At 44.8% G+C, this 55,206-nt stretch carries 50 protein-coding genes, 1 tRNA gene and 1 pseudogene; 27 read left to right on the forward strand and 25 right to left on the reverse strand.

Going from position 1 to position 55,206, the window contains the following annotated elements:
• Positions 1-1,847: elongation factor G (locus tag IGQ44_05985; GenBank protein ID HIK37519.1), on the forward strand; the 1,847-nt coding region annotated here is incomplete at its 5' end.
• Between the two features lie 23 nt (positions 1,848-1,870).
• On the opposite strand, the gene IGQ44_05990 is transcribed toward IGQ44_05985, so the two are convergent.
• From IGQ44_05990 to IGQ44_06005, 4 genes are all read right to left on the reverse strand, one after another.
• Positions 1,871-2,869 carry an NAD(P)H-dependent glycerol-3-phosphate dehydrogenase gene (locus IGQ44_05990; GenBank protein HIK37520.1) on the reverse strand — a complete coding sequence of 333 codons (999 nt, stop codon included), beginning with the start codon at positions 2,867-2,869 and terminating at the stop codon, positions 1,871-1,873.
• Positions 2,870-2,888: 19 nt separating this feature from the next.
• Positions 2,889-3,152: a hypothetical protein gene (locus IGQ44_05995; protein ID HIK37521.1), complete on the reverse strand. Its 264-nt coding sequence runs from the start codon at positions 3,150-3,152 to the stop codon at positions 2,889-2,891.
• A 51-nt stretch (positions 3,153-3,203) separates the two neighbouring features.
• Positions 3,204-3,425 carry a hypothetical protein gene (locus IGQ44_06000; GenBank protein ID HIK37522.1) on the reverse strand — a complete coding sequence of 74 codons (222 nt, stop codon included), beginning with the start codon at positions 3,423-3,425 and terminating at the stop codon, positions 3,204-3,206.
• A 594-nt stretch (positions 3,426-4,019) separates the two neighbouring features.
• Positions 4,020-6,503: a SpoIIE family protein phosphatase gene (locus IGQ44_06005; GenBank protein HIK37523.1), complete on the reverse strand. Its 2,484-nt coding sequence runs from the start codon at positions 6,501-6,503 to the stop codon at positions 4,020-4,022.
• 402 nt (positions 6,504-6,905) lie between these two features.
• On the opposite strand from IGQ44_06005, the gene IGQ44_06010 reads away from it, so the two are divergent.
• Both IGQ44_06010 and IGQ44_06015 read left to right on the forward strand, forming a co-directional pair.
• Positions 6,906-7,202 (forward strand): HU family DNA-binding protein, encoded by a 297-nt coding sequence (locus IGQ44_06010; protein HIK37524.1) that lies wholly within the window; start codon positions 6,906-6,908, stop codon positions 7,200-7,202.
• A gap of 66 nt (positions 7,203-7,268) precedes the next feature.
• On the forward strand, positions 7,269-8,348 hold the full coding sequence (locus tag IGQ44_06015) for a threonine-phosphate decarboxylase (GenBank protein HIK37525.1): 1,080 nt from the start codon (positions 7,269-7,271) through the stop codon (positions 8,346-8,348).
• Here IGQ44_06015 and IGQ44_06020 read toward each other — a convergent pair.
• Together IGQ44_06020 and IGQ44_06025 are read right to left on the reverse strand one after the other, a co-directional pair.
• A complete protein-coding gene (locus IGQ44_06020) occupies positions 8,345-8,581 on the reverse strand; it encodes a DUF4327 family protein (GenBank protein ID HIK37526.1) in 237 nt (78 codons plus the stop codon). The genes IGQ44_06015 and IGQ44_06020 overlap by 4 nt on opposite strands.
• Positions 8,582-8,700: 119 nt before the next feature.
• Entirely contained in the window at positions 8,701-10,278 is a 1,578-nt protein-coding gene (locus IGQ44_06025) for a beta-glucosidase (GenBank protein ID HIK37527.1), read from the reverse strand.
• An 80-nt stretch (positions 10,279-10,358) separates the two neighbouring features.
• On the opposite strand from IGQ44_06025, the gene IGQ44_06030 reads away from it, so the two are divergent.
• A tRNA-Ser gene (locus IGQ44_06030) sits at positions 10,359-10,444 on the forward strand.
• 238 nt (positions 10,445-10,682) lie between these two features.
• On the opposite strand, the gene kaiC is transcribed toward IGQ44_06030, so the two are convergent.
• The 5 genes from kaiC to IGQ44_06055 form a co-directional block, all read right to left on the reverse strand.
• Positions 10,683-12,227, reverse strand: a complete 1,545-nt coding sequence (kaiC, locus tag IGQ44_06035) for a circadian clock protein KaiC (protein ID HIK37528.1) — start codon at positions 12,225-12,227, stop codon at positions 10,683-10,685.
• 218 nt (positions 12,228-12,445) lie between these two features.
• The gene (kaiB, locus tag IGQ44_06040; GenBank protein HIK37529.1) at positions 12,446-12,751 is read right to left on the reverse strand and encodes a circadian clock protein KaiB; all 306 of its coding nucleotides are present in this window, start codon (positions 12,749-12,751) and stop codon (positions 12,446-12,448) included.
• Between the two features lie 61 nt (positions 12,752-12,812).
• The gene (locus IGQ44_06045; protein ID HIK37530.1) at positions 12,813-13,694 is read right to left on the reverse strand and encodes a circadian clock protein KaiA; all 882 of its coding nucleotides are present in this window, start codon (positions 13,692-13,694) and stop codon (positions 12,813-12,815) included.
• A gap of 81 nt (positions 13,695-13,775) precedes the next feature.
• Positions 13,776-14,549, reverse strand: coding sequence for a 3-methyl-2-oxobutanoate hydroxymethyltransferase (gene panB / locus IGQ44_06050; GenBank protein ID HIK37531.1), 774 nt, complete (start codon positions 14,547-14,549; stop codon positions 13,776-13,778).
• Positions 14,550-14,590: 41 nt separating this feature from the next.
• Positions 14,591-15,244: a bifunctional 4-hydroxy-2-oxoglutarate aldolase/2-dehydro-3-deoxy-phosphogluconate aldolase gene (locus IGQ44_06055; protein HIK37532.1), complete on the reverse strand. Its 654-nt coding sequence runs from the start codon at positions 15,242-15,244 to the stop codon at positions 14,591-14,593.
• 91 nt (positions 15,245-15,335) lie between these two features.
• Here IGQ44_06055 and IGQ44_06060 point away from each other — a divergent pair, with 91 nt between their 5' ends.
• Entirely contained in the window at positions 15,336-16,532 is a 1,197-nt protein-coding gene (locus tag IGQ44_06060) for a glycosyltransferase family 4 protein (protein ID HIK37533.1), read from the forward strand.
• Here IGQ44_06060 and IGQ44_06065 read toward each other — a convergent pair.
• Together IGQ44_06065 and IGQ44_06070 are read right to left on the reverse strand one after the other, a co-directional pair.
• Positions 16,527-16,763 carry a hypothetical protein gene (locus IGQ44_06065; GenBank protein HIK37534.1) on the reverse strand — a complete coding sequence of 79 codons (237 nt, stop codon included), beginning with the start codon at positions 16,761-16,763 and terminating at the stop codon, positions 16,527-16,529. The genes IGQ44_06060 and IGQ44_06065 overlap by 6 nt on opposite strands.
• Before the next feature lie 458 nt (positions 16,764-17,221).
• Positions 17,222-19,039 carry a DNA phosphorothioation-associated putative methyltransferase gene (locus IGQ44_06070; GenBank protein ID HIK37535.1) on the reverse strand — a complete coding sequence of 606 codons (1,818 nt, stop codon included), beginning with the start codon at positions 19,037-19,039 and terminating at the stop codon, positions 17,222-17,224.
• Positions 19,040-19,183: 144 nt separating this feature from the next.
• Here IGQ44_06070 and IGQ44_06075 point away from each other — a divergent pair, with 144 nt between their 5' ends.
• The 7 genes from IGQ44_06075 to IGQ44_06105 all read left to right on the forward strand — a co-directional run bounded on the left by IGQ44_06075 (position 19,184) and on the right by IGQ44_06105 (position 25,784).
• Entirely contained in the window at positions 19,184-20,077 is an 894-nt protein-coding gene (locus tag IGQ44_06075) for a phosphatidate cytidylyltransferase (protein ID HIK37536.1), read from the forward strand.
• Between the two features lie 96 nt (positions 20,078-20,173).
• On the forward strand, positions 20,174-21,604 hold the full coding sequence (locus IGQ44_06080; protein ID HIK37537.1) for a Ni/Fe hydrogenase subunit alpha: 1,431 nt from the start codon (positions 20,174-20,176) through the stop codon (positions 21,602-21,604).
• Positions 21,605-21,704: 100 nt separating this feature from the next.
• The gene (locus IGQ44_06085) at positions 21,705-21,968 is read left to right on the forward strand and encodes a (2Fe-2S) ferredoxin domain-containing protein (GenBank protein HIK37538.1); all 264 of its coding nucleotides are present in this window, start codon (positions 21,705-21,707) and stop codon (positions 21,966-21,968) included.
• An 83-nt stretch (positions 21,969-22,051) separates the two neighbouring features.
• Positions 22,052-22,930: a Tab2/Atab2 family RNA-binding protein gene (locus IGQ44_06090; GenBank protein ID HIK37539.1), complete on the forward strand. Its 879-nt coding sequence runs from the start codon at positions 22,052-22,054 to the stop codon at positions 22,928-22,930.
• Between the two features lie 43 nt (positions 22,931-22,973).
• Positions 22,974-23,561, forward strand: a complete 588-nt coding sequence (leuD, locus tag IGQ44_06095; GenBank protein HIK37540.1) for a 3-isopropylmalate dehydratase small subunit — start codon at positions 22,974-22,976, stop codon at positions 23,559-23,561.
• 19 nt (positions 23,562-23,580) lie between these two features.
• The gene (locus tag IGQ44_06100) at positions 23,581-24,138 is read left to right on the forward strand and encodes a GUN4 domain-containing protein (protein HIK37541.1); all 558 of its coding nucleotides are present in this window, start codon (positions 23,581-23,583) and stop codon (positions 24,136-24,138) included.
• Between the two features lie 410 nt (positions 24,139-24,548).
• Complete coding sequence (locus IGQ44_06105) at positions 24,549-25,784, forward strand: OFA family MFS transporter (GenBank protein ID HIK37542.1); 1,236 nt, start codon at positions 24,549-24,551, stop codon at positions 25,782-25,784.
• 92 nt (positions 25,785-25,876) lie between these two features.
• Here IGQ44_06105 and IGQ44_06110 read toward each other — a convergent pair whose 3' ends face one another.
• Positions 25,877-26,695 (reverse strand): carbon-nitrogen hydrolase family protein, encoded by an 819-nt coding sequence (locus tag IGQ44_06110; GenBank protein ID HIK37543.1) that lies wholly within the window; start codon positions 26,693-26,695, stop codon positions 25,877-25,879.
• A gap of 19 nt (positions 26,696-26,714) precedes the next feature.
• Entirely contained in the window at positions 26,715-27,458 is a 744-nt protein-coding gene (locus IGQ44_06115) for a creatininase family protein (GenBank protein HIK37544.1), read from the reverse strand.
• 66 nt (positions 27,459-27,524) lie between these two features.
• Between IGQ44_06115 and IGQ44_06120 the strand changes: the two genes are divergently transcribed.
• Complete coding sequence (locus IGQ44_06120) at positions 27,525-27,719, forward strand: hypothetical protein (GenBank protein ID HIK37545.1); 195 nt, start codon at positions 27,525-27,527, stop codon at positions 27,717-27,719.
• Between the two features lie 2 nt (positions 27,720-27,721).
• Positions 27,722-28,870 (forward strand): DNA polymerase III subunit beta, encoded by a 1,149-nt coding sequence (locus IGQ44_06125; protein HIK37546.1) that lies wholly within the window; start codon positions 27,722-27,724, stop codon positions 28,868-28,870.
• An 8-nt stretch (positions 28,871-28,878) separates the two neighbouring features.
• On the opposite strand, the gene IGQ44_06130 is transcribed toward IGQ44_06125, so the two are convergent.
• Positions 28,879-32,517, reverse strand: a complete 3,639-nt coding sequence (locus tag IGQ44_06130; GenBank protein ID HIK37547.1) for a hydantoinase B/oxoprolinase family protein — start codon at positions 32,515-32,517, stop codon at positions 28,879-28,881.
• 75 nt (positions 32,518-32,592) lie between these two features.
• On the opposite strand from IGQ44_06130, the gene IGQ44_06135 reads away from it, so the two are divergent.
• The 6 genes from IGQ44_06135 to IGQ44_06160 all read left to right on the forward strand — a co-directional run bounded on the left by IGQ44_06135 (position 32,593) and on the right by IGQ44_06160 (position 38,565).
• Entirely contained in the window at positions 32,593-33,561 is a 969-nt protein-coding gene (locus IGQ44_06135; GenBank protein HIK37548.1) for an aldo/keto reductase, read from the forward strand.
• Between the two features lie 1,682 nt (positions 33,562-35,243).
• Positions 35,244-35,948 carry a 5'/3'-nucleotidase SurE gene (surE, locus tag IGQ44_06140; GenBank protein HIK37549.1) on the forward strand — a complete coding sequence of 235 codons (705 nt, stop codon included), beginning with the start codon at positions 35,244-35,246 and terminating at the stop codon, positions 35,946-35,948.
• 18 nt (positions 35,949-35,966) lie between these two features.
• Complete coding sequence (locus IGQ44_06145) at positions 35,967-37,016, forward strand: type 2 isopentenyl-diphosphate Delta-isomerase (protein ID HIK37550.1); 1,050 nt, start codon at positions 35,967-35,969, stop codon at positions 37,014-37,016.
• Positions 37,017-37,020: 4 nt separating this feature from the next.
• Positions 37,021-37,188 carry a hypothetical protein gene (locus IGQ44_06150; GenBank protein ID HIK37551.1) on the forward strand — a complete coding sequence of 56 codons (168 nt, stop codon included), beginning with the start codon at positions 37,021-37,023 and terminating at the stop codon, positions 37,186-37,188.
• A 258-nt stretch (positions 37,189-37,446) separates the two neighbouring features.
• Complete coding sequence (locus tag IGQ44_06155) at positions 37,447-37,671, forward strand: hypothetical protein (protein ID HIK37552.1); 225 nt, start codon at positions 37,447-37,449, stop codon at positions 37,669-37,671.
• 423 nt (positions 37,672-38,094) lie between these two features.
• Positions 38,095-38,565 (forward strand): DUF4079 domain-containing protein, encoded by a 471-nt coding sequence (locus IGQ44_06160; GenBank protein ID HIK37553.1) that lies wholly within the window; start codon positions 38,095-38,097, stop codon positions 38,563-38,565.
• Between the two features lie 129 nt (positions 38,566-38,694).
• On the opposite strand, the gene rsmD is transcribed toward IGQ44_06160, so the two are convergent.
• The 3 genes from rsmD to IGQ44_06175 all read right to left on the reverse strand — a co-directional run bounded on the left by rsmD (position 38,695) and on the right by IGQ44_06175 (position 40,657).
• Entirely contained in the window at positions 38,695-39,243 is a 549-nt protein-coding gene (rsmD, locus tag IGQ44_06165; protein HIK37554.1) for a 16S rRNA (guanine(966)-N(2))-methyltransferase RsmD, read from the reverse strand.
• Between the two features lie 19 nt (positions 39,244-39,262).
• Positions 39,263-40,030, reverse strand: a complete 768-nt coding sequence (locus IGQ44_06170) for a DUF1868 domain-containing protein (GenBank protein ID HIK37555.1) — start codon at positions 40,028-40,030, stop codon at positions 39,263-39,265.
• A gap of 120 nt (positions 40,031-40,150) precedes the next feature.
• The gene (locus IGQ44_06175) at positions 40,151-40,657 is read right to left on the reverse strand and encodes a cupin domain-containing protein (protein HIK37556.1); all 507 of its coding nucleotides are present in this window, start codon (positions 40,655-40,657) and stop codon (positions 40,151-40,153) included.
• Positions 40,658-40,764: 107 nt separating this feature from the next.
• Here IGQ44_06175 and holA point away from each other — a divergent pair, with 107 nt between their 5' ends.
• The 3 genes from holA to IGQ44_06190 all read left to right on the forward strand — a co-directional run bounded on the left by holA (position 40,765) and on the right by IGQ44_06190 (position 43,358).
• Positions 40,765-41,742 (forward strand): DNA polymerase III subunit delta, encoded by a 978-nt coding sequence (gene holA, locus IGQ44_06180; GenBank protein ID HIK37557.1) that lies wholly within the window; start codon positions 40,765-40,767, stop codon positions 41,740-41,742.
• A complete protein-coding gene (locus IGQ44_06185) occupies positions 41,742-42,902 on the forward strand; it encodes a metallophosphoesterase (protein HIK37558.1) in 1,161 nt (386 codons plus the stop codon). Before holA ends, IGQ44_06185 begins: the two co-directional genes overlap by 1 nt.
• A 114-nt stretch (positions 42,903-43,016) precedes the next feature.
• Complete coding sequence (locus IGQ44_06190; GenBank protein ID HIK37559.1) at positions 43,017-43,358, forward strand: c-type cytochrome; 342 nt, start codon at positions 43,017-43,019, stop codon at positions 43,356-43,358.
• A 27-nt stretch (positions 43,359-43,385) separates the two neighbouring features.
• Here IGQ44_06190 and IGQ44_06195 read toward each other — a convergent pair whose 3' ends face one another.
• Together IGQ44_06195 and IGQ44_06200 are read right to left on the reverse strand one after the other, a co-directional pair.
• Positions 43,386-44,681, reverse strand: coding sequence for an adenylosuccinate lyase (locus IGQ44_06195; GenBank protein ID HIK37560.1), 1,296 nt, complete (start codon positions 44,679-44,681; stop codon positions 43,386-43,388).
• 56 nt (positions 44,682-44,737) lie between these two features.
• Positions 44,738-45,046, reverse strand: a complete 309-nt coding sequence (locus tag IGQ44_06200; protein HIK37561.1) for a cytochrome c — start codon at positions 45,044-45,046, stop codon at positions 44,738-44,740.
• A 239-nt stretch (positions 45,047-45,285) separates the two neighbouring features.
• Between IGQ44_06200 and IGQ44_06205 the strand changes: the two genes are divergently transcribed.
• Together IGQ44_06205 and IGQ44_06210 are read left to right on the forward strand one after the other, a co-directional pair.
• A complete protein-coding gene (locus IGQ44_06205; protein ID HIK37562.1) occupies positions 45,286-46,323 on the forward strand; it encodes a uroporphyrinogen decarboxylase in 1,038 nt (345 codons plus the stop codon).
• Positions 46,324-46,500: 177 nt separating this feature from the next.
• Positions 46,501-47,607, forward strand: coding sequence for a glycosyltransferase family 4 protein (locus IGQ44_06210; protein HIK37563.1), 1,107 nt, complete (start codon positions 46,501-46,503; stop codon positions 47,605-47,607).
• 44 nt (positions 47,608-47,651) lie between these two features.
• On the opposite strand, the gene IGQ44_06215 is transcribed toward IGQ44_06210, so the two are convergent.
• Positions 47,652-48,455 (reverse strand): tetratricopeptide repeat protein, encoded by an 804-nt coding sequence (locus IGQ44_06215; GenBank protein HIK37564.1) that lies wholly within the window; start codon positions 48,453-48,455, stop codon positions 47,652-47,654.
• Positions 48,456-48,596: 141 nt separating this feature from the next.
• Here IGQ44_06215 and mazG point away from each other — a divergent pair, with 141 nt between their 5' ends.
• Both mazG and IGQ44_06225 read left to right on the forward strand, forming a co-directional pair.
• Complete coding sequence (mazG, locus tag IGQ44_06220; protein ID HIK37565.1) at positions 48,597-49,412, forward strand: nucleoside triphosphate pyrophosphohydrolase; 816 nt, start codon at positions 48,597-48,599, stop codon at positions 49,410-49,412.
• 5 nt (positions 49,413-49,417) lie between these two features.
• Entirely contained in the window at positions 49,418-50,245 is an 828-nt protein-coding gene (locus IGQ44_06225; protein ID HIK37566.1) for an HAD family phosphatase, read from the forward strand.
• Between the two features lie 23 nt (positions 50,246-50,268).
• Here IGQ44_06225 and IGQ44_06230 read toward each other — a convergent pair.
• The 3 genes and pseudogenes from IGQ44_06230 to IGQ44_06240 form a co-directional block, all read right to left on the reverse strand.
• A pseudogene (locus tag IGQ44_06230) lies at positions 50,269-51,254 on the reverse strand (ABC transporter ATP-binding protein).
• 64 nt (positions 51,255-51,318) lie between these two features.
• Positions 51,319-52,800 (reverse strand): CPBP family intramembrane metalloprotease, encoded by a 1,482-nt coding sequence (locus tag IGQ44_06235; GenBank protein HIK37567.1) that lies wholly within the window; start codon positions 52,798-52,800, stop codon positions 51,319-51,321.
• 283 nt (positions 52,801-53,083) lie between these two features.
• Positions 53,084-55,206 (reverse strand): glycogen/starch/alpha-glucan phosphorylase (locus IGQ44_06240; GenBank protein HIK37568.1); only part of this gene is annotated, 2,123 nt, incomplete at its 5' end.

Raw genomic sequence — 55,206 nt, forward strand, 5'->3', positions numbered from 1 at the left:
CCTGTGCCCATACTGTCTATGAAGGGATTGATTTTACTTTCCTGGACTGCCCTGGTTCTGTAGAATTTATGCAGGAAACCTACAATGCCCTAGTGGGCGCTGGGACTGCCATAGTGGTATGTGAACCTATAGTAAGTAAGGTGTTAACCCTATCCCCCCTGTTGAAATTCCTAGATGACTGGCAGATACCCCATATTATCTTTATCAACAAAATGGATCGAGCCCAAGATGAGTTTGGTGATGTCCTTAATGCCATAAAGAGCATTTCCAGTCGTCCTCTGGTGCCACAACAGTATCCCATAAAAAGGGAAAGAGACATCATTGGCTACATAGACTTAATCACAGAAAAGGCCTATCACTACCACCCAGGAAAGGCTGCTGAGGCGGTGCCCTTCCCAGAAGAGTTAAAGGAGGCAGAAAGAAAGGCACGACAGGAAATGTTGGAAACGTTAGCGGATTTTGACGATCATCTTCTAGAAGAGTTATTGGAGGACATTGAACCGTCACAGGAGGAGATTGTCAAAGACTTGGAGCAGGAATTGAGTGGCGATTTAATTGTGCCAGTGTTGTTTGGCATGGCAAAGGAGGACTATGGGGTACGTCCTCTGCTTGACTGTCTGGTAAAAGAGGCTCCCGAACCCAATATTACTGCCACTAGAAGGGGTTTAAAGCCAGTTGAGGGGGGGCCAGTCATTGCCCAGGTGTTAAAAACTTACTACAGCAGTCAGGGGGGAAGACTATCCCTAGTACGGATTTGGCAGGGCAGGATAGTAGATGGAATGAGTCTGAGGGGGGTGGAGAATAATAACCTTGTACGGGTAGGTGGCGTATATCGTCTAATGGGCAGTCAACAGAAATCCTTGCACATAGCAGAGACGGGCCAGATAGTGGCCTTGGCCCGTTTAGAGGGAATAGCCACCGGGGATACTCTCACCGACAGCGAGAAGGAAATTAAACCCCTGGCCAAGGCGCCCATCATCCCTCCCGTTTACGCCCAGGCTGTAAGTCCGGAAAATCGTAAGGACGAGGTAAAAATCTCTGGTGCCATTGCCAAGATTCTAGAAGAAGATCCCTCCCTACGGTGGGAACAGAATGAGGACACTCATGAGGTGATATTATGGGGGCAGGGGGCCATTCATCTTCAAGTCACACTGGAGCGTCTTAAGAACAAATACAATTTAACCATGATAGCCCGTAATCCCAAGGTTCCCTATAAGGAGACTATTCGTAAAGAAACAAAGGTTCATGGGCGCTACAAACACCAAACAGGGGGACACGGGGCTTTTGGAGATGTGCATCTGGAGATAAAACCGCTACCCAGGGGAGAGGGTTTTCGCTTCCAAGAGACCATTGTAGGGGGCGTAGTGCCCAAACAGTACATTCCTGGGGTAGAGGCTGGTGTCAGGGAGTACTTACAAAAAGGACCCTTGGGCTACCCAGTGGTAGACATAGAAGTAACCCTGTTCAATGGGGCATATCACCCGGTAGATAGTTCAGATCAGGCCTTTCGTCAGGCAGCCCGTATTGCCATGGCCTCGGGGATGCCAAAATGTGAGCCCATCCTGCTTGAGCCCATTCTGTTGCTAGAGATTTTCACCCCCAGCGAGTTTACTTCCAGTGCCCTACAACTTGTAACAGGACATCGGGGACAAATTCTGGGTTATGAGGGCATGGCGGAGTGGAAAAATTGGGACCGTATTAATGCCTACTTGCCCCAGGCGGAGATGCAAGACTTTATAATTCAACTGCGTTCTCTGACCTTGGGGGTGGGTTTCTTCCACTGGCGGTACGATCACCTAGAAGTGGTTCCCGAGAAGATTTCTAGCCAGGTATTGGCTGCGGCTTAGTCTGGGGTATTGTTGTATTGTCTCTAGCCTTGCCCTTTTTTATCTGTACCGGTGGGGGGGGCCTTTTCACTGCCATGGGGAAAATTGGCCCCAGTCATAAACCAGAATTCGTCTTTCAATTCCCTGGCCATGAGATTTCTCACTGCCATGGGGGGGGTGAGCTCTCCCCTTAAGAGAAGATAAACCTGATAGGCGATGGGTACAGAAATATTTTCCCTTTGAGCCAATTTGACCAACACCTCAGTAGTATTGACTCCTTCGGCAGTGCCCTCCAAGTTTGACAGTATGTCTGACAAAGACTTGCCCTGGGCCAACTGATAACCCACCTGGTAGTTACGGGAAAGGGGACTATCACAGGTAGCCAGCAAATCCCCCAACCCCGACAGGCCGAAGAAAGTTTCCAGTTTTGCCCCCAGGCGAGTTCCGACTCTAATCATCTCCGGTAGTGCCCTTGTAAGCAGGGCAGCCTTGGCATTAGTCCCCAACTGTAGACCATCACAAACGCCGGCTGCTATAGCCATTACATTTTTCAGAGTCCCCCCCAATTCCGTGCCTAAGGGGTCATCATTTACATAAACCCGAAAAATATCAGAGGCAAATAGGGTTTGAATCAACTCTGCTGCCTTTTGGCAACGAGAAGACACCACCGTCGCCGCTGGTAGCCCCTTTCTAATTTCCTTGGACAAATTAGGTCCAGAAAGTACTACAATTGGGTTACAAGGAAAGGCCTCTTGCCAGAGTTGAGAGGGGGTTTTAGCGGTGTCCAAGTCCAATCCCTTGGTGGCCGTCACAATTATTACCCCTTCCCCGATTTTCCCCGCCAGGCTACTGATTACCGGTTTTACCCCCTTCATAGAAACCGCCGACACGATCACCTCTGCCCCGGCTACCGCCTCGGCAAGGGAAATGCCCTCCCGACGACTCCAAATCCTATACTGTCGCCCTGCCCTTGCCAATAAATAACCCAGGGTAGTACCCCAGGCCCCGGCGCCGAGGATGACAATCCTCTTGTTTGCCAACATTTACAGGCCAGATGACAAACTAGTTAGACTCATCGGCGTTTTTGCTGGAAGAGAAGGGAGAGGGAGGCCGCTCATTGCTCCAGGCCCACCAAACCTGTTCACACTCACACATGTAGAACTCTTGCCACTTACGACGGTTATCCTCGGTGGTGACAGGGGCATATCGGTTCAACCAAACCCTTTTGGCTTCCCTAGGACTGGCGTTACAGCGAGGACAGGTGAAGGTAAAGGAGCGCACTGCCTCCCTTGTCCATTCTGGGGCAATAGGGGAAAAGGCCTCTATCATATCATTACACCACTGTATCACCTGTGGTCTACCATTATAAACCACACATCATTCGCCTGCTGCCGTGACCATAATCACTTCCAGCACCCTGCCCACCATGGCTACTGTCATAATGTCTTCCCGTACCCTCCCCTCCACTTCCACTCTCAATCCCTGCTTCTGGATGCTCGCCGGGGGGTTGTACAACTCGTAGGTTTCGCCACTGTCAGTTTGCAAAACCCATGTACCGAATCCTAGGGGGCTGTATTGCACTTGTCCTTTTACCCTCATTCCCCTTCTCCCCACTAAAACAACAGCAGCAGCCCGCACCCGCACCAGTCTGTTTTGCCCCCTACCCCATTACGATAATGAACAGAGTGGCAACGGCACGACCCAACGAGGGCACCCGTGTCGTTCCTTGCTCCCATAGGCCCACATCTTAGGGGACGCAAGACCCGGCGGTGGCTACTGCTGTCTAGTTCCCGGTCTATCATCTCATCACTCACCGCAGACAGTTCCACCAGCCCCCCTTCTTGCCTTACTATTACCAATGGTTTCCTCCCTGGACTACGCCGATACTTCACGGAGTGGCACCGAGCGGGCGTTGTTCCTCCACCCCTCAGCTGCTTTACTCCCCTTCTACCAACAGGTTAGAATACCGCAAGCGGGCCGGCGGACAGCTCCGCGGACTGTGAAGGACAAACAAGAGTTCCTCCTCTCAGCCTTACACCTCCTTTTTCTCTAGTCTTTCTTGAGCCTTGAGCCCTTTTGTTCTCTTCAGAGAAGCCCTTATTTGCCTCCTCTGCTAATAATATAACAACCTTTTTCTTGGGGTGACCACTTATCTTTACAAAAGTTAATTGTGTCTTTTTTTCTTGGGTATAATCACCTTTGTTTTAGCAAAAGTAGGGTTAAATCGTCCTCAATCTTTCTTAGGCCCATAAAACTCTTAACGTCACTGACAATGGCATCTCTTATTTTCTCACAGTCCAGATGCCAGTTTTTCCGGACTATTTCACACAGTCTTTCTAGGCCGTACTGTTGTTTGTGTTGGTTTCTGGCTTCAGTTATTCCATCGGTATAAAGGACAATCCCATCTCCTGGATTCAGGGTTACCTTTTGAAAGTTTATATACTCGCTGATTTGTTCGTCGACGCCGATAGGCACCCCCAGATCAATGGTATCAACTAATTCTATTTCCCCGTTTTTTCTGACCACTATTATCTCCTCGTGTTGTCCAAATATGGTCACTTCTCCCTCACAGTAATTGAGGATAACAAGTGAGAGGTTTTTTTCCGAGTTCATTCTTTTTATGTTGTAGTAGATTGCCCTGTTTAAAATGTCAAGGAATCTAATTGGCTCTGTTTCGCCAGTGTGTTTTAGGGTGCAAATAGCGGCTTGTATCATTACCATTAATATGCCACTTTCTAACCCGTGACCTGTAACATCTCCTATTCCTAAAGTAATATAAGCATCATTTTCTAACTGTAAAACATCAAAATAATCTCCTCCCAATTCGTCAGCGGGCTCACTGTAACCTGCAATATCCAGTGGCTTTATCTTTTTCAGTTCCTGGGGTTTTGGTAGGATTAATTGCTGCATTTGGTGGAGGATTTTCAATTTGCCCGCCAGCTGTAAATTCTCTGAACATAGTCGCTGATTTAACATTCTAATTTCCTCGTTAGCCCTGGCCAGTTCCCTTGTCCTGATTTCTACAATTTTTTCTAAATTCTTTTCCAATTCCTTTCTCTCGGTAATCTCAGTCTGAATAGATAAATACTGGTTAATATTGCCTTTCTCATCAGTCAAAGGCACAATAGTTGTATCCACCCAGTAAAAACGACCATCCTTGGCTTTGTTTTTTATTTCCCCTCGCCATACCTTCCTTTTTGTGATAGTTGACCACATGTCCTCATAAAATTTGGCATCATGATACCCTGATTTGAACAGGGCAGTTTTTTGTCCAATCAATTCCGAAAAAGAATAGCCAGATATTTCTGTCAGTTTTTCGTTGCAGTATACTATTCTTCCCTCGGTGTCAGTAATGGTCACTATAGCGGCTTGGTCTATTGCATACTTAAGATTAGAAATTTCTTGCAAGGTTTGATTAAGACTCATAAACATGGATTCCAACATGTCAGTCATGTGGTTAAAATGCTGGGCGAGGGAATCCAATTCTTCTATCCCTTGGAGAGGTATTTTGTGGTCAAACTCTCCCTCAGACACTTTCTGGGAGGCATTTTTTAGTTTCACAATGGGCTGAATAATAAACTTAGATGTAATCAAACCACTGGTAATAGCTATTCCAACTGCTATCACGGAGATACTAATACTTAAGAACAGATTTCTTTGGAGGAAATAAGTGAAGTCAGTTTCGGGTATAACTAATACAATGGTCCACTGGATGCCCTGATCGTTGGTGAAGGGGATCACATCGATGAGGAGGGGCTTATTGTCAACATGTAATTTAAAGAAGAGGGCATTTTTTGGCTGGTTTTCGAGATAATTATTTGCTAAAATATACTCGGTAATCTTCCTGAGGCTTCGGTTTTCAGTCTCCAAGGCAGAGACCATAATTTGGGGTTGGTTACCTTTTTTTAGACTGAAAGATTCTGCTACTAGAAATCCCTTTTTATCCAAGATAAAAGCAGTGCCACTTTTGCCTATTTTTATGTCCTTTAGAAACAAAGATAGGTCCATCAAGTTCACCTGGTTGGTTATAATTGCTAAAAGTCCACCCTCCAAGGAAAAGACTTTTTTGCTGGTGGAAACCACAAATTCCCCGGTGGTGGGATTTTTGTGAATAAGATTCCATTGATTTGAGGTGGTGACTAGGAAATGTTGATACCAGGGGGTGGATTTGGGCTCAAATTTACTGTTGGCTTCTCTTTTTAACAGTCTTATAACGTCTCCACGGGGGTTGAGGAGATAGACGGAGAGGGTGTTAGACTTGTCTGTTTCTAAAACTGTTAACTGAAAATTTCCATCAGCTAGTGGGATGGTTTCTACATAGTCACCATTTACCAAAGCCAAAGCCATCATTTTAATTTCCTCATTGCCATGGTATTGGTGGACAAAATAACGCCCCAAAGAAGGTAAGTCCTTCAATAGGGAGGGGTTAAAGACAATGGCATTGGCATTTACATGGTTTAGCTGATTACCACGGTTTAAATACTCCTCTAGGTGATTGGTGATGCGGAATCTGAGTTCTCTCTGTAGCTTTTTCGTTATATCCTGTATCGCTGTCTGACCACTCTGATAGGAAATGTAGCTGACAGCACCCAAAACCACAAGAATTTGGCAGACAAAGGGGACTACAAGAAGGGCACGTAAATTAGTTTGTCGGGATACCTGAAACAGTTTCAACATAAACGAGAAACAAAGGGGGCACCCCTTTTAGGGATTAGGGAGACTCCCAATCAAGTGGCGGAGACGGAATAGTACCGTGAGCTAATTTTGTCCTCACTGCCCTTTCTTATCACTTGGCTCTCTTTCTCGCCCTCCCCTCCACTTTTCCCCTGTGTATAGTCTTGCTCATATTCTTCTTCCCTTGGACAAAAACTTTACATTTCTTAATAAAACGCCCTAAAAAATGTAAAAAATTCGATAAAAACAAGACAAATTAACCATTTCAGCTCCTAATCGGGTAATATCATTCTTAGGATAAGAAATCACTCAAACCCAGATTGGGTGGTAATTTCGGCCATTTTGTCCTAAACTTTTTTTTTGACAAACCTATAGTTGAGTTTGAAAAGCAAGGAGACTATACCCATGAACAAAGGAGAATTAGTAGATGCTGTAGCGGCTAAGGCGGAGGTAACCAAAAAACAAGCGGATGCCGTTATAACTGCCACCATTGAGGCTATAATGGAGGCGGTTTCCGCAGGAGACAAGGTGACACTAGTAGGTTTTGGCTCCTTTGAAAGCCGTTACAGAAAGGCAAGAGAGGGGAGAAACCCCAAAACCGGGGAGACGATGGAAATCCCTGCTACCTTTGTCCCCACTTTTTCTGCCGGGAAACTGTTCAAGGAAAAAGTAGCCAAGTCCCAGCAAAATAGCAAGAAATAAAGACGGGCAAAAGTCAGCTTTTTCTTCCAAAAAGGTTGATTTTTGCCTTATATTCTCATTTACTCCATGGTGAACTTTCCTAGACCAGTTCACGGCGGAAATATTGATTGGGCAGTGAGTTTGATAAACTGCCCGGCAGAGGAGGTGCTGGATTTTTCCGCCAGTATAAACCCTCTTGGCCCTCCTGAGGGCGTAATAGCGACCCTAGCCAGGGCAATAAGGGATGTAAGGCATTATCCCAGTCCCAATTACCCCATGGTGAGGGAGACCATTGCCCAGTACCACCAGCTGGAGAGGGAGTGGATTCTGCCCGGCAATGGGGTGGCGGAGTTACTTACCTGGGCAGCCTGGGAATGCCACCAGTTGGAGGGGGTTTTATTGCCGTCTCCCGGTTTTGCTGACTATTTGAGGGCTCTACAGGCCTTTGGGGTAAATTACAGTTTCTACCCCCTGGACTATTTGGGGGGGGACTTATCCCATCTTGCGGTGAACCCTTCAAGGTGGGCTATTTGGATTAATAATCCTCACAATCCCACTGGCAGACTGTGGCAAAAAGAGAGTCTGAAGCGGTACCTAGAGGAATTCGCCCTGGTATTGGTGGATGAGGCCTTTATGGATTTCCTCCCCCCCCCGGCAGAGAGTTTGTTGGACTTGATAGGAGCCTATGACAATTTGGTAATTTTTCGCTCCCTGACCAAGTTTTACAGTCTTCCAGGATTGAGAATAGGATATGCCATAAGCCATCCCGAAAGGCTTAGACGCTGGCAAAAATGGCGTGACCCCTGGCCGGTAAATGTTTTGGCGGCAGTGGCGGCTAAGGCGGCCATGGAAGACGAGGAGTTCAGACAAAAAACCTGGCAGTGGCTTCCCCCCACCCGCACTCGCCTACAAGAAAGTCTAGCAGCCATTGAGGGATTGACAGTTTATCCCAGCCATGCCAACTTTTTACTAGTCGGGAGTGTCCTTCCCACAACCCGGTTACAATGGGAACTACTAAAGGGCTATAAGCTCCTTATCCGCGACTGCTTAAGTTTCCCCGAACTGGGGGATGGGTACTTCCGTGTGGCTGTGAGGCTCCAAAAGGAAAACCAGTTGCTTAGTAGGGCTATTGCCTCCGTTTTCGCCTCTGTTAGGGAGAAAAACTAATCACTTTCCCAACTTTCCCTGGCGATGAGATCGCCTATTTGATCTCTAAGGAGGTAATCGCACTGTTCCAACTCACATTCTACCTTCACCCACTCCCTGGCGGGGATGTACTGACATAGGATATATATAGGCTGATGACGACTGACTATGCCCTTTTCTACTAGGTGACGGGCCTCTTCCCTAATCATGTCAATGGTGTGACTCCCCCTACTGTTTTTTGCTATAGTTTTCATACTTGCTCACCCCTAGTCAATCTTTATTGTCTAGTATAGTTTGGCGGTGGAGCATTGTTGACGACCACTTAATGTATCTTAAAATACAGTTTAACAAAAAAAAAATCCCCTCCCTCCGTTTATAGGAAATTGTCTGTCGGAAGGTCAAAGTCTCCTGACAGGTGAAATAAACAACTCATGGCTAGCTGTTGTGCCAATGGCATTTGTCCGTAGGTGAAAACCCATGGGGAGGAGGGGGGAAGATGCTGACAAAACCATTGACACAGATAAGGACTACCATAGATTACAAGGCCCTGGAATGTTGGTTGACGAAATAACCGCCGGTAGAATTCTTCCTCCCTAGGGGTGAGGCCCGCCCTTCCCCTAAAGGGATTGCCCCGTTTGAACACCTGTAATAACACTGGAGTATTTCTGTAATCAGAGTAATACAGATCGGATTCAGAGACTAGCTGACACTGATAACCAAAACTGCGGGGAATGGCAACGGCGGCGGTGTGGCGAGCAAGGAAGCTACAATTTAGTAAATCTTCCACTACTATGAGATTGACGCCTCCACTAGTAGGTGGAAGTGGAAAATTGCCGCCTTTTTCCATGGACAGTTTTAAAATCTCCTCTACCAAGCGTGAATCGGCTTCTTCTGCAATTGTTTCTAGGGATAAGGAGGAAGAGTCGGGATGACCAATTTTGTCCTTGGCCAGGGCAACTCGTGCTAAACTCAGGTCGATTCTACTTTCCGATAAAACACCCTCTTCCACTGCCCTTTCCACGGCTTCTATGGTGTCCAGGGGGTTTGGCGGCATTAGTAGTATATCTGCCCCTGCCTGTAGGGCTTGGACGGCTACCTGGGCGGGGGGGGCATATTTTTGGATTCCAGCCATAATCAGGGCGTCGGTGACAACCAATCCCTCGAAGCCCATTTGTTGTCTTAGTATGCCCGTTAGTACTCTCTGGGAGACAGTGGCGGGGTGATTAGCATCAATAGCCTCCACCAACAGATGTCCTGTCATCACACTGTCTACACCCTGTTTAATCACTCGGGCAAAGGGTGGCAATTCGACTGTTTGTAGTCTTGGCAAGCTATGTTTAATGACGGGCAAGTCTAGATGAGAATCACAACTAGTGTCACCATGGCCAGGGAAGTGTTTGGCACAGGTTAAAATTGGATACTGCTTACACCCCCGCACAAAGGCGGGAGCTAGGGCGGATACGGTTTCAGTTTTTTCGCCAAAGGCACGAACATTGATAACTGGATTTGAGGGGTTGTTGTTGACATCGGTAACGGGCGCCAAAATCCAATTTATTCCTATACTGAGGGCTTCTTTGGCTGTAACCCTTCCCATTTCCTCCGCCAGGGCCTCTGCTTCGGCGGGATTCTTTTCATATATGGCAGACAGGGCCATTGGGGGAGGAAACCAGGTAGCGCCGGTAAATCTTTGCCCAACTCCCTCTTCTATGTCGGCGGCGATGAGAAGTGGCGTTTTTGCCCATGACTGCAATTGTTGGCTACGATAGGATACCTCTGCCACACTGCCCCCCAACAGGATAACCCCACCAATGTTTAGATTGCCCAGCCATTCCTCTAACTGTTTTCTAGATGCCTCCCATGCTGGATAACATCTTTGATGGTCGAATAAATGACCGGTGGTACGTACTACTATTAATTGTCCTATTTTTTCCCTTAGGGATAAGCCTGACACCTTTTTCCTTATTTTTTCCTTATTTGTTGGCCTGTCTAGTAATCTCGACTTTTATATGCTATAATTTATCATGCCCAGAGGGAGAGGTGGCAGAGTGGTCGATTGCGCTCGACTTGAAATCGAGTGAGGCGATGAGTCTCCGTGGGTTCGAATCCCACCCTCTCCGGTTGCGGCGCGGCTTGACCTAGGCTTCTAACTGTCTAACGCCCTCATCAATCACTACTAACCCACCAAAATTAGAGCTATAACTCTGTCTCTAAGGCTGGCTAAGGCTCACCCTTTTTAACCCATTTTTCCCGTGCTCGTTGAGAGAAAAAACACAGGGGGCCATTGGGAAGGAGGTATAAGGGGGTGGGGGTTTATTTAGTTAGGAGCACATGAGGACATAATTGTCTCCCATGGGGTTATTCGTCGGGGGTTTTTTCCTTGACGTTTTTGACGATGCGGGACAGCTCGGCCTTTTCGTCTACGGTGATCCGAGTGGGAGAACCGCTTATGATACGTTCGTAGTTACGGAAGGAGTCTTTGATTTCGGGGCCGTCCTTGGTGATGGTGTATTCCCTAATACCTTTGTCGTGCCAGGAACCACGCATTTTAAAGACGTTAATGGCTCTGGACATTTCGCCCCTAATTTCTACATACTGTAGCATAATAATAGTATCGGTGATGGTGGAGATGTGGGATTCGGTGATGGAGTGGGCGCCCATGAATTGGTCTGTAGTATTAGTGAAAAAGCCGGTAATTTCCTCTTGTTTAGCATAACCGGTGACGCCGATGACGAACTGACGGAAGGCGTTATTGGTGACTCCCCTAGCCAAGGCGGAGAGGGAGTCGATGGCAATGCGGCTGGGTTTGAATTGGGCAATTTCGGATTTGATGATTTGCAGGTGATCCTCCAAGCCAGCGGATTCGGGGTAGGCGCATAGGACTTTGAGTAGGCCTTTTCTTTCCATTTGTTCAAAATCGATACCCCAAGAGGAGGCATTGCGAGACAGTTGGGCGCGGGATTCTTCATAGGCGAAGAGAATTGCCCTTTCTCCCTGACGGCAACCTTCTTCTAAAAATTTGCTAACCAGGAGGGTTTTGCCTGTGCCGGTGGCGCCTGTAGCCAGGATGATGGAATCTTTGAAGAAGCCACCACCACACATTTCATCAAGAGTTTTAATGCCGGAGGAGATGCGCACATTGGACGAGCGTTGGGTGAGTTGCATGGCGCCGAGGGGAAAGATGTTGATGCCGTCAAGGGTTATAGTAAAGGGGAATTCCCCCTTCATGTGGGTGGTGCCACGTAATTTGAGGATTTCGATGGTTCTTCTTCTTCTTTCTCCTTCTAAGACGTTGCGGAGGATTACCACATTGTCGGAGACGAATTCTTCTACGCCAAAACGGGCTATGGGACCATATTCATCCAGTCTTTCAGTGGTCATTACAGAAGTGACACCAAGACTTTTGAGTCTAGCCACAAGACGGAAAATCTCCCGTCTGACTACCCCTGCCGCTTCATATTGTTGGAAGATGGCGGTGACGGAGTCGATGGCTACTAGTTTAGCTTTGTATTTTTTGATGGCATATTGGATTCTTTCAATTAGAGCAGACAGATCAAAATTGCCCACAACTTCTTGTCCTTCTGGATCTGGCGAGGCGTCTAGAATAAACAGTTTTCCCTCTTGTATTAACTTTTCCAAATCCCAACCAAAACTATAGGCATTTTTAATAATATCCTCGGGAGATTCTTCAAAGGTGATAAATAAACCTGGATAGTCGAAATACTTAATACCATGATATAGGAATTGTACTGCAAATAGAGTTTTTCCCGTGCCGGAGGTCCCACTGACAAGGGTTGTACGCCCCATGGGTAAACCGCCATGGGTAATTTCGTCGAAACCCTCTATCATTGTACGAATTTTTTGTACCCCTTTAGACTTTAGCTGGTCTTTATTTTCGCTCATTTGTGTTTATCAATTGGTATCTTTTTAAAGAGTATTTTTGATGACAAATAACTGCTACAATTAGGGAATATTTATTAAGGCTCGGCAGAGGAGGCAAAGAGATTATATAGTCCCCGTCTGGGTAAAAGAAAAATCATACACTTTCTACCTGGCATGAAAAGCCGGGGGAGAAGGCCCAATCATACCCCATCTAAGATACCAAAATTTCCCCAAATAGACTAGTCTTTATCCTTGATTTCTTCATACAACAAATCTAGTCCTATGAGAACCTTTTCTCTGTCGGAGAGGTCTCCTATAATTTTTCTTACCGGTGGTGGGAGTACCTTTGAGAGGGTTGGGGTTGCCAAAATTTTATCTTCCTCTGCCAGTTGTGGGTTTTTGAGGACATCTATTACTTTTAGGGCGTAAACCCCCTTAAATTCCTCTTCTAGAATTGTCCTTAAAGTTTTCAACGCCCTGACGGAGTTGGGTGTGTTCCCTGCTACATATAGTTTAAGGACATAGGTTTTTTTAATGGGGTTCATACAACTAATTCCCAGAATTATTTTTACTGGTATTATGGTTTATATTTTATTATTTTTCCATTTAATCTACCGTAAAAAGGGTGTCAAAGGGTAGGTCCTCTTTAGGAATAGAACGGCGATACATTTCGCAGAGATGGGCGATGATATCGATGAGGGCTAGACGATAGTCTAAAAGTATGTCATCATTGCGTCCTTCCAGCTTTAATTGCTGAGAAAATTCGTCCATCAATTCCATGTGGATTTCTAGGATTTGTGAGACTGAAATATCGGCGAAAAAGGCCTGATTTACGAATTGATCTATGGCCTGGTTGACATTACTGTCTTGGCTGAAATAGTTAAGGATGATCTCCTTATATTGTTCGGTTAATTGTCTGATAAGTTCTTCTTTTTCTGCCTGGGATAGGTGACGGTAAAAGTAACTGGGATTCCGCTTATAATAAACACCTAAATATCCAAGTCTTTCTTTAAGTTTTTCGGCCAGTCTTCTCTGTTGTAGTAAGAGGAAATTCTGTTTTTCTTGTATTTTTTCTTGATGTCGTGTGTCAGCCGGTTTTTCTTTGAGGGAACAACTGGGGGCCAGCTGTAGGAATTGCCCTATAGCCTTGTCTATGTAACTTGCAATGTTACGCAATTGTTCAGGGGAAATACGGACCTCGGCACTGTGGTAGAGATAATTTTTGGGGGATTGAGGCTCGGTTTGGATGAGTATCACTGGCAGGACTAACCCTTGTTCATATAATTCGTTGAGTATGAGGCCAGTACAGTCGTTTTCCTGTAAAATGAGACAGTCTAGGTGTTCTTTTTGGTTAACAATAAATCCCTTTAGCTCTGTGGCAGAATTGAGAATATGTAAGTCATAACGCTTACTATTGAGCAATTCTGTCAGAGAGTCCAGAAGATTGCCTTGTGGTGCAAAAATACAGACTGAGATTCTGGAGGACAAGGGATTTTCATCCATCACGGTAGATTATTTCATCTATGGTATATGTTAGCTCGAGGAAGTAACAATAATCAACAGGATTTGTTAGGGAAATTGGTGGGATTTGACGTCATCGGCGAAACGGGTGACAGCCTGGAGGATAATGTCCCGGAGATTGGTATAGGGTTTGGCGAAGGGGGGGAGTTTTTCAGACAATCCTAGCAAGTCGGCGGTGACTAAGACTTGGCCATCGCAGTTACTGCCGGCACCAATGCCGATGGTGGGGATTTGGAGGGAGGAGGTGATGGTGGCCGCCAATTCTTCATTCATGTGTTCTAATACTATAGCAAAGGCTCCTGCTTGTTCAAGGGCGAGGGCCTGTTTAAGTATTTTTTCCTGTTGTTGGGGGGTTTGGCCTTGTTTTTTATAGCCTAGGATTCTGACTGACTGGGGGGTTAAGCCGATGTGTGCCATAACGGGGATGCCCACTTCTGTAAGACGAGAGACAGTGTCAATCATGGCCGGATAACCCCCTTCCAGCTTAACGGCGGCGGCATTAGTTTCCTTGAGGATTCTCCCGGCAGATTCAATGGCTTGGCTAATGTCTCTTTGATAGGTAAGAAAGGGCAAATCGCAAACCACCATTGCCCTGTTTACACCCCGACATACAGCCCTAGTGTGGTGAATCATCTCATCGAGGGTGACGGGAAGGGTGCTAGAATGGCCCAAAGCCACCATTGCCAGGGAGTCTCCCACCAGAATCACATCAATCCCCGCTATATCCAGTAACTGGGCAATGGCATAATCCCAGGCAGTCAGACAGACAATGGGGCGTCTTTCCTGCTTCCATTGTTTTAGTTTTTGGATAGTAACCTTCATGAATTGCTTACATATACACAGGAGAAAAGTACGAGAAGATTTTAACCAATGGGAGGAGGAATATAGTTGAACAATTGTTGTTGAAGCCGTCTAGCCCGTTGGCTAATTTCCTGCCAGTTTCCTTGTTTTACCAAAAAGGAGGGGAATAAATCCCCAGCCAAGCCGACGGCAATGGCCCCCGCCTTTATATAATCTGCAGCGTTGGCCAGGGTAACACCGCCCGTTGGGATGAGAGGGAGGTGGGGTAGGGGGGCAAGAATACTTTTGAGGTATTCCACCCCACCCAGGGCGCTGATGGGAAATACTTTAACAGTTCTAGCACCATACTGGAAGGCGGTGAGGATTTCAGTGGGGGATAGGGCGCCGGGGGTAAGAGGAATGTTGTGACTATGGGCTATTTCTAGCAATTCCGGGGAAAAATGGGGGCTAAAGGCAAATTGTACACCTCCTTGGATGGCTTCTCGGAGGGATTGTTTGTCTAAAATAGTACCCACTCCCACCCGACAGGAGGGGAATTCTGTCCTAAGATATTCTATCAGTTTTAGCGGCTGGTCACTGTTCCAGGTGACCTCAATTAGTTTCACCCCAGCCTGTGCCACAGCTTGTGCCTTTTTTTTTCCTTCCTGCCAGTCCCCTGCCCGAATTACCGCGATAATACGGCTGGTTTTTAGTAGGGTAAGCCACTGTTGTAACATTGTAGTATAGGAGAAGAAATGGAAATTGATTATTCTTCATGGATAACTAATAATTGTTCAATAGTAGTTATTGGTGTAGGGGCACAAAGACGTGAGAATTCTGGTTCTGTCATGGGAGTTTCCGCCAAGGATTGTGGGAGGCATAGCGCGCCATGTGTCAGAGTTGTATCCGGAAATAGTAAAGTTGGGGGATCAAGTACATCTAATCACCGTAAAACCGGACGGTGTAACAGCGGCGGCGGAAGAAGAAGTAGAAGGGATTAGGGTATATAGAGTGTCTGTTAACCCTAATGATAACTTTTTTTCCTGGGTAGCGCAAATGAACCAGTCCATGTTAGCCGCTGCCGAGGAGCTGATTCGTAATACTGGTAGTTTTGATATTATTCATGCCCATGACTGGCTGGTGGCGGATAGTGCCATTACTCTGAAACATCGTTATAAAATACCTCTGATTGCAACTATTCATGCTACAGAGTATGGTCGTCACAACGGGATACACAATCAGACTCAGGCCTATGTGGCTTCTAAGGAGGGTTCATTGGTGTATGAAGCTTGGCGGGTAATTGTCTGTAGCGAGTATATGCGGTGGGAGGTGAATCGTGCCCTAGGGTGCCCCAGGGATAAGATAGATGTGATTTATAATGGCATTCGGCCGGAAAAAAAGCAACACCCCCCCGATTTTAACAAAGTAGAATTCCGTCGTCGTTTTGCCCAGGAGCATGAGAAAATCATATACTATGTGGGGCGGATGACCTATGAGAAGGGGATACATGTTTTACTGAAGGCAGCCGGTAAAGTGTTGCAGGAGTTACATGGCAATGCCAAATTTGTGATTATTGGTGGGGGTGATACCAGTTTTTATAAACAACTGGCCCACAGTCTAGGCATTGCCCATCACTGTTTGTTTACCGGGTTTATGTCGGAGGAGGATTTGCATCGTTTCACCACTGTGGCCGACTGTGCCGTTTTTCCCAGTTTATATGAGCCCTTTGGTATTGTAGTGTTGGAGAGTTTTGCCTCTAGGGTGCCGGTAGTGGTTTCTGATGCTGGGGGACTTCCCGAAGTAGTACGACATACTCAGACCGGGATAGTCACCCAAGCCAACAATCCCCATTCTCTTGCCTGGGGGATTTTAGAGGTTTTAAAAAATCCCGAATATGCCCGATACATGGTGGAAAACGCCTATAAGGACCTAGCAGTTCGTTTTCACTGGCCCTCTTTAGCTAGACAAACCCAAAACACCTATCAACTGGTTGTCAGCCAGAGGAAGGCCACTAGCTGGTTATGAATTTTCCTCCCCGTCCATTCCTAGGGAGTAATAGCCCCTTTCTAATCCTTCCCATAGAAGGTTCAGACGTTCAAGGGCTTGGGAGGTGGAGATTTTCCCTGCTGTGTGTAGGGCCTCTACCATGGACACTTTTTGGGCGAATTCTTGGAGATTGCAGTTAAACAACCAGTTTTCCGGAGTGAACACCCCTCCATAATGCCAGCAGGGAAATAACATTTCTCTCATTACCATTTTTGCTTCCCTCATAGCACACCTCCTTCCTCAGTGGGGCTAGGTATTTTATTTGTTGTTAGAATTGAATCAGTTTGCCGAAAAAGGGATAAGAAGGAAAAAAGCAAGTACAAACCAGTCCTTTTTGGCTTTTGGACGGACACACGCCTTAACCGCCGCGGAGGAAGGAGTCTATTCCTCCCCTTCCCTTTCCCGGTTTTTATATCGGTCTTTGGCCTTTCTGCCGTTTCAACCTTTTTTAACTTTTTAACTTTCTCGGGTCTAACTTTCTTGGGTCAATGGCGAAGGGCGAACCCACCCGTATTGCCCACTTCCATTTTCAGCTTAACATCTTCACCTTAAATTGTCAAGGGCTTCTCTTTTTAAAGTTGTCGTAATTTCCTGAAATTTTGTTCGGTAAACTCCCCATCTCTGCTAGGTATTTTCACACAAAAATAAGACGATAATTACCTAGGTATTTATGGAGCAATTAACTGGTTTTTATCTGTAATTATTGGGGGTTTTTTTTCTCGGGTATAGTCGCGATATTTTACTGTAATTTTTCTCAAGTCTACTGACATTTTTGCGGCCACGGCGGGAGTCTCTTCAACGTCGAAGTTGGGTACAAACAAATAACTAATACGGGGGAGATGGAAATGGAGTTTCACAAGATTTGCCCCCTCCATTCTGCCCACTGTCATACTGGCACAACCCTCATATAATCGTAACAGTGTGGGAAGAGAGTCAAGACTGTTAATATGGACTAAAAGGCCGTTTTCAGATAGTTTCCCAAAGGGGGTTTGCAGGCATATTTGTTCAATTAACTGCAGGTTGCCGACTTTTAGTAGTAATTCGTCGGCGATGAGACAGGCGGCTTGATAACTGCCAAATAGGGCTTTTATGTCTGCTTTTAGTTGGGGTGACAAGTGACGCAGGCTGGGGCGTTTGCGAAAGTTACTGAGGGCCAGATACACCAGTATGTCCTGACGACGTCTGATGACTATTTGTTCCCATTCTTGTTCATCAGTGGCTTGTAGAATTACTTTGAATGCCCTTTTGTAGCCGCCGAATTCTTTTTTGATTTCCGCCTCCTGAGGTAATTCGCCTTTTTCTGGCAGTCTTCCCCTTTCACTGTAAAATGCCATTAATGGTTTCAACAATTCCCCGTAGTCAGCAAATTTCTTGGAGGGGGATAATACCCGTGGAGATTTAAGACGGGAGTGGAAGCGAGATGCCCTAAATTCTTCCGCTTTTTGGGGATTTCTAAATACTAAAAAAATCCCCAAATCCATGGGCAATGCCTCTCGTTTTAATACCTGTTCTATGTAGGATTTCAGTTCCTCTTGTTCATAGTATTTCTGAAAGGTATTTTTCTCTGTAATTATACCGTCTCCGTAGGCAAATTCTCCCTTCCGCTGGTATATTAAAACTTGGGCAGACACGATTAAAATTTGCCTGGCCAAAGACCAAGCTTTTAGAAGTGCTTCTCGTCTTTCAGTGACATTTTCGATGACATTTATGACATAGCCAAGATTGACAATGTCTGCTTCCTTTAGGGGATTATCTGGGAAATAATAGGGATCCCAACCAGCACTTTCATATCCCTTTTCCGCCATTATTTTAACATCAACCCCATGGCCACAACCATAGTCAAAAAAGGTCATTCCCGGCTGAAACAAACCGGCTTCTAACACTAGTCTAACTGGGCGGGAAAGGGTATTCCTGCGAATAGCGGCACGATGTCTTTCTATCTGGAAAAACTGTCGGGGGTTGTTGTGCAGACTACACACCAGATTGTGGGCCACAAAACAAATATTGTTGTCTAATAGTAGTCTTTGCCATTGTCGGAGATGGCCGATATGACTGGGGTTGTCTAGAAGTCCAAGTTTTTCTTCTATTTGAGTGAGATGGGCGAATTCTTCATACTGGGGATGTTGTGGGGGCAAAAAGGTTTCTTTTCTGTGGAGAATGGGGGGATTTTCTGATTGGGTATAGTCGACTATATTGTAACTTTTGTCTTGGATATTTACGACAATACTCCTGGCGAGAATAGGGTGAGGATTTTCCCAGAAATCGGGGTAGAAGAGATAAGAAATTTTGGGCTCGTCCAGGGCAAATTTGATAACATTAAAATCAGAGATGTTGGGAAGGATTTTTCTGGCTTTTAACTCGTACTGTTGTAGGGTCCAATCTAGGAGTTGGAGGGCGCAGACGTGAATGTATAGGCTGTCGGGTAGCAGTTTCCCAACTCTACTTCTCCGCAACAATAGGGAGATTTGCTGGAAGTTATCCACCATATCTGGCAGGGGGACAATCTTGTTTTTTATTGTAGAGCAAGTAGGACAATTTGCCCACTTTTGCGCACATTTTGGGTTAGAATAGAGGATCGGTCATTTAAAAAACTAGGCTTATTGTTAAGTATTGTTGAGAGCCGTTAAGATATGCCCTATGCCAGAACAATAAGCGCCCTAATTGCCATAGGAATAGCAGTGGGGATAACTGTGTTGGGGGGGTTGTATTTCACGATTTTTTTTGGGATTATAGTATTTTTGGCGCAGTTGGAGTACTTCCGTCTGGTAAAAGCCAAGGGAATCGAACCAGCGGGCAAGACTACGATAGTGGTGTCGCAGTTGTTATTGTTGACGGCTACCTATTATCCTAACCTAACAGATGCCACTTTTGCTCTGGCAGGGGCGTTGATTTGTTTTTATCTGTTGTTTCAACCCAAGTTGGCGACAATTGCAGATATTTCTACTTCCATTTTGGGGTTATTTTATGTGGGGTATTTGCCCAGTTATTGGATTCGTTTACGGGTAAGTTTAGATCAGAATAGTGCCTATGCCCAGGTGGTAGCCAATAGGTCAAATTTGCCCTTGGGAGGATATTTTCCGGAAAATTTTTGGGATTTTAATAGTTTTCCCGACGCCCTGAAGATTACCCTGGTGGCAATGGCTTGTATTTGGGCAGCGGATATTGGGGCTTATTTAGTAGGGAAGAATTTTGGGAAAATGAAACTATCGCAAATCAGTCCAAAAAAGACGGTGGAGGGTTCGATTTTTGGGATAATAGCCAGTATCATTATAGGAATAATTGGAGCCTGGTTTTTGAAATGGCATGCCTGGGTGTTAACCGGTTTTTGTTTGGGATTGCTGATTGGGGTAGTAAGTCTACTGGGGGATTTGACAGAGTCTTTGATGAAGAGGGATGCGGGGGTTAAAGACTCCGGGCAGTTAATACCAGGACATGGTGGCATTTTAGACCGAACCGACAGTTATGTGTTTACTGCTCCACTTGTGTACTATTTTGTGACTTTATTCCTGCCCTTGTTTTCCTAAAGAAAGGGAGTATGAAGTTATTTTGAGTGGTTGGTTTGTCCCTCCCGGGGCTAACTATAATCAAGATGTAACACTTGGAGGAAAAGGGGGGAAAAGATGACAAGGACTATTATAATCGACCCGGTGACTCGCATTGAAGGACATGCCAAAATTTCTATTCACCTCAACGACAAGGGAGAGGTGGAGACAGCCAGATTTCATGTGGTGGAGTTTAGGGGGTTTGAGAAATTCTGTGAAGGCCGTCCTCTGTTTGAAATGGCGGGCATTACAGCAAGAATATGTGGGATTTGTCCCGTGAGTCACCTGTTAGCCTCTTCCAAGGCGGGGGATAAGATACTGGGGGTTAAGATTCCACCGGCGGCAGAGAAGTTACGTCGTTTGATGAATTTGGCGCAAATAGTCCAGTCTCATGCCTTGTCCTTTTTCCATTTGAGTAGCCCGGATTTTCTCCTGGGATGGGATTGTAACCCGGCCACCCGCAATGTATTTGGTTTAATTAGGGAGAATCCGGACTTAGCCAGGGCAGGGATTCGTCTAAGGGGTTTTGGCCAGAGGATTATTGAACTGTTGGGTGCGAGGAAAATCCACGCGGCTTGGACAGTGCCGGGCGGGGTGAGGTCGCCCTTGTCGACAACGGGCAGGGATTGGATCATGGAGAATCTGCCGGAGGCAAAACAGACTGTTAATAGGGCCTTAGATTTGTTTAAACGCCTGTTGGACACCCAGCTACACACCGAGGTGGAGGTATTTGGCAAATTTGATTCCCTGTTTATGGGGTTGGTGGCGCCCAACGGCAACTGGGAACATTATGGGGGGCATATTCGTTTTGTAGACAGTCAAGGGAATATTGTGGCCGACGGGCTTTCAGAGGATGACTATCAAAGCTTTTTAGGGGAGGCGGTGGAGAATTGGTCCTATTTGAAGTTCCCCTATTACAAGCCCCACGGCTATCCAGATGGAATTTATCGGGTGGGGCCTTTAGCGCGTCTAAATATTTGTGAGAGAATGGGCACCCTAGGTGGGGATAGAGAGTTGATAGAATTCCGCCAACGGGCCGGGGGTAGGGTGGCTACTTCCTCCTTCTTCTACCATTATGCCCGTCTAGTAGAGATTCTTACGGCTCTGGAATACATTGAGCAAATGATGGAGGACCCAGACTTGTTATCCCCTAGAGTAAGGGCGGAGGCTGGCATTAACTATCTGGAGGGAGTAGGGGTAAGTGAGGCGCCAAGGGGCACTCTTTTCCATCACTATCAGGTAGACGAAAACGGCTTAGTCAAGAAGGTTAACCTGATTATTGCCACTGGCCAAAATAATTTAGCCATGAATAGGACTATCACTCAGATCGCTAAGCACTACATACATGGCACAGAGATACCAGAAGAAATGTTAAACCGAGTAGAGGCGGGAATTAGAGCCTTTGATCCTTGTTTGAGTTGTTCCACCCATGCCCTGGGGCAGATGCCCTTATATATCGAACTGGTGTCTGCCGATGGGGAAATTTTGGACCTTTGCCGCCGGGACTAATAAGGGGTTAGTATGTGGGGGCTTATGAACCATGGCCCTCACCCCACCCCAGGCCCAAAAAAATTAAACAATGGGAATAACAATCAATTAGTGGTGAAAAATGTCTAGGGAGAATTTATATTTATGTATGGGATCGGCCTGTCATCAGTTGGGGGTTTATGAGGTTTTGCCCAAGTTACAAAGACTAATTAAGGAATACGAAATTGAGGAAATTGTAGAGCTAAAGGGGTGTTTTTGTCTAGAAACCTGCAGTTCTGGGATTGTAATGAAATATAAGGACCGTCTTTTTATTAATATCAGCCCACAAAATTTGGAGGAAAAATTCATAAGAGAAATTCTGCCCTGCGTGCGTGGGGGTATGTAGGAGTGGAACTTGTCTATACCAGGGGGGTGGGGCTCTACCCCTAAGGGGCGTATAATGGTACTGTTGTGTGCCAGGGGAGTATTATGGGGAAAATTTGGGAGTTAGATTTCTACTCACGTCCCATTTTAGATGAGAACAAGAAGAAGTTATGGGAAGTATTAATCTGTGAAAGTCCGACTACGGTGGATACAGACTTGAACAGTTTGTTTCGTTATTCCCAATTTTGTGGCAATCAGGAGGTAAATTCCATCACCTTAGCTAAGGCTATAGATAGGGCAATAAAGGAGTCGGGGGAGGCACCCAGTAAAATTCGCTTTTTCCGGAAACAGATGAATAACATGATAAAAAAAGGATGTGAGGCAGTGGGAATTCCCGCTGTAGCTTCTCGTAGAACCTACTTTCTGCAGCAGTGGTTGGCAGAGAGGATGGCGAATTTTTATCCCCAACAGGCGGGGTATGATGAGACGGCATCTACCAGTGGGGGGATTCAGTATTTGCCTACGACTCCTATTGCTTTGCCGGATGCCCTAAGGGGGGATAGGAATGACAAATGGGCCTTGGTAACGCTACAGGCAGGGGAATTGAGGGAGATGGGGGAGTGGGATATTGCCTTTGGGGAGGCTTTCCCCCTAGAAATGGCATCTATCTCTGATGAGACAAAGATTCCAGGATTGCTGGTTTTCTCCTCTCGAGCTTTGCCCCTGGCTGCTTGGATGTCAGGGTTGGAATTGGCCCATTTACGTCTAGAAAGGGAGAAGACTAATCCCCCTTGTCTCTGTTTGGAAACGGGGGCCAGTGATAGCTGGATTCTGGCCAGTATAACAGATAACAATACCCTGGAGGAGGCCTTGGGGTTTGAAAGGGTAAAAAAGAAGGCTAATGGGGTTCATTTTCTGGCTATCCAGTCTTCCCCCTCCTCTCAGTCTTTTGCAGCCTTTTGGTTGCTTTTGGAGCAGGGATAAATGATAATGGTTGACGTTGATTAGGGATGTGGAAGAAGCTAGCATGAGTGAAAGGGTTGTGATTACGGGGAAAGGTATTCCTCTGGTGGGGAATGATATTGACACTGATAGGATTATCCCAGCTCGTTTTCTAAGATGTGTGACGTTTGAGGGATTAGAAGAACACGTATTCGAGGATGACAGGAAGGCTTTGAATGGGAAACACCCCTTTGACATGCCACAGTATCAGGGGGCGAAGATACTAGTAGTAAATGCGAACTTCGGGTGTGGTTCAAGTAGGGAACATGCGCCGCAAGCCATTGCCCGTTGGGGTATAGAGGCGATAGTGGGGGAGAGTTTTGCGGAGATTTTCTTTGGCAACTGTTTAGCTATGGGTATCCCCTGTGTCACTTCTACCCCGGAAAACATCAAGAGTATTCAGAATCTGTTACAGGAAAACCCAGATATTACCATGACTCTGGATTTGGAAACTATGAAAGTAAGATGTGGTCATTATAGTTGTAGCGTAAGGATGCCCTCAGGGGCAAGGAATATGTTAATAACAGGACAGTGGGACACTTGTGGCCTATTGTTGAAGAATAAGAATCAGATTCATGAGACTGCCAAAAGGTTACCCTATCTTTCCTGGTAAAGGGAAAACAGGGATTAATATGAAGGGATTGCTGCTGACAGGGTTTATGGTGTTGACGACATTATTCCCTGTAAGAGGGGAAAGAGGCTTAGTTTCGCCGGAAAGTGGTGTTAATTATGAGAAACTGGCTAGGTATTTGGAGGGGGGGGATTGGCGACGGGCCAATGAGGAGACAAGGGATTTATTATTGGCGGCTACTGGGAGGAAAATGGTGGGATGGATGAGGCTAGAGGACATTAGAAATATCCCCTGTTGGGACTTGAAAACAATAGATCGGTTGTGGTATGAGTCTTCCGGAGGCCTCTTTGGATTAAGGACACAGTTGAAGGTTTTCTTGGAGACGGGAAATCGCCCCGGAAAACTCACTAACGATGAGAATTATAATCGTTTTGGGGAAAAAGTAGGCTGGCGTAGGAACAACGATTGGATTATTTTCATTGAGAATCTGGACTACAGTCTAAATGCCCCTAGGGGACATTTGCCCAACATCCGCTCAGAATATTCTATTGGTGGGGGGAGACTGTATTATACCACCCTGGCGGAGAGACTGGTGCAGTGTAATATGGGGAAAAACTAGCCTTAAAATACTATTGAAACTTTTAGTAATTCAAGATAGTGAGAGGCGGGGGTAAGACAAGCCCATTTGAAACCGCCAGGGAATTGCGGGGAGTCAGTCTTCTTAACGGGGGCCGTTAACAGGGAGGTTGGGGTTAATTGATTATCGAGTTGACCAAATTGAGTTGACCAAGATGCGACTAATTCCCAATAAGTGTAGATTCGGCGATACAATGACTGCGGCCTTTTGATTGTAAGAGCTTTATCGTTTGATGACAAAAAACCTTGATCTTTTGCCGGTAAGTCCAGTTTAATTTAGTTGACGGCCTATGTGGGAGGTCTAACTCACTTTTGAAAATCTTCTGCCACCGACTGGGGGGGGAAAATTTCCCCTTGATGGCGGCGGACTTTTTGTCATGAATCCGAGGATGGATGACTATGGATGAGCAAAAGTATTTACAGCTATTTGGACTGGAGGCAAAACAGGGGAGATGGTTACTGATTCCCATGGGAATGACAGTTTTACTCTGTTTGGGAACTGTTTATTCCTGGAGTATTTTTAGGAAACCGCTGGAAAATCAGTTAAATATCACCGCCACGGAGAGTTTATTACCTTATACTGTTGGTTTGTTGTTCTATTCGATTTTTATGCCCATTGCCGGCTTTTTAATTCCCAAAATCGGTCCACGGGTGATGACTGCCTTGGGGGGATTGCTCGTCGGGGTGGGTTATATTTTGGCTAGTTTTGCTCCTAATATTGCCTTGATTACTCTTAGTTATGGCGTTATCGCTGGTGCCGGAGTTGGTATTGCCTATGGTGTACCCATGGCTGTGGTGGCCCGATGGTTTCCCGACAAAAAGGGTTTAGCCGTGGGGTTGACAATTGTTGGTTTTGGCCTCTCTCCCCTAATTACTGCCCCTTTGGCAAATCAGTTGATTGTATCCCATGGTGTGAATAATTCTCTGAGAATTTTAGGGATTGCTTTTATTCTCATCATCTCGGCAATAGCAATGGCCCTTAGGTTTCCCCCCCCTCATTGGAAGGATTCCATGAGTCTCACCGCAGAAAAGTCCAACCCTAGGGTTATCAATTATACCCCCATGTTAAAAAGCCCCTCTTTCTACGGGCTTTGGTTTTGTTACGCCATTGGGGCCTTGGTGGGGCTGACGGCCATCGGCATTTCTGGCCCTGTGGGATTGGAAATTATCCGGATTGACTCTAATTTAGCTGCTAGGAGTGTTTCTTTATTTGCCCTGTTTAACGGTATTAGTCGTCCTTTATTCGGGTGGTTGACGGATCGTTTTCCTCCCCGGCTTGTGGCTATAGCCTCCTACACAATTATCTTGGCAGCCTGTATTTTAATGATTTCAGCCAAGGAGGGGCAAATTGTGGTTTATTTAATAGCCTTCTCTCTATTCTGGTTTTGTTTGGGGGGATGGCTAGCCATGGCACCTACTATGACACTTAGATTTTTCAATCCTGACAATTATGCCCAAAACTACGGTATTGTATTTACGGCCTATGGGGTGGGCGCGTTGGTGGGCACTATTTTTGTGGGGCAAATAAGAGATTTATTTGGTAGCTACATCTATGGTTTTTACCTTATGGGCCTCCTAGCGATTATTGGTATTTTTATCGCCCAATTTACCCTGAAAAACCCCCACTAGTGGGAGACACTTGCCCAACATCCCCTCTGGTGAGGGGAGACTGTACTACACTACCCCAGCAAAGAGACTGATGCTAGTATCGCCAAGTAATACTAGCCAAACACACGGTGTTGGAGAGAAGGCATTTGTTGTCTGACTTGTTGTAGGCGTTGAGGGTTGATTTCTGCTAGGGCGATGCCTTCTTTGGCGCCGGTGTTAGCTAGGACAGTGCCCCAGGGGTCTACAATCATAGCATGTCCATGAGTAAAACGACGACCATAGTGGTTGCCAGTTTGAGCCGGTGCAATGACATAACAGGTATTTTCAATGGCTCTGGCCCGTATTAGAATTTCCCAGTGATCCTTTCCAGTATAGGCAGTAAAGGCGGCAGGGACAAAAATTACTTCCGCGCCTTGACGGGAAAGATGACGAAAAACCTCGGGGAAACGGACATCATAACAGATGGAAATGCCCAATTTGCCCAAATCGCCGGCATCACACACTGGCGGCAGACAACTACCGGCCATTACTGTTTTAGATTCCCGATAATAGTTGCCATCCGGTAGATTGACGTCGAACAGATGTATTTTGTGGTAGCGACACAACTCTAGACCGTTGGGGGCAATCAATACGGCGGTATTATGGACTTTTGAGGAGTCATCGGCAATGGGTGTAGGGAAACCACCTCCCAGGATGGTAACTTGGAAGCGTTGTGCCATGCGGATGAGGAATTTCTCGCTTTTGGTAGCAATTTCGTGTCTTTTGGCTACTTTCTCTTCTTCTTCCCCCAGAAAAGCGAAATTCTCGGGCAAAGCGACTAATTTAGCCCCCTGATTCACTGCCAGTTCTATGTATTCTTCTGCTTGTTGCAAGTTTTTATCAACGTCTGGGGTACTGGTCATGCAAACAGATGCCGCAAGGTATGACTTCATGTGTTGTCTGTTGAACACCTTAACTGCTAATGAATTCCCGATAACTTGCCGTTAACTCCCTCACTGCTATTTCATAGAATTGTTTACCATGTGTTGGAGTGGCCAAGGCCGGGTTAGATCCCATTCTACCATCCGGGTAACACTGACGGAAATTCTTTGCCCCGTAAATTGGGTGGCCCTTTGCCACTTCTTTTGTCAGGGGGAAATTTTTGATAGCCTCGGGATAGAAGTATTGGGTGACTGCCACTTCTGAGGGGGTGGCATGACTGCCTTCTTCTTCGCCATAGAGTTTTTTGGCCAATTCTACCACTTTGGGGCACATATACCAATTAGCCAATTTGCATTTTACCTGTTCACTTCCCGGTATGTTGAGGGCTTCTAGGTGTTCATATACCTGAGAAAAGGCTGCTTTCAGGGTGGCTATATTGCCTCCATGGCCGTTTATAAAGAAAAATTTTCTAAATCCTGCCTTGGCCAAGGATGTTAGGAAATCTTGAATGTATAAGATTAGGGTTGTAGGTCTTAGACTTATTGTACCCGGGAAGGCTGTATGATGCAGTGCCATCCCCACATTTATTGTTGGTGTTACCAGTGCCCCTGCCTCTTTTCCCACTCCTTTTGCTATTTCTTCCGCACATATTGCGTCTGTTCCTATTAATCCTGTTGGCCCGTGTTGTTCCGTCGAGCCTATTGGTATTATTATCCCATTACTCCTTTTCAGGTATTCTTCTACCTCTGGCCAGCTGCACAGTTTTAGTTCCATCTTTTCCTCTTTTTGCTGTTTATTCCATTTATCTTTCTCACTTTTTGCAATAAATTCTTATTTAAAATGTTCGCAGGCACCGCCCTGGCAGTCACTTCTCCTGCCGCCCCTCTCGCTATTCTAGCTCGCCCGCCCCCCCTTTGTCAAGGGTTACTGATGGAAATTTCCAGTTCATCTTGTCTCCACCAGAAAGGGGTGTGGGGAGGAAAGTGTTATAATGGTAGTCTGTGTGAATTGACGAGGGATGAGGGGAGGAATTAAAAGTGAAGATAATTTGTTCTCAGGAGCAATTAAAGAATAATTTATCGCTAGTGAGTAGAGTGGTGCCCTCTCGCCCAACCCATCCTATTCTAGGAAATGTGTTGTTGGTGGCAGATAAGAGAAAAAACGAGGTAACAGTGACTGGGTTTGATTTGACGGTGGGAATTCAAAGTAGTTTCCCGGCGGGGGTGGAAGAAGGAGGGGTAATAACACTGCCGGCAAAGTTGCTAAATGATGTGGTAAGCCGTCTCCCAGACGGGGAGATTATTATCACCTACGAGGAAAGAGAGGAGGAAGAAAACCCGCTGGTGGGGATTCACTGCCTGGGGGGAAGATTTCAGTTGCGGGGAATGAGGGGGGATGAGTATCCTCCTCTGCCTTTAGTAAGGGAGAATGGGTTTCACTTGCCAGGGGAGGCTTTGACGGAGGGATTAAAGGGATGTTTGTTTGCGGCAAGCAATGATGAGACTAAACAGATTTTAACTGGAGTACATCTAAAATGTAATGATAATACCATAGAGTTTGCGGCAACAGATGGACATCGTTTGGCGGTGGTGAGGGAGAAAGTAGAAGAAGAGGAAGTAGAAGGTTATAGCGGCGCTGTAGGATTTGAAATTACAATACCGGCGCGGGGATTAAGAGAATTGGAGAGAATACTGTCTGGGGCTAAGGAAGGAGAAAAGGTAGAATTGTGTATAGCCTCTAAGGATGTCGCATTTCGACTGAGGGATGTGATACTGACTAGTAGAAGGTTGGAAGGGGCATATCCGGATTATAGCCGATTAATCCCCAACAGTTTTCAAAAGACAATGGCAGTGGAAAGAAAAAGGCTGATAGATAGTTTAGAACGTCTTTCGGTTTTTAGTGACCAGAAAAACAGTTTAGTTAGGTTTAGACTTAATCCTACTAGCAGGGAGTTGACTGTGGCGATAGAGGCGGGGGAGATAGGCAGTGGAAAAGAATCAATGACGGCAGAAATCAGCGGGGAGGGGTTTGAGATTGGGTTTAACATCAAATACCTGCTGGAGGGTTTAAAGGCTTTCTCCTCTCATGAAGTGAAGTTCCATTTTAACGGCCCAGTGCAACCAGTGGTGGTAACCCCCCTGGATGGTACCTCTATGACTTATCTTATCATGCCTGTTCAAATATAATAGTGGGTTTAGGAACTACCAAAGCCACCACCACCAGGAGTTTCAATGACAAAAATGTCGTCTTGGTGAAGGTTAACAGTGGCAGTGGGGGGAAGTATTTGTTTTCCACCGTTAGCAAAGAGGATATAATTAACTCCAGGTTTCCCCTCGCCGCCTCCTTGTAAACCCTGGGGGGGAATAACTCTCCTGGAGGAGAGGATGGAGGCCGTCATGGGTTGAAGGAAACGAATCTTCCTCACCACGCCATCACCTCCCCTATATTTGCCTTTGCCACCACTGTTTTTCCTAATGCTGAATTCTTCCACCCTCACTGGATAACGGGTTTCCAATACCTCCACATCTGTCAGACGGGAGTTGGTCATATGTACATGTACTGCTGATGTACCATCATGGTTATATCCTGCCCCTGAGCCACCACAAATTGTCTCATAGTATTGATACTGATTGTTACCAAAGGTAAAGTTATTCATAGTACCTTGGGAGTTGGCCATAATACCGAGGGCGCCATAGAGACAGTCGGCGAGGAGTTGAGAGGTTTCCACATTGCCGGCGACGACAGGGGAGGGATAGGAGGGGTTGAGAAGACAGCCGGAGGGTATTATGAGGTGAAGGGGTTTAAGACAGCCGGCGTTGAGGGGAATATCGTCTTCTACCAGAGTGCGAAAAACATACAATACTACTGCTTTGGTTACGGCAATGGGGGCATTGAAGTTACTTTCTGGTAGACTAGATGTGCCCGTAAAGTCGATGGTAGCACTACAGTCTTGGGGATTGATGATAATTTTAACTTGGATGGTGGCGCCATTATCTAATTGAATACTATAACTGCCGTCTTTGAGGCATTTTATAGCTTCTCTGACACATTTTTCAGCGTTTTCTTGTATGAATTGCATATATTTTTTGACGGTTTTAAGGCCATATTTGGCAACAATTTTGCGTAGTTCGTTGGCCCCCCTTTCGTTAGCAGCTATTTGGGCTTGTAAATCGGCAAGATTTTGTTGATAATATCTGACGGGGTAAGGATGATTAAGAAGTAATTCTGCCAGTTGTTTTTCTTGTAAAATTCCCTCCCTTACCAGACAAAAATTATCGATTAATACTCCTTCTTCGTGAATATCTTTGCTGTGGGGGGGCATAGAAGCGGGGGTAATGCCGCCAACGTCAGCATGATGTCCACGGGAAGCGACAAAGAAATCTGGTTTCGAGGAAGATTCTATAAAAACAGGAGTGATGGCAGTGATATCCGGAAGGTGAGTGCCTCCATTGTAGGGGTTGTTAGTGATGTATACATCCCCCGGTTTTAGGGTTATTTTGCTATCATTAATTAGGGCCTTAACACTCTCACTCATTGACCCCAAATGTACAGGTATGTGGGGGGCATTTGCCACTAATTCTCCTTGAGAGTCGAATATGGCACAAGAAAAATCAAGTCTTTCCTTAATGTTAACAGAATGGCTAGTTTTCTGGAGGGTTATGCCCATTTCTTCGGCAATGAATCGAAAGAGATTGTTAAAAATTTCTAGCAAAATTGGGTCAGGTTTATCCAGGGAATATTGTTGAACAGGTAGGGCTCTTTCTTTATTTATTTGAGTTAAAACAAGGTGTCCAGATTCGATGATTTCAGCCTGCCAACCTGGCTCAACTACATTGGTGCCTATGGATTCAACTATTATTGCAGGACCTATAATTTTTTGATGCAACTTAAGGTCACTTCTTTGGTAGACAGGGGTATCATGCCATTGATTTTTAGTATACATTTTGACAGTGGCTATTGGCTTGGCTGGAAACTTATTTAGGGAGTTTTGTCTGGAGAGAGAGGGAAGGTTATTTTCGTCGTAGGTGGGAGAAATTAACTCCAGGGAAATCTGTTCAATTACTAGATTCTCATCTTCTAGTATGAAGCCATATCTTTGGCGGTGAAGCTGGAGGAATTCTTGTTGTAACAGACGGGTGTTGGTGGAAAATTTAACGGGAATGCTAAAGTCACTGCCTTGGTATTTGAGATAAATGGTCTTTATTATGGTAATATCATCTGACGAGCCAGGATGTTGTTTTTGTAATTCCTGCCTAGCGATAATTTCTAGTAGGGAATATTCGTGTTCGACTTGAGATATAATATCGGGGACAAGGGGGTAATTGAGAGTTTTTTCTTTGATAATTCTGATTTCAGCCAAGCCGATGCCGTAGGCAGATAAAACCCCTGCAAGGGGGTGAATAAGGATGGTTTTTATGCCCAAATTTTCGGCAATAAGACATGCATGTTGCCCACCAGCGCCGCCAAAACAACAGAGGGCATATTCAGTTAGATCATAGCCCTTTTGAAGGGAGATTTTTTTGATGGCATTGGCCATAGTTTCGACGGCGATGGAGATAAAACCTTGGGCTATTTCCTCTAGTGATATATCTTGTTTTAGTTGTTGTTTAATTTGTTGTTGTAGACGTTGAAATTCTGTCTCTACAAGCCGTAAGTTTAAAGGCTGATTGGCATCCTTGCCGAAGAGGAAGGGGAAGAAACGGGGTTGAATTTTGCCCAACAGGAGATTACAGTCGGTTATGGTGAGTCTATCGCCCCCCCTATCGTAACATACAGGACCGGGATTGGCACCGGCAGATTCTGGGCCGACTCTGTATCTTTGACCGTCAAAGTAGCAAATTGAACCTCCTCCGGCAGCTACGGTGTGAATTGCTAGCTGTGGCACGCACAATCTCACTCCGGCTATTTCCGTCTCTTGATTTCGCTCGTATTCGCCGGCGTAATGGGCAACATCAGTAGAAGTGCCCCCCATGTCAAAAGTGATAATCTTGTGAAAGCCAGCCTGAAGGGAAGTTTTAACAGCACCGACAATGCCGCCGGCAGGGCCTGATAAAATACTATCCTTGCCCTGAAAGTATCTACTATCGGCTAAACCCCCGTTAGACTGCATAAACATCAACCGGGGGGGATTGGGGGAGAGACTCTCTTCCACCTGTTGGATATAACGACGTAAGACGGGGGATAGGTAGGCATCAACCACGGTGGTGTCGCCTCTGCTTACCAGTTTGATGAGACTGGTGACTTTGTGGGAGACGGAGACTTGGGGGAAACCGATTTTCTTGGCGAGAGCCTCTACTTGCAGTTCATGTTTGTTACACTTATAACTATGAAGAAGAACGATAGCACAACTGCGGAAGCCTTCTGCATATGCCTGGCGTAAGTCAGTTTCTAGTAGGGGAAGGTTAAGGGGTTGAATTTCATTCCCGTTGGCATCCAAACGCCCTTCCACTTCAATCACCTTCTGGTATAACATCTCTGGTAAGGTGATGTGTCTAGCGAAAATATTTGGGCGTTGCTGATAGCCGATTCTTAAGGCGTCTTTGAAACCTTTGTTAATTACTAATACTACAGGAGTCCCCTTTCTTTCCAGGAGGGCGTTAGTAGCCACAGTTGTGCCCATTTTAATTACTTCAATATTTTCGAGGGGGAGGGGTTTGTTGGGGGGAATGCCGAGGATTTGTCTAATACCCTCGATGGCGGCGGAGGAGTAGTGTTGGGGGTTTTCTGAGAGGAGTTTATGGGTGATAATGTCTCCCTGGGGGGTTATGGCAACAATGTCAGTAAAGGTGCCACCCCTGTCAATCCAAAATTGCCATTTACCACTGGTTGCCATAGGCGTAGGGAAGTGAATAATCCTACAAGATACCATTAAAATGGGGGATGGAGGAAAACGAAAAGAGAGGAAGTCATGGAAAAAAGACAATTGGGCAAGTCAGGGATTGAGATAACGCCTATAATAATGGGCACCTGGCAGGCTGGCAAGAAGATGTGGGTGGGGATAGAGGATTCAGAGAGTATTAAGGCCATAAGAAGGGCAGTGGAATTGGGTATTAATACCATTGACACAGCGGAAGTGTATGGAGATGGGCATTCAGAGAGGATTGTAGGGGAGGCTATAAAGGATGTGCGGGATAAGGTAGTCATAGCCACTAAGGTATTTGCCAACCACCTCAAGTATCATCAGGTGATAGAGGCTTGTAACAATTCTTTAAAAAACCTACAGACAGATTATATTGACTTGTATCAGATTCATTGGCCTTCTGGAAGTTGGGGTACGGAAGTAGTACCGATAGAGGAAACCATGAGGGCGATGAATAAGTTGAAGGAGGAGGGGAAGATAAGGGCGATTGGGGTATCTAATTTTTCCCTATCACAGTTACAACAGGCGTGTGAATATGGACAGATAGACAGTATCCAGCCGCCCTATTCGTTATTTTGGCGGTTTGTGGAAAAACAGATCCAGCCGTGGTGTGTAGAGAGGGGGATTTCCATTCTAGCATATTCGCCATTGGCACAGGGGATTTTGACAGGGAAATTTGGGGATAATCCCACCTTTGCTGAAGGAGATCATCGCAAAGACAATCGTCTTTTTCAACCCCCCCATTGGGAAAGGGTGAAGAAAGCCTTGTCTCAACTGAGGCCCTATGCTGAGAAGTACAATTGCACCTTAGGGCAGTTAGCCATTGCCTGGGTAATCCATCAACCCCAAACCAGTGCGATAGTTGGTGCTAGGAATGCCCAACAGGTAGAGGAGAATGCCCATGCGGTGGATATAAAGATAACTCCAGAGGATTTAAAGGCTATTAGTGATATTGGTGAAGAGGTAACCAGGCATTTAGACGACAATCCGGTTATGTGGGATTTCAAAAGGGGATAGGATGTAGGTGGTAGATGTAGAGTAAGGGGGATTGTAGGGGCATATAGCAATATGCCCCGTGGGTGGGGTAGCCAACCACGCAACAAGGATAATCATGTTATTGGGTTCAAGAATTATTTGAGAAAAAGTGGCAATAGAAGGGGTAATGCCGGAATGTATAGAAAAACCATGAGAAAAAATATCAATAATCCGTGAGACTATTGCAAAAAGAGGGATGAAGTTGAAAAAGGGAAAAAGGCGGCGATGACCCACAGACGAATATAATCATTCTTCAGCAGGGGATTGGGAAGAGTGGCCAATGTGGATAGGAATAACAATCATTTTTGTTGTCAGGCATTCATATTCATGATGAGTATTAAAGCAAACCGTAGACTAGTTTTGGGTGTTGGGAGAAAAAGAGGGGAAGACTTGGGGTTTTCGGAAGAGGGGAGAAAAACCAACTTCTATCTGCATTTGAAAAGTTAAAGGGGGGAGAGTGAGAATAATAACCCCTTCCTAGAAAGGAGAGTAAATCAGCAGGGGATGGGGAGGCAGACACAAGCAGCGGGGTGGAGTGGCTAGTGGGGATAAGACTACTAATCCCCTGCCTACCAAGCCAAGATTTATCCCGAGGAGATGGTAAAACAAATATAGACGAATGATAATCATTGTCCCAATTTCAAGGCAGAGGGGATATCAGTCATAATGCCTTGTAGGAAAAAGGGGTGGTTGAATACAGACGAATGATAAAGGTGGGGATTGAGAATCCCAAACAACCCTAGTCTAGAGACAACAGGGAATTTCCGGAAAGGTGGTAACAGTGGGATGGCAATAACAATTCTCCTTTTACTGTCAATATCCTTCTAGGATAGTCGGAAGGATACCAGTAGTAAGAGATAACCAGTCTACTTTCATAGTGGGGAGAATAGGCGGAATAATGATTTCTTACTGTAGGTTATCCGGCGAAGGGCAACTGAATACAGACAATTATTCTGGGTTTGAAAAGTTATATTAGGGTAGGTGAGAATATTAACTCTCCCCTAGGGGCTTTAAACTGAAATAGAGGAAATAACGACAAAAAAATTGTGATAGTCTGCATGGATACTACCATAAGGCAGTTTATACTTCCAAAACATCCCCTGGGGGGGTAACTAACCGGTTATGGATAATAATATTTATTATCCCCGTGTTACAAGCCAGTCTCCCCTTCCAAAAGGGGGTAACCAGTCTAGAGAAGGAAATGATATTGGCAACAAAAATCCCCCCTTGGAAGTTATCTAGGGAGAAAATAAAGTAGCCAAGCCTGCCAATAACAATTATCCCCTGCTATTGGGGCAACCAGTCTGCCGCCGACAAAAAGAAGATGGCGATGCCAATAATGATTCTTTCCTGGAAACCACTTAATATGCCAAGGGCCAACGAGTGGTAATTATCTTACTCCTTAGGGATATACCAGTCATAGTATCTTGTGGGAAATCCCTGGTAGGGATTAGCTAAATGTAAGGGAGATACCAGTCATAGTGTCTTGTGGGGAATGGTAAGGATTAGCTAAATGTAGACGAATGATAATTATTGGCACGGTATGGATTGGCATGGTATGGAGGCAAGGAGGGGTTGCAATTATAAACCCTCACGGGGAAGGGGTTGTATGAGAAGGGTTTTTATGGTATTGTAGGCGATGGTACCTTAGGAAGGGGGAGAAGGTGTTTATTCTCACCAATGACGATGGGATTGAGGCGGAGGGTATTAGGGTTTTAAAGGAGATTGTTGAGGGGGAAAAGATAATAGTTGCCCCAGCAGGGCATATTTCCGGTTGTAGTCACCAAGTTACTACCCGTTATCCCCTAACCCTGGAAGAGGTAAAACCCGGGGAATATGCGGTAAATGGGACTCCGGTAGACTGTGTGCGTCTAGCGGTGTCTTGTTTGGCGCCCTCTTCTACCTGGGTATTATCTGGTATTAACGCTGGCGGTAATCTGGGAGTAGACATTTATGTTTCGGGAACGGTGGCAGCGGTAAGAGAGGCGGCGATTTTGGGGTTGAAGGGAATCGCCTTTTCTCACCTGCGGAAACGCCCAAGAGAAATTAATTGGCAGCTGGCAAAAAAACTGGCGACAAGGGTGTTGGCAGAGTTATTGCCAAAAAGACTGCCCAGGGGGTGTTTTTGGAATGTCAATTTGCCCCATCTTGATGAGGATTGTAGCCCAGAAATTGTGTTTTGCAAACCCAGTATTGATCCCCTCCCCATTGAGTTTAGAAAAGAAGGAAACAGTTACTGGTATAAGGGGGAGTATTTGCAGAGGAAAAGGACTGAAAAAACCGATGTAGATGTGTGTTTTTCTGGTAAAATTGCTGTAAGTCTGATTAGCATTAGCAACCATCCCCATCCTGACGAATATCCCCAATAAACCCCATAAAGAGGTGTGATGACTGTGGAAACCCAGAAAAGAAAGGATGAACATATACGCATTTGTTTAGATGAAAAAGTGCAAGCTTCCCAGGTTAAAAATGGTTTAGAAAAGTACGAGTTTATCCACTGCTGTTTGCCGGAGTTAGATTATCAAGAAATCGATATCTCCACTACTTTTTTGGGGCATAAACTGAAGACGCCACTGTTGATTTCTTCTATGACGGGTGGGACGGACAATGGAGAATTAATCAATAAGAGACTGGCAATAATTGCGCAAAAGTACGGTTTGGTCATGGGGATTGGTTCGGGACGTGTTATAATCGAAAAACCAGAAGTGGCTCATACTTTCAAAGTGCGCTCCATAGCCCCTGATATACTATTGTTTGCCAATCTAGGGGCAGTGCAACTGAATTATGGTTATTCTTGGCGGGAATGTTTATCCCTAGTGGAAATCCTGGAGGCAGATGCTTTAATTCTCCACTTAAATCCTTTGCAGGAGTGTATTCAGCAGGAGGGGGATACTAATTTCAAACACCTGTTGTCGAAGATTGAAAAGGTGTGTGAGAAACTGCCAATACCTGTTATCGTTAAGGAGGTGGGGAATGGGATTAGTGTGGAGATGGCGGAGAAACTATTGAGTGTGGGGGTGGCAGCAATAGATGTAGCCGGTGCCGGTGGCACGTCTTGGGCTATGGTGGAAAGTAAAAGGGCTACTAATCCCCTACAAAAAGCCTTAGGAGAAACCTTTGCTAATTGGGGTATTCCTACCGCTGATTGTGTGGTAGCCATCGCCAGGAGGTATCCGGATATCCCTTTGATTGCCTCTGGTGGCATTCGCAATGGCTTGGAGGCGGCAAAACTGTTGGCATTGGGCGCGGATTTAGTGGGATTTGCCTATCCTTTTCTCAAAGCAGCAATGACTTCTATGGAAGCCTTGGAGGGTTTAGTAGAATTGTTGTTAGCAGAAATCAAGACGGTATTATTTTGTACTGGCAATAGGGACATTTCCAGTTTACAAAACTCTTCTTCCCTTCGCCTAGTTTCTCCCTCTCCTCCCCATGGGTAATACATTGTTGTCATTTATCCGCCAGAATCCCACCATGTCTTTCTACTACCATCCCAGTCACTGTTATTCTGCTTTCTCTTTTCAACTAGATGTGTTTGCCATCCTAGCCAATATCATTATGCCCCTTGGCGACTACTGCTGGTGGGGTATATGTCTTGCCGTTATCCTTTGATTTTTCTGGGGTGGACTTGTTTTTCTAGTCTTCTTCTGAAATGAAAGACACTGGAAGTATTGGGCGTCTGCTGGTGGGGAGGGGTTGTCACCACAGCCAATGGCGGGGGGGGATGTTGTTTTTTTATTCCTAATAGCCACTAGTATTGGATTCTCATTACGGCTTGTTTGTTTTGTCGGCAAATAGGCATCAAGGAGGGTTATCAAGTAACTGTCATGTCTGACAGGAGTTTATTTTTGCCGTTGCTAGGATTATTAATTGTTTTTGTCATTGCCGATGGGGCAAGAATTGTTAGTGTATGGGTTATTGTTGTCTGGCATCTATTTTACTAGTAGTAAGGGAATTATTATAGCCGTCATTCATGCCAGCAGTCAGTGGCAACAAGAGTATCCCTTTTTCTCATCAGATGGGAGTTGTCTTTCGTTTCTCTTGCCTGACACCAGCTGTTTTCGTTATTTACTGGTCATTATTGGCTGTCATTGACGATAATAACTGGCAACCAGCAACATAGCAATCAGTGGTAACAAGAGTATTCCTCTTTCTTTCCGATGGCTTGGGTGGGATTTGTATTTCTTTTTTTTTTACTTTTATCTTTTATCCGACACACACCCTCTACCAGTAATTACTAACAGACTATTGTGACAGATTGTTACAGGGGACTATCTCTACTTTTCCCCTTCTGATATCCACCCCCTCTTTAACAGACACTCCTGTTGTTTCTTTTACTGCCAAGGTTGAGGAGTTATTTTGTTTGTCGTCTGTCTGATTGTCTAACAGTAACTATCTCCCAGTAACACCCTGCTGATGGTTGGCAACTGAGAGTATGTTATTGTGGGACATAGGGTCAAGCTATGTTAAATTATATTAAGTTATTTTATCAATGGTAAAGAGAGGGTAAAGGAAAAGATGAATATAGCAATACCTGAATCTGTAAAAATTTGGTCACAATTTGCTCATCCCATTCTAATGTGGATTTTGTTTGCCACGGCGATTTATGCCCTGTATTTGGGGATAATGGCGAAGAAGACTCGTCTGGCAGACAAGGAGGAGAGAAAAGAGTTAATCAAGGGCAATTATGCCACAAGACATCATCAGGTGGGCGCGATTTTCATGGCATTGGTGGTATTAGGCACAGTGGGTGGTATGGCCGTCACCTATATCAACAATGGTAAATTATTTATAGGCCCCCATCTAATTGCTGGCCTGACTATGATGTCTATGGTAGCAGTCTCTGCCTCTTTAGTGCCCTTTATGCAGAAGGGTAATGAGCTTGCCAGAGCTACTCATGTAGCCTTGAATATGACGATTCTTTTGATTTTTGGTTGGCAGGCGATAACTGGTATGCAGATTCTAAACAAGATTATTAGTAGGTTGTAAAGATAAGGAAAATTGGGGAATAGGAGGAGGGGGAGGGATTTGGGGGATGGGGGAGATGGGGTTTAAAAAGGGCTTATTTTGGAAAGTTGCAATGCGCTTGTTTACGAGTATCTCAACAATAATCACCCATTATTTCCTGACACCAGTAGAGTAGAAGTTGATGGCGGTATCTCCATAGATTCTGGTATCTAGGAGTAAGAGGGGGGAGTCGGAATTGAGGAGTGATTCCTTGGGGGGGTATTCCACTGCCAACTCCCCCGATTCCGGATTTAACAATTCATAATCGCTAATGGCTTTCATAACGGGATTATATAGGTTAAGGTTATAGGGGGGATCAAAGTAAATTAGGTCGAATTTTTCCCCCCTTAGACTTTTTAATCTTTTTAAAACATCCCCTCTGAGGATGCGAAATCTTTGATTGGGGGCCGCTATCTTCTGCCAATTTTCTCTGATAATATCACAGGCCAAAGGAGATTTTTCGATGGCTACTACTTCCCTGGCTCCACGACACAAGGCCTCGGCGCCCATTGTACCATTTCCTGCACATAAATCCAACCATTTTGCTCCTATAATTTTCTCCCTCCAGATGGAAAATATAGCCTCTCTTACCTTGGCCGTGGTAGGACGAGTTTCTTTTCCCGCCAGGGTTTTTATTTCTCTATTACCATAGATACGTATTCCCATCCTTTCTGTGCTTTTACAATCTGATTGTTGCCCAGTCTTTTTCCCTTATATAGTTGGTCATATCGGTGAATTTTCTCAATTCCCACTGTTTAAGCCGGAAGGGGGGCAGTCTTTTTTCTGCTAACTCGTCATTTATTTTTACTATTTTCTTTTCAACTTCTTCTATATTCAAATCTTTACCACTTTTTCCGAAGTACCCGAGGGTAATATGAGCCGCAAATTCGTACTGTTGTTCTATTCCCAGTCTTATTATTTGTTCATTTTGGTATATCATTTTTCTGAGCTCGATAATATAATTGTAGCTATTCTCCGTGGGAGCTAGACATACAGCAATTGCCCTTGGAAATATTGAGATGCCTAGCAATTCTAATTCTAGGGAATCGGGCTGATGTAACTTTTGGTATTCTTCAAATATTTTGCCTATTTCTGTGATAAGCAACCTGTCGAAATTCTCTTTCTCTTTAGTGGCGGATATGTAGTCTTTATCCCAGATTAAATCTGCTAGGGTTAGATGGAAACTCTCAGGGGGTACGGTTAGAAATAAACCCTCTGGCAGACTGTCTTTTAATTGTTTTTGTACCTCTTCCAGGTGTTGATAAAACTCATCGTTAAACTCATCATCTTTCCAGGGAGGTGTGATAATGCTATAACCGGGAAACTCCACTGCTACGCCGTTATTAAACTTGGGGGATGGTTGAATATTTGCCAACTGTTGCTTATAGTTGGCTGGCATAGTCATTTGCACCACCCGGTTGATATATTCTTGATAATTTCCGTCCATTCTTTCTCTTTTTTTTGTCTTTTCGATTTCAAGATATTGTTTATATTATAATTTCAAATATTTTTTCTGTCAATGATTAGGTAATATTTTAGGGGGAATTTTGATAACAACGAGGGAGAGTCAGCCGTAGGTAAAACTCTCAATTAATTGCCGGTGTTGTGGATAGATTTGGAGTAATTCTTGTCTTGAAGCCAACCGAAAATCTCGAAAATCAAAACCGGGGGCCACAGTACAACCGATTAGACTGTAAGAATTAGGGGTGTTTACGGAGAGACTCAACCAGGTATGATGGGGGACAACTACTTGTGGCTCCTCGTCATTTTCGGGGTTATTTCCCAATTTTTTCTGGCGATAGTTGCCCTGTTTATCCAACAGGTGTATTGTCATAGGGGCGCCGCAATAGTAGTGTAAAATTTCGTCACTTTCCAGTATATGAAAAGCGGAAAATTGTTCACTTGTGAGGAGGTAATAAATAGCGGTACATGCGTTTCTTTCTCCCTGGTGTCTGGGGAGAGTGTTTTCCTTATTAACTATGTCTAAACTGCGGTAGGTTTCCCTATAAAATCCCCCTTCAGGGTGAGGTTGTAATTGTAGTTTCTCAATCCAATAATTGGCATCAATCTTCATGGAATTCTATCATTTTATATTGCCTAGTAGTGGACTATCATATATAGGAGTGTGTTCCCATTGACGGTTACCTAGAATTATAACCGGTCAGGCATATAGGAGGGCAAATGCCGATTTACTACTTTTGGGGTGACGATGATTTTGCCATACAACAGGAAATAATGTCTTTAAAGGAAACCTACTTAGATAGTGAATGGTTACAATTCAACTGGGGGAGGTTTCCTGGCGACAAAAGAGAGTCTTTATTAGAGGGGATATATTTAGCCATGACTCCTCCCTTTGGGGGTAGCCATCGCCTGGTTTGGATATACAACACGACACTGTTTCAGGAAAATGCAGAGGAAGAGTTGGTGGCAAAGATGCAGAAGTATTTGAAGCAGATTCCAGAAACCACGCACTTAATCTTCACTGCCACAAAAAAGCCTGATAGTAGACTCAAAATTGGCAAACTTATAACTCAAAATGCCCAGGTGAAAGAGTTTAGTATTATTCCCCCTTGGCAGACAGAAAAATTAGTGAAAAGAGTAGAAGAATTAGCGGCGAAAAAGGGAATAAAACTTAGTAAGGAAGCGATTAATATTCTCGCCAACTCGGTGGGGAATGACACCCGAAGTTTATGGCAAGAATTGGAAAAGTTGTCCATATATCAAGGAGATGACTGCCAGACTATGGGGGAGGGAGTAGTAGAATCTTTGGTGAATATTAGTGGCCAGAATAGTATACAATTAGCTCAAGCAACTCTAAGAGGGGACAATCATTCCGCCCTGTTAAAGGTGGAAGATTTAATCAATAACCAGAATGAAAATCCTTTGAAGATAGTGGCTACAATGGTAGGACAATTCCGCACCTGGTGTATAGTGAAGGCCATGACAGAGTCGGGGGAAGATGAGAATACCATAGCAGAATATGGGGAGATAGGCAATCCGAAAAGGGTTTATTTCCTTCGACAAGAGGTGAAAAACATTAGCCTTTTTAGGCTGAAAGAGTGCCTGGAAATTTTGCTAGAGGTGGAATACGATTTAAAGATAGGAAAAGATCCGGTTGATACCTTAAAAACAGCAGTAATAAAAATGTGCAATTTGTGATGTTCAGGAGGATAATAAATATTCTAATATTGAGCTTGGCATTAAAATCTATCTCCCTGGTAAGCGTAAAAACAATACCGGCAAGAGAGACTATAGGGGGGACTATTTTTTTGCCGGCTGAGACAGCAAGAATGGTAGAAAAATATAAGCCCTATAATCCCCCTCGGGAAGATGTAAGAATATTGGTAATTAGTGATCTAAATAGTAGCTATGGTTCGACAGAATACGAAAATCAGGTGCATCTTGCCATAAAAATGATCCCCTTTTGGCAACCGGATATTGTTATCTGTGGGGGGGATATGATTGCTTCTCAAAAAGCTAGCCTAACGGAGGCACAAATCAAAGCCATGTGGGAGGCTTTTGACAGTCAAATAGCCAAACCCATAAGGGATTTAAGGATTCCCTTTGCCTTTACTCTAGGTAATCATGATGCCTCTAGTGTGATGGTTGGGGGAAAGTTTTTGTTTGCTAAAGACAGGAAACTTGCAAAACAATACTGGCAAAACCCCAAACACAAACCGAAGTTAAATTATATAGACACCACCCACTATCCCTTCTATTACACCTTTGAGGAGAAAGGGATTTTTTTCTTGGTGTGGGATGCCTCGTCTAATAGGATACCAGAAGATAAACTCAGATGGGTGGAAAAAAGCCTAGCCTCTAAAAGGGCGCAAAGGGCTAAAATGAGAATTGTTATCGGCCATTTGCCGTTATACGGGGTGGCGGCGAGGAAGAATCATCCCGGCGAAGTATTGGCGAATGGGGATGGATTACGTCGGTTACTAGAAAAGTACAATGTCCATACTTACATTAGTGGACACCACCATGCCTATTATCCGGCAAAAAGGGGCACAATACAATTATTGCATGCGGGGGCATTGGGTCAGGGACCCCGTCATCTAATTGGGGAGGATGACAAGTTGCCGCCGAAAAAGACTCTCACAGTGGTAGACATAGATTTTAACAGCGGGGATTTGACTAAATACACCACTTATGATATGGAAGATTTTTCCCTGATTAACTATCAACAATTACCCCGTTTGATAATGGGAGAAAATGGGATGATTATTCGCAGAGATTTACGAGCAACAGATGTAAGTAAATTAGAGCTCGATGCCTGTCTAGCTATATATTCCCAAAGGGAAAAATGTCGTATTTAGAGGAGCATTATTTTAAGAAAGGTAACAAAGTTTGACAAACTGTCATTTGACAAGGGGAGACAAAATATTGAAGATAAAAAAGGACAATATGGAAAACAGGTTTTCAAGACAGAGATGAGAAGAGTTGTTAGCTTGATAGTACTGTTGGCAAGCATTTGTAGCATTTCTTTGGCAAACATCAATCCCGCCTGGGCGGCGAATTTGGCCAACGGCGCGGCGGTGTTTAGTGCCAATTGTGCCGCTTGTCACATGGGCGGGAAGAATGTGGTAAATGCAGCTAAAACCCTCCAAAAGGAAGACTTACAGAAGTATGACATGTACGACATAGATAAAATTAAATACCAAATAATACACGGGAAAGCCGCCATGCCAGCATTTGGTGGCCGTCTGACGGCTGAACAAATCGAAGACGTGGCAGCCTATGTGTTAGCCCAGGCAGACAAAGGCTGGAAATAAGGGGATACACCCCGAGGGGGAGGGCTTTTAAATCCCTAGTCTCTCGTATACTACTTCCAGGTGCTTGAGGTGTTGTTGGGGGTCAAAACAAGTGGCAATCTCTTCTGGAGACAAAAATCTTTTCACCTCTGGATGGTTTTCCACTAGCTGACGGAAGTTCCCCCCCCTCTTATTCCACGCCTGATGGGCACATCCCTGTACAATCCTATAGGCTTGCTCCCTACTCATGCCCTTTTCTACTAGGGCTAACAAGACCCTTTGACTAAATATAACCCCTCCATATACATTCATGTTTTCGAGCATATTTTCAGGGTAAACTAGGAGGTGTTGGATCAGGTCGGTCATCTCTTTAAGCATGAAGTGGATGAGAATGCAGGAGTCTGGGAGGATGACTCTTTCGACGGAACTGTGGGAAATATCCCGCTCATGCCACAGGGCGACGTTTTCTAAGGCGGCAACGGCATAGCCCCTGATAATCCTGGCCATCCCTGTAATCCTCTCACTGCGGACGGGGTTGCGTTTATGGGGCATGGCAGATGAGCCTTTTTGGCCTTCAGAGAAGTACTCCTCCACCTCCAGCACGTCCGTGCGTTGTAGGTTTCTGATTTCTACGGCAAAACGCTCAAGGGAGGCGGCTAGTAGGGCCAATTGTTGCACAAAATGGGCATGACGGTCCCTTGAAATTACCTGGGTGGAGGCGGTGTCCGGTTGTAGTCCCAGTTTAGCACAGGCTATGGCTTCTACTCTGGGGTCTATATTGGCATAGGTGCCTACGGCCCCGGAGATTTTTCCCACTGCCACCTCTTCTCTCAGTTTTACCAGACGTTCCCGGTGACGGCGCATTTCTGCCAGCCACCCAGCCAGTTTAAAGCCAAAGGTAATCGGTTCGGCATGGATGCCGTGGGTCCTACCCACCATTATGGTGTAGCGGTGTTTTTGTGCCTGGTAGCGGATAGCCTGAATAGTTTCCTCTAGGCAGGCTAGGATGAGGTCTAAACTTGCTACTAACTGTAGTGCTAAAGCAGTATCTAAAACATCAGAACTGGTGAGGCCGAGGTGGATATACCTGCCGGCATCCCCTACATATTCGTTAACATTGGTGAGGAAAGCGATAACATCGTGGCGGACTTCTGCTTCTATCTCAGCGATGCGTTTTGGGTCAAAATTGGCCTTCTTTTTAATCTCCTCCACTGCCTCTTGGGGGATTAGTCCCAATGAAGCCTGAGCTTCACAGACAGCTATTTCCACCTGCAACCAAGTGCGAAAACGATACTCGTCAGTCCAGATTACCCCCATTTCGGGCAAGGTGTAACGCTCAATCACTGCTAGAAGTCAAGGTCTGCATGTGAGTACAACCCTTCCATTGTAGCCCAAGAGGGTTATAAAGTCCGCAGATAACTCAACAAATCTGCCATGTCTTCTGCAGAGGGTTGAAATTTAGGCATGGGGGGAGTCTTACCACTAATCACCTGTTGGATAAGCTGGGAGTCTGATTTATGTTTGCTTATGCCCTGTAAACTGGGTCCTACATTGCCGCCTCCATTCAAGCCATGACAACCGGCACAATTCACGCGGAAAATAGCTTCCCCTCTAGCTACATTCCCCTGAAAGGACAATACTTTTTGGGTATAGGGATCATTTTTGGCTAGCAATCCCCCCAGCAACAGGGAAATAACTACCAATCCCATCGCCACAGACAACAAGCCAGGGGCGTGTTTTTTGGTTTTCTCCTCTTCTATTTGCCTTTCCAGTAGTTGGTTGCCCACGGTTCCATTGTTAACTTTCAGTTTACTTAATTAACATTCTGCAATATTTTGGCTCCTCCTGACCACTATTTTCGGTTTTATTTATATTTCCCCTTTCTCATGGTTTACGGATAGTTTAAGGGGGTGATAAGCTAAAAAACGCAGTGAATTCTGGAACAACCATGTCTGAATTGCCTTTGTTGTTGAGAGTAGCGAGAGGGGAAAAAGGGGAACGTCCACCAGTGTGGATGATGCGTCAGGCGGGAAGATACATGAAGGCATACAGAGACTTGAGGGAGAAATACCCCAGTTTCCGGGAAAGGTCAGAAAATCCAGACCTAGCCATTGAAATTTCCCTACAACCCTGGCATGCCTTTCAGCCGGATGGGGTGATTATGTTTTCTGACATTTTAACCCCTTTACCAGGAATAGGCATTTCTTTTGACATTGTAGAAAGCAGGGGCCCCATTATAGCCCCTCCTATTCGGAGGAGAGCACAAATTGAGCAGTTACGTCCTTTAGAACCAGAGGAATCCTTGCCCTTTATCAAAACCATTCTCACCAGTTTGCGCAAAGAGGTGGGTAATAAGTCCACGGTGCTGGGGTTTGTGGGTGCGCCTTGGACATTAGCTGCCTATGTAGTGGAGGGCAAGGGCTCTAAGGACTATACTGTTATCAAGAGTATGGCCTTTTCTGAGCCAGATTTGCTACATAAACTGTTGGATAAGATTGCCACTGCCGTTGCCACTTACATCCGTTATCAGATTGACTGTGGAGCTCAAGTAGTACAGATGTTTGACTCCTGGGCCGGTCACCTAAGTCCACAGGATTATGACACCTTTGCCTTACCCTACCAGAAGAAAGTGGTTGAGCTAGTCAAGGCTACTCATCCTGACACCCCCCTTATTTTGTACATCAGCGGTAGTGCAGGCATATTAGAACGAATGGCACAATCCGGGGTGGACATCGTCAGTTTGGATTGGATGGTGGACATGGCGGAAGCTAGACAAAGACTGGGAGAACATGTTAAAGTACAGGGTAATATAGACCCGGCTGTATTGTTTGGCACTCAAGAATTCATCAAACAGAGGATTTACGATACTGTGGCCAAGGCTGGCAATACCGGGCATATTCTGAATTTGGGGCATGGTGTGTTGGTGGGCACCCCCGAAGACAACGTGAGATTCTTCTTCGAGACTGCTAAGCAAATACGTTACTAGTACACTCCCGCCATACAGTCTTGCCTACCGTAGTCCACAAGGGCGATTTGACTGTATTATGGTGTTTTTTTTCTACATTTGCCTTACAAATAGTAAGGGGGGTTGCTTTAAAAACCGGAATAACCTAAACTTGTTAACCACCAGTTAAAAACAAGGGGTTTTAGAGGTTTAATTTTTATGAACAATATTCCCAGCAGCCCCCTCATAATAAACCTTTCAATGTTGCTAACAAAACCCACAGGAATAGCTAATTATACCAACAACCTCCTGAGGCATTTTCCTTTACAGTATACCAGTGTTTTAGCCCAAAAATACTATCAGCCCCAAATTCACAAAAATCCCTACTTCATCGCGGAAAAACTTAGTCCAGACTACGGCACTAAAGGACATGTTTCCCGTATACTTTGGACCCAAACGGAATTGCCCAATATTTTTCGCCAACTTAAGGGAAATTTGTTATTCTCTCCTTGTGGAGAAATGCCTCTTTTTGCCAACATAAGAACTATAGTAGTTGTCCACGATTTAATTCCTCTTCGTTTCCCCAGAATCCAATCCCTCCTCACCCACTACTGCCGTTATATCTTGCCGTTGGTGTGTCAACAGGCAGTGCATATTATTTGTAACTCCAAGGCTACTGCTGACGATTTGATTGAAATTTTGGGGGTAAAAGCTGGTAAAATAACACCCATACCCCTGGGAATTGATAGGGAGAAATTTAAACCCCTAGCTGAAGCAAAAAAAAGTCCTAGTGTTCGTTTTTTTTTGTATTTAGGTAGACATGACCCCCATAAAAACTTGTCTAGAATTATAGCGGCATTTGCTCAGTTTAGGTATAAAAAAGAATATCAATTATGGATAGCAGGACAAAGGGATTCCCGTTATACTCCCCCGTTGAAAAAACAGGCAAAACAATTGGGCATAGAAAACAGAGTAAAATTCCTAGACTACGTAGCAGAAGAAGAATTGCCTAAACTGTTAAACCAGGCAGAAGCATTATTGTTTCCAAGTCTGTGGGAAGGCTTTGGCTTCCCAGTGTTAGAAGCTATGGCCTGTGGCACACCGGTGATAACATCTAATGTGTCATCTCTACCAGAAGTGGCAGGGGATGCGGCTTTGTTAGTCAACCCCACAGATGTGAAGGAAATAGCCTCGGCAATGAATCTGTTAGTGGAAGATGATACGGTTAAACAACAACTAAGGGAATTGGGATTAAAGAGAGTAATGGCTTTCAGCTGGGAAAAGACTGCACAACAGACAAAAGAGGTATTACAAGAGTATTTGTAGGCGTAGGGGTTAGCGATAAACCCCTTACTGTCTACCCCTTATGTCTATTTAGTCTCCATGTTCAAAAAATTCTCTAAAGCCACTACCATCTTAGGAGGCCATTTTCTCACTTCTTTTACCCACTGGATGTCTTTATAACGACTGTCAACCCCCACAGTGGCTACCCAATTACTTTCTGCCTCCCCCTGTTTTCCTTCCTCCCACAACAAGGCAGTCAAAGCCGCACGCACGTCTGGAAACATGGGATACTTACGCAAAATACTACGCATTTTCCTTTCCGCCTCCTCCCTTCTCCCTAACTGGTATAGGGTAAGAGATTCATTGGCACTGGCAAAGGCCAAATTCGGTGCTATCTCTGTAGCTTTTTGATAGTATTTTAAAGCCTCCTCCCATCTGCCCAAGCCGGCGTTGGCATTGCCTAGATTGTTATAGGCCATGGCATCAGTAGGGGATAATTGCAATACTCGTTGGTAGTCAGCAATGGCTTCCTCGTATTTACCAAGGGCTTCGTAGGCAACACCCCGGTTGAGATAAGGAGTAGGGGCATCTGGTGCCAGTTGGATTGCCTTGTTATAATCCTCAATGGCAGCTTCTATTTTGTTTTGACTTACTCTAGTATTGCCCCTATTGCTCCAAACGGCGGGATTTGAGGGAAAACGCGCAATTAGGTCGGTCCACAACCTCTCTGCCTCAACAAAGTTCCCCTTTTCTGCCGCTTCTAATGCCATTTGAGCTATTTTCTCTCCTTCTTGCAGTTGTGCTTCTGTAGGAAATTTTGTTTCCTCAGCCGTTACTGGTTTAACAAACAAGCAAAAGCCTAATAAAAACGCCAATATCACTCTCCACATACTGTCTCCAATAATTACCTAAACTAGGGGGATAATTGTCTATCTATCATAGCCACATCTGTTAGCCCCTTGCCATCCCGGCAGATGTCCCACCGCTCATGTTATATTCAAACTTGTCTGTTGTCTTTACCGGTTTTAACCATGTCTCCCACACAAAACCATAATAATACCCTTCAGGCCCTTTCAGAACTGATAGAGGTGGTAGCAAAACTGCGGCATCCGGAAAAAGGTTGCCCATGGGATTTAGCCCAAACCCAAACCTCCCTAATTCCCTATATCCTAGAAGAAGCCTATGAAACTGTCCATGCTATCCAGTCTGGCAACCAACGGGAGATTGCTGAGGAGTTAGGAGATTTGTTGTTACAGGTAGTGTTACAGGCACAAATCGCCCAGGAGAATGGCCATTTTACTCTGGAAGATGTAGCTAGAGGCATCACCGAAAAACTAATCCGTCGTCACCCCCATGTCTTTGGGGATGTAAAGGTGGCAGATGCCCAACAGGTGCGTCACAATTGGGAGAAAATCAAGCAAGAAGAAGAGGGGGAAAATTCCTCTCTCACTGCTAAGCTGAAAAAATACGTCTCCAGTCTCCCTCCCCTGATGGCAAGTTTTAAAATTTCCCAGAAAGCCGCACAGGTTGGATTTGAATGGGAGAATATAGAGGGGGTTTGGCAGAAGTTTTACGAGGAATTAGAAGAATTTAAGCAGGCTTGTGCTTCCGGCGACAAAACCCATGCTACGGCGGAATTGGGGGATTTGCTTTTTGTCATCGTCAATTTGGCCAGGTGGTATGGTATAGATCCAACCGTAGCACTCCAGGAGACTAATCAACGCTTCCTCCAACGTTTCTATTTGGTGGAGAAAATGAGTAACCGCCCCCTTCCAGATTATAGTTTGGCAGAATTAGAACAACTCTGGCAACAGGCCAAAAAAATCTTACAGTCTCAGCAGGGATAACAGTCATGACAGTCACAAAGGGAATCCGCGTATTGATTCTTGACATTGATGGTACTATCGCCGGTAGGTCCAATCAAGTCTCCCAGGCGGTTAGGCAAGCCATCAAACAGGCCCAAGCCAAAGGCATTATGGTAGGATTAGCTACTGGTAGGATGTTTTGTTCAGCTAAAGCCTTTCATGAGGCCATAGGGGCGGATTTACCCATTATTGCCTATAATGGGGCCTGGGTGCAACGGGTAGATACCGGGGAAATGTTATTACATCAACCAGTGCACAAAAATATTGCCCAGGAGTTGGTACAATATTTCCGGCAACAACAACAAGAAAATGAGTTGGATATACATCTCTATTATGATGACCAATTGTATGTAGAAAATTTTAACGAGAAAACCGATTTTTATGTCCAACGTTCCGGAATCGATTATAATCTGGTGGAAAGGCTAGAAGACTTGCTGGATAATCATCCCACCAAGATTTTAGCTCAAAGTCCCGATTCCGATTTAATTACTTATCTCCTCGAGGATTTGCAGAGGAGATATCCCCCCGAGAAAGTCTTCCTCACCCAGTCTAATCCCGTATATTTAGAAGCTACCAGGGCTAATGTTAACAAGGGTAGTGCCGTTAAATACTTAGTAGAAAAAATCTTAGACTTGAAACCAGAAAACGTCATGGCTATTGGGGACAATCTTAACGATTATACCATGTTAAAATATGCCGGGTTTAGTGTGGCAATGGGAGACGCGCCAGCAGAGGTAAAAGCCATTGCCTCGGCAGTCACCGACGATGTAGAAAATGATGGTGTCGCCAAAGCCATTCAGGAATATTTGCTATAGACTGACTACTAGTTTGACTTAAGTTACTGACTAAAAGTAATTCCCTTTTCCTCCAACAAATTTACAAAAAACTCCTCCAGAGAATCACGACTTTTATTCATACTTATTAACTCCGCCGATACTTGAGACAGATAGGCCAAAAATTCTTCCGGTTTCCCCTTTAATTCCCCCATCACCAGGTTATTTTCTTGTTTTAGATTATTCAACCAGCCACTCCAATCGGTGGGGGAATTGTCTCTATTTACCCTCACTACCACATGATAACTCTCTTTTGTCCCCAAAATTTCATCCAATGAGCCTACCGCCAATAACTCACCCCTTGCCAGGATAGCAATTCTGTCGCATATCTTCTCCACATCAGACAGAATATGGGTGTTAAAAAATATAGTCTTGCCTGTTCCCTCAAAGACAGTATAATTTGCCTAACCTGGTAACGACCTAGAGGATCTAAACCAGACATTGGTTCATCAAAAAAGACAACCTCGGGATTATTGATTAAAGCCTGTGCCATTCCCACCCTTTGTAACATTCCCTTGGAATACTGTCGCAGTTGTTTCTTTTTCGCTGTCTCTTTAGATAAACCCACTAAGTCTAATAACTGGGGTATCCTCTTTTTTTGTTCAGATTTAGGTATTTGAAATAAGTCTGCTACAAAAGAGAGAAACTCCCAAGCCGTCAGAAAATCATAATAATATGCATTTTCTGGCAAGTAGCCCAGCTTTTGTTTTACGGTGATATCGCCAGGGGGTTTTCCCAACAAAAATGCCCTGCCAGAAGTGGGTTTAGTGATACCTAAAAGGAGCTTTAAAAGAGTAGTTTTTCCTGCGCCATTATGTCCTAATAAGCCAAAAGTCTCCCCCTTATATACCCTCAAGGTACAATTTTTCAGGGATACAACTTTTTTATTCAACCAAAATCCAGTCAGATATGTTTTACTCAAATTATAAGTCTCCACGACTGTTTCTCTCTCCATAGTGCCATTATTATTGTCTATATTGGTAGCCACCATGATTTCTATCTACCATTAATATTTCCCCAATACCAATATAGAATTAATCAGGAAAATTCTTCAATTATTTACTACCTAAAAGGAAAAGGGTAAGTAGAGTGGCACTATTCCAAAGACTGTGTACCATAATAGAAGCCAATAGACTACGAGAGCGAGTATAAACTATCCCCAGGATTAACCCCAAACTAGCCAGGGGTATAGCCTCCGCCAGACTACCATGGGCGATAGCAAAAATAAAGGCGGAAAAGAGGATAGAATCTCCCACAGAATAATAACGGGTGAGGGAAGGAAGGAGGAAACCGCGAAACATTATTTCTTCAAAAATGGGCGCAGCTATAGATGCTGTTACAAAGAATACAGCCAGTGCAAATTTATCTTGTGCTTCTAATGCTAAAAATAAAAGGGGATTACTACCACCTCTGCCTTGCCACAATTGCTGGTTAAGTAAAGAGACAAAAAACACAAGGGGAATAGCTGTCACATAACCGCCAATACCCCACCAAAACCAGTTTTTGCCAGTGAAATTAAACCAGTCTTTCGGCAGAGGAAAAAAGGGTTTTAAAGATAAATACAATATTGCTAATCCTCCTCCTGCCATCAGAAGATAGCCGAAAAACACGTATAAAGCCTTCCCCCTAATGTCAAAATCCGCTGGATTTATCCTCAATCCCCCCAATATAATCGGTAATACCACCTGGGAAAAGAAAAAGAAACCCCCTACTATGACTTGTAGGATAACCTCCCAATCCCAGGGAGTTTCCCAGGGTTTATCACTGTTAATTGCCAGGGTTGAGTTTTCTTTTTTCAGCAGGGATTCAATCAACAAAAAGATAATTAAACCAAAACCTATTAAGCCCCCAAATATAGCAATACTACTTATAATCCCCAATTTTATTAATGCCTTTTCTGCCGAGGATTGAACTTCATTTTGCACCCCGACAAGTTTATCTTTGTCGTTAGTTAACTGGTAGAGTCTAGCCAGGGTTACATTCTCAAACCAGCCGTCCAATTTTTGGGATATTATTTCAGCTACTTCTTCAGATTGACCCTCTTTTATGCCCTTATTCTCTAGCCAGATACTTCCGATTATACCCCTTATTCTTTCATCAGAAATCGAGGAGAGATATTTGTCTGCATTTTGGATGTCATTCTGATAAGCGTAGAGGATGGCAAGACAAATATTGAGCCTTTCTAATAACAAGTTGTCCTGTTGAATAGACTGTTTTAATTGTTGTCGAGGCCTGGTGGCATCTAACTGAGAAATTGTCTGATTTTTTTTCTGAATATTATCCTTAATGACTTCCAGGACTTGTTCATACTGTTGTGCGATGGTTTTATAGGGAGTATTGCCAATAAGAGTTTCCAGCAATTCAGCATTTTTCTCTCCTTTTGGCTGCCACTGAGAGGCATTGAGAATTAGGTTGCTTTGATACAACTCCAGCTGGTATTGGATTTGAATTTCCCCCAGACTCTGAAAAAGAGTCAAAAATACACTAACAGCGGAAACAACCGTAAGAATAATTAACAAAAGACGTTTCCCAGTCATACTGTCCCCTTTTTTAGTTTAAACTAATAAAAAATCATAGGGACTCGGAAAATCAAGCCCCTAAGAAACTCAAAAAAAGTGGATTGCTAATTTTTGATGGTTAATGGTTGATAGTCTCCTCCTATTATAGTCTACCTCTGCATCTTTCACAACTACACAGTATCTCCCTTCACCACCCCAGAGGATAAATTGGTGTTTCAGTTAAACAATAAACAAAATCGCAAAAAAAAAGACTCGTTTAGAGTCCGGAGGAAGAAATAAAGTTATTTAAAATGGGGGAAAATCAGGAGGGGGTATTTACCAGTTTACATTCGCCGGAGGGGCACAAGTCCACTAATTCCACAGGGGTGGGTTGGATTTTCCAGATTCTCTCGGCATATTCCCTTACACTACGATCACTGGAAAACTTACCAATGCGTGCAGTGTTGAGAATAGACATTTTGGTCCATTGTACCCTATCTTTGTAGGCAACAGCAACATGTTCATGACAGTCTATATAGGGTTGATAATCAGCAAGGACAAAGAAGGGATCATGGTAGAGTAGATTATCAGCCAAATCCCGGAAAAGACTACTGTCTAAATGGGAGAAGAAACCAGTGGCAATTTGGTCAATGGCTACCTTGAGGGCCTGATTGCTGATATAATACTTCTTGGGGTAAGGGGTGCGACGACTAAGTTGTTTAACTTCCTCTACAGTCAAACCAAAAGAGAAGAAGTTTTCCTCGCCAACAGAGTCTCGGATTTCGATGTTGGCCCCATCCAAAGTCCCCACCGTAATGGCACCATTCATGGCAAACTTCATATTACTGGTACCAGAAGCCTCCTTACCGGCCAGGGAGATTTGTTCAGATATGTCTGCGGCTGGTATAATCTTCTGAGCCACAGTCACATTGTAGTCTGGGACAAATACTACCTTGAGACGGTCTTTAACATCTGGGTCATTATTAATTACATCCGCAACACAGTTAATTAACTTGATAATCAGTTTTGCCATCCAATAGCCGGGGGCCGCCTTACCCCCGAAAATGAAAGTATAGGGGGGGATATCCAAATCAGGATTGCGTTTGAGACGGTTATATAGGGTGATGATATGTAAAACCTTAAGGTGTTGGCGTTTGTATTCGTGAATCCGTTTGACCATTACATCGAAGATAGAATCGGGATTGACTACTACGCCAACCTTTTGTTGGATGTAACGCGCCAGATTTTTCTTATTCTCCCGTTTCACCTCCCGCCATTTTTCCTGGAAGCTGGAATCTGTAGCGTATTTTTCCAAACCCCTTAATAAATCCAGGTTTTGTAGCCACTCGTCACTGCCAAGGGATTCAGTAATCAACCGGGCAAAAGAGGGGTTAATCAAGGCTATCCAACGACGGGGAGTCACGCCATTGGTGATATTGGTGAATTTTTCAGGGGAGAATTGATACCAGTCTTTCAAAACAGTTTCTCTTAGTAATTGGGAGTGGATGGCAGAAACCCCGTTGATGGCAAAACTACAACTGGAGGCTAGGGAAGCCATCCGTAAGGCCTTTCTTTCTCCCTCCTCGATGAGAGACAGATTCCTAATTTTCTCTAGGTTACCCAAAAACCTAACGGCAACCTGGTCTAAATGACGACGATTGATTTCATAGATGATTTCCAGGTGACGAGGTAACAGACTGCCAAACAACTCTAAATCCCATTTTTCTAGGGCTTCTGGCATAAGTGTGTGATTAGTATAGGCAAAGGTGTTGGTGGTAATATGCCAGGCAGTATCCCAATCCAAAAGATGCTCATCCAACAACAAACGCATCAACTCTGCCGGAGCTATGGCTGGATGGGTGTCATTTAGTTGTACTACAAACTTCTCATGGAAGGTTTCAATTTTTTCCCCCCTAGCCAGATGCATTTTGAGCATATCCTGGAGGGAACAGGATACAAAGAAGTATTGCTGTTGTAATCTAAGTTGTTTACCTTGAAGGGGCTCATCATTGGGATACAACACCTTGCTTATATTTTCACAGATAGTCTTCTCGTGGACTGCCCCATAATAGTCTCCCACATTGAAAGCTTGAAAGTCGAAGGATTCAGGGGCTTCGGCTTTCCACAGGCGGAGGGTGTTGGCATTATTGACACGATAGCCTAAAATGGGGGTGTCATAGGCCACTCCCTTGACTACCAGGTGGGGGTGCCAATTACTACAAAAACGGCCGGCAGAATCGGTATAATGCTCCACGTAACCGCCAAATTTGACTTCATAGACTACCTCTGAGCGACGCATTTCCCAGGGGTTACCGTATTTTAACCACAAATCTGTTATTTCCACCTGCCAACCGTCTCGGATTTCTTGGTCAAAAATGCCATACTCGTAGCGGATGCCATAGCCAATGGCGGGGATTTGGTGGGTGGCCATAGACTCCAGATAGC

The sequence above is a fragment of the Geminocystis sp. M7585_C2015_104 genome (assembly GCA_015295805.1).
Classification (GTDB): domain Bacteria; phylum Cyanobacteriota; class Cyanobacteriia; order Cyanobacteriales; family Cyanobacteriaceae; genus DVEF01.

Coding starts and splice junctions, on each gene's coding strand:
- IGQ44_05990 (HIK37520.1), bottom strand. CDS start 2,869: ATGTTGGCAAACAAGAGGATTGTCATCCTCGGCGCCGGGGCCTGGGGT.
- IGQ44_06000 (HIK37522.1), bottom strand. CDS start 3,425: ATGAGGGTAAAAGGACAAGTGCAATACAGCCCCCTAGGATTCGGTACA.
- IGQ44_06005 (HIK37523.1), bottom strand. CDS start 6,503: ATGTTGAAACTGTTTCAGGTATCCCGACAAACTAATTTACGTGCCCTT.
- IGQ44_06010 (HIK37524.1), top strand. CDS start 6,906: ATGAACAAAGGAGAATTAGTAGATGCTGTAGCGGCTAAGGCGGAGGTA.
- IGQ44_06015 (HIK37525.1), top strand. CDS start 7,269: ATGGTGAACTTTCCTAGACCAGTTCACGGCGGAAATATTGATTGGGCA.
- IGQ44_06020 (HIK37526.1), bottom strand. CDS start 8,581: ATGAAAACTATAGCAAAAAACAGTAGGGGGAGTCACACCATTGACATG.
- kaiC (HIK37528.1), bottom strand. CDS start 12,227: ATGAGCGAAAATAAAGACCAGCTAAAGTCTAAAGGGGTACAAAAAATT.
- kaiB (HIK37529.1), bottom strand. CDS start 12,751: ATGAACCCCATTAAAAAAACCTATGTCCTTAAACTATATGTAGCAGGG.
- panB (HIK37531.1), bottom strand. CDS start 14,549: ATGAAGGTTACTATCCAAAAACTAAAACAATGGAAGCAGGAAAGACGC.
- IGQ44_06055 (HIK37532.1), bottom strand. CDS start 15,244: ATGTTACAACAGTGGCTTACCCTACTAAAAACCAGCCGTATTATCGCG.
- IGQ44_06065 (HIK37534.1), bottom strand. CDS start 16,763: ATGGTAATGAGAGAAATGTTATTTCCCTGCTGGCATTATGGAGGGGTG.
- IGQ44_06070 (HIK37535.1), bottom strand. CDS start 19,039: ATGGTGGATAACTTCCAGCAAATCTCCCTATTGTTGCGGAGAAGTAGA.
- IGQ44_06075 (HIK37536.1), top strand. CDS start 19,184: ATGCCCTATGCCAGAACAATAAGCGCCCTAATTGCCATAGGAATAGCA.
- IGQ44_06080 (HIK37537.1), top strand. CDS start 20,174: ATGACAAGGACTATTATAATCGACCCGGTGACTCGCATTGAAGGACAT.
- IGQ44_06085 (HIK37538.1), top strand. CDS start 21,705: ATGTCTAGGGAGAATTTATATTTATGTATGGGATCGGCCTGTCATCAG.
- IGQ44_06090 (HIK37539.1), top strand. CDS start 22,052: ATGGGGAAAATTTGGGAGTTAGATTTCTACTCACGTCCCATTTTAGAT.
- leuD (HIK37540.1), top strand. CDS start 22,974: ATGAGTGAAAGGGTTGTGATTACGGGGAAAGGTATTCCTCTGGTGGGG.
- IGQ44_06100 (HIK37541.1), top strand. CDS start 23,581: ATGAAGGGATTGCTGCTGACAGGGTTTATGGTGTTGACGACATTATTC.
- IGQ44_06105 (HIK37542.1), top strand. CDS start 24,549: ATGACTATGGATGAGCAAAAGTATTTACAGCTATTTGGACTGGAGGCA.
- IGQ44_06110 (HIK37543.1), bottom strand. CDS start 26,695: ATGAAGTCATACCTTGCGGCATCTGTTTGCATGACCAGTACCCCAGAC.
- IGQ44_06115 (HIK37544.1), bottom strand. CDS start 27,458: ATGGAACTAAAACTGTGCAGCTGGCCAGAGGTAGAAGAATACCTGAAA.
- IGQ44_06120 (HIK37545.1), top strand. CDS start 27,525: ATGTTCGCAGGCACCGCCCTGGCAGTCACTTCTCCTGCCGCCCCTCTC.
- IGQ44_06130 (HIK37547.1), bottom strand. CDS start 32,517: ATGGCAACCAGTGGTAAATGGCAATTTTGGATTGACAGGGGTGGCACC.
- IGQ44_06135 (HIK37548.1), top strand. CDS start 32,593: ATGGAAAAAAGACAATTGGGCAAGTCAGGGATTGAGATAACGCCTATA.
- IGQ44_06145 (HIK37550.1), top strand. CDS start 35,967: ATGACTGTGGAAACCCAGAAAAGAAAGGATGAACATATACGCATTTGT.
- IGQ44_06160 (HIK37553.1), top strand. CDS start 38,095: ATGAATATAGCAATACCTGAATCTGTAAAAATTTGGTCACAATTTGCT.
- IGQ44_06170 (HIK37555.1), bottom strand. CDS start 40,030: ATGGACGGAAATTATCAAGAATATATCAACCGGGTGGTGCAAATGACT.
- IGQ44_06175 (HIK37556.1), bottom strand. CDS start 40,657: ATGAAGATTGATGCCAATTATTGGATTGAGAAACTACAATTACAACCT.
- holA (HIK37557.1), top strand. CDS start 40,765: ATGCCGATTTACTACTTTTGGGGTGACGATGATTTTGCCATACAACAG.
- IGQ44_06185 (HIK37558.1), top strand. CDS start 41,742: ATGTTCAGGAGGATAATAAATATTCTAATATTGAGCTTGGCATTAAAA.
- IGQ44_06190 (HIK37559.1), top strand. CDS start 43,017: ATGAGAAGAGTTGTTAGCTTGATAGTACTGTTGGCAAGCATTTGTAGC.
- IGQ44_06200 (HIK37561.1), bottom strand. CDS start 45,046: ATGGGATTGGTAGTTATTTCCCTGTTGCTGGGGGGATTGCTAGCCAAA.
- IGQ44_06205 (HIK37562.1), top strand. CDS start 45,286: ATGTCTGAATTGCCTTTGTTGTTGAGAGTAGCGAGAGGGGAAAAAGGG.
- IGQ44_06210 (HIK37563.1), top strand. CDS start 46,501: ATGAACAATATTCCCAGCAGCCCCCTCATAATAAACCTTTCAATGTTG.
- IGQ44_06215 (HIK37564.1), bottom strand. CDS start 48,455: ATGTGGAGAGTGATATTGGCGTTTTTATTAGGCTTTTGCTTGTTTGTT.
- mazG (HIK37565.1), top strand. CDS start 48,597: ATGTCTCCCACACAAAACCATAATAATACCCTTCAGGCCCTTTCAGAA.
- IGQ44_06225 (HIK37566.1), top strand. CDS start 49,418: ATGACAGTCACAAAGGGAATCCGCGTATTGATTCTTGACATTGATGGT.
- IGQ44_06235 (HIK37567.1), bottom strand. CDS start 52,800: ATGACTGGGAAACGTCTTTTGTTAATTATTCTTACGGTTGTTTCCGCT.